Source organism: Novispirillum itersonii, from assembly GCF_014205675.1.
Taxonomy (GTDB): domain Bacteria; phylum Pseudomonadota; class Alphaproteobacteria; order Rhodospirillales; family Rhodospirillaceae; genus Novispirillum; species Novispirillum itersonii_A.
The window spans coordinates 169848-226722 of the sequence record NZ_JACIIX010000003.1 but is presented as its reverse complement, the minus strand read 5'-3'; the positions used below and the strand labels follow the sequence as shown (position 1 = coordinate 226722).

General features: G+C 64.1%; 51 protein-coding genes and 1 other RNA gene (1 of these 52 running past the window's edge). 21 read left to right on the top strand and 31 right to left on the bottom strand.

What is annotated here, in order from left to right; genetic code table 11:
• Positions 1-885: 885 nt before the first annotated feature.
• Positions 886-3564: an aconitate hydratase AcnA gene (gene acnA, locus FHS48_RS06085; RefSeq protein ID WP_184262395.1), complete on the top strand. Its 2679-nt coding sequence runs from the start codon at positions 886-888 to the stop codon at positions 3562-3564.
• Positions 3565-3694: 130 nt separating this feature from the next.
• Here acnA and lpdA read toward each other — a convergent pair whose 3' ends face one another.
• The 11 genes from lpdA to ffs form a co-directional block, all read right to left on the bottom strand.
• Positions 3695-5095, bottom strand: coding sequence for a dihydrolipoyl dehydrogenase (gene lpdA, locus FHS48_RS06080; protein ID WP_184262393.1), 1401 nt, complete (start codon positions 5093-5095; stop codon positions 3695-3697).
• 148 nt (positions 5096-5243) lie between these two features.
• Entirely contained in the window at positions 5244-6515 is a 1272-nt protein-coding gene (odhB, locus tag FHS48_RS06075; protein WP_184262391.1) for a 2-oxoglutarate dehydrogenase complex dihydrolipoyllysine-residue succinyltransferase, read from the bottom strand.
• 64 nt (positions 6516-6579) lie between these two features.
• Complete coding sequence (locus tag FHS48_RS06070; RefSeq protein WP_184262389.1) at positions 6580-9525, bottom strand: 2-oxoglutarate dehydrogenase E1 component; 2946 nt, start codon at positions 9523-9525, stop codon at positions 6580-6582.
• A 192-nt stretch (positions 9526-9717) separates the two neighbouring features.
• Positions 9718-10593: a succinate--CoA ligase subunit alpha gene (gene sucD / locus FHS48_RS06065; protein ID WP_184262388.1), complete on the bottom strand. Its 876-nt coding sequence runs from the start codon at positions 10591-10593 to the stop codon at positions 9718-9720.
• Positions 10593-11792, bottom strand: a complete 1200-nt coding sequence (gene sucC / locus FHS48_RS06060) for an ADP-forming succinate--CoA ligase subunit beta (RefSeq protein ID WP_019645134.1) — start codon at positions 11790-11792, stop codon at positions 10593-10595. The genes sucD and sucC overlap by 1 nt, the downstream gene beginning before the upstream one ends.
• A gap of 116 nt (positions 11793-11908) precedes the next feature.
• Positions 11909-12871 (bottom strand): malate dehydrogenase, encoded by a 963-nt coding sequence (gene mdh, locus FHS48_RS06055; protein WP_184262387.1) that lies wholly within the window; start codon positions 12869-12871, stop codon positions 11909-11911.
• A gap of 533 nt (positions 12872-13404) precedes the next feature.
• Positions 13405-14529 (bottom strand): cell division protein ZapE, encoded by a 1125-nt coding sequence (gene zapE, locus FHS48_RS06050; RefSeq protein WP_184262386.1) that lies wholly within the window; start codon positions 14527-14529, stop codon positions 13405-13407.
• Positions 14530-14573: 44 nt separating this feature from the next.
• The gene (gene recR, locus FHS48_RS06045) at positions 14574-15167 is read right to left on the bottom strand and encodes a recombination mediator RecR (RefSeq protein ID WP_184262385.1); all 594 of its coding nucleotides are present in this window, start codon (positions 15165-15167) and stop codon (positions 14574-14576) included.
• A gap of 22 nt (positions 15168-15189) precedes the next feature.
• Complete coding sequence (locus FHS48_RS06040; protein WP_184262384.1) at positions 15190-15513, bottom strand: YbaB/EbfC family nucleoid-associated protein; 324 nt, start codon at positions 15511-15513, stop codon at positions 15190-15192.
• 22 nt (positions 15514-15535) lie between these two features.
• Positions 15536-17494, bottom strand: a complete 1959-nt coding sequence (locus FHS48_RS06035; RefSeq protein ID WP_184262382.1) for a DNA polymerase III subunit gamma/tau — start codon at positions 17492-17494, stop codon at positions 15536-15538.
• 61 nt (positions 17495-17555) lie between these two features.
• Positions 17556-17652: signal recognition particle sRNA small type (ffs, locus tag FHS48_RS06030), an RNA gene on the bottom strand.
• Between the two features lie 176 nt (positions 17653-17828).
• Here ffs and nudC point away from each other — a divergent pair.
• Entirely contained in the window at positions 17829-18746 is a 918-nt protein-coding gene (nudC, locus tag FHS48_RS06025; RefSeq protein ID WP_184262380.1) for an NAD(+) diphosphatase, read from the top strand.
• Between the two features lie 39 nt (positions 18747-18785).
• Here nudC and FHS48_RS06020 read toward each other — a convergent pair whose 3' ends face one another.
• Positions 18786-20024, bottom strand: a complete 1239-nt coding sequence (locus tag FHS48_RS06020) for a DNA polymerase IV (protein ID WP_311769092.1) — start codon at positions 20022-20024, stop codon at positions 18786-18788.
• Between the two features lie 144 nt (positions 20025-20168).
• On the opposite strand from FHS48_RS06020, the gene FHS48_RS06015 reads away from it, so the two are divergent.
• Complete coding sequence (locus FHS48_RS06015; protein ID WP_184262378.1) at positions 20169-20726, top strand: NUDIX hydrolase; 558 nt, start codon at positions 20169-20171, stop codon at positions 20724-20726.
• Here the strand turns inward: FHS48_RS06015 and FHS48_RS06010 are convergent.
• On the bottom strand, positions 20703-22124 hold the full coding sequence (locus FHS48_RS06010) for an aminotransferase-like domain-containing protein (protein WP_184262376.1): 1422 nt from the start codon (positions 22122-22124) through the stop codon (positions 20703-20705). The two genes, FHS48_RS06015 and FHS48_RS06010, sit on opposite strands and share 24 nt — an antisense overlap.
• A gap of 121 nt (positions 22125-22245) precedes the next feature.
• Here FHS48_RS06010 and FHS48_RS06005 point away from each other — a divergent pair, with 121 nt between their 5' ends.
• On the top strand, positions 22246-23088 hold the full coding sequence (locus tag FHS48_RS06005) for a PhzF family phenazine biosynthesis protein (protein ID WP_184262374.1): 843 nt from the start codon (positions 22246-22248) through the stop codon (positions 23086-23088).
• 23 nt (positions 23089-23111) lie between these two features.
• The gene (locus tag FHS48_RS06000; RefSeq protein WP_184262372.1) at positions 23112-23738 is read left to right on the top strand and encodes a LysE family translocator; all 627 of its coding nucleotides are present in this window, start codon (positions 23112-23114) and stop codon (positions 23736-23738) included.
• Between the two features lie 6 nt (positions 23739-23744).
• Here the strand turns inward: FHS48_RS06000 and FHS48_RS05995 are convergent, their stop codons facing one another.
• Entirely contained in the window at positions 23745-23933 is a 189-nt protein-coding gene (locus FHS48_RS05995; protein WP_184262370.1) for a (2Fe-2S)-binding protein, read from the bottom strand.
• Between the two features lie 297 nt (positions 23934-24230).
• Between FHS48_RS05995 and FHS48_RS05990 the strand changes: the two genes are divergently transcribed.
• From FHS48_RS05990 to cobM, 3 genes are all read left to right on the top strand, one after another.
• Entirely contained in the window at positions 24231-24371 is a 141-nt protein-coding gene (locus FHS48_RS05990; RefSeq protein WP_184262367.1) for a hypothetical protein, read from the top strand.
• A 64-nt stretch (positions 24372-24435) separates the two neighbouring features.
• Positions 24436-24849, top strand: coding sequence for a cobalamin biosynthesis protein (locus FHS48_RS05985; protein WP_184262365.1), 414 nt, complete (start codon positions 24436-24438; stop codon positions 24847-24849).
• Positions 24850-24898: 49 nt separating this feature from the next.
• Positions 24899-25663, top strand: a complete 765-nt coding sequence (cobM, locus tag FHS48_RS05980; protein ID WP_184262363.1) for a precorrin-4 C(11)-methyltransferase — start codon at positions 24899-24901, stop codon at positions 25661-25663.
• Positions 25664-25672: 9 nt separating this feature from the next.
• Here the strand turns inward: cobM and FHS48_RS05975 are convergent, their stop codons facing one another.
• The 5 genes from FHS48_RS05975 to FHS48_RS05955 are packed head-to-tail and all read right to left on the bottom strand — an operon-like array spanning position 25673 to position 30887.
• Positions 25673-26704 (bottom strand): NAD(P)H-dependent glycerol-3-phosphate dehydrogenase, encoded by a 1032-nt coding sequence (locus tag FHS48_RS05975; protein ID WP_184262361.1) that lies wholly within the window; start codon positions 26702-26704, stop codon positions 25673-25675.
• Positions 26705-26707: 3 nt separating this feature from the next.
• Entirely contained in the window at positions 26708-27502 is a 795-nt protein-coding gene (locus FHS48_RS05970; protein ID WP_184262360.1) for an ABC transporter permease, read from the bottom strand.
• Positions 27499-28263 (bottom strand): ABC transporter ATP-binding protein, encoded by a 765-nt coding sequence (locus FHS48_RS05965; RefSeq protein ID WP_184262358.1) that lies wholly within the window; start codon positions 28261-28263, stop codon positions 27499-27501. Before FHS48_RS05965 ends, FHS48_RS05970 begins: the two co-directional genes overlap by 4 nt.
• Positions 28263-29507 (bottom strand): EAL domain-containing protein, encoded by a 1245-nt coding sequence (locus tag FHS48_RS05960; protein WP_184262356.1) that lies wholly within the window; start codon positions 29505-29507, stop codon positions 28263-28265. Before FHS48_RS05960 ends, FHS48_RS05965 begins: the two co-directional genes overlap by 1 nt.
• Positions 29508-29510: 3 nt before the next feature.
• Positions 29511-30887 carry a hypothetical protein gene (locus FHS48_RS05955; protein ID WP_184262354.1) on the bottom strand — a complete coding sequence of 459 codons (1377 nt, stop codon included), beginning with the start codon at positions 30885-30887 and terminating at the stop codon, positions 29511-29513.
• Positions 30888-31284: 397 nt separating this feature from the next.
• On the opposite strand from FHS48_RS05955, the gene rfaE1 reads away from it, so the two are divergent.
• Positions 31285-32757 carry a D-glycero-beta-D-manno-heptose-7-phosphate kinase gene (rfaE1, locus tag FHS48_RS05950; RefSeq protein WP_184262352.1) on the top strand — a complete coding sequence of 491 codons (1473 nt, stop codon included), beginning with the start codon at positions 31285-31287 and terminating at the stop codon, positions 32755-32757.
• A 124-nt stretch (positions 32758-32881) separates the two neighbouring features.
• Here rfaE1 and infC read toward each other — a convergent pair whose 3' ends face one another.
• From infC to FHS48_RS05935, 3 genes are all read right to left on the bottom strand, one after another.
• Positions 32882-33403, bottom strand: a complete 522-nt coding sequence (infC, locus tag FHS48_RS05945) for a translation initiation factor IF-3 (protein WP_184262350.1) — start codon at positions 33401-33403, stop codon at positions 32882-32884.
• Positions 33404-33579: 176 nt separating this feature from the next.
• Positions 33580-35493 (bottom strand): threonine--tRNA ligase, encoded by a 1914-nt coding sequence (thrS, locus tag FHS48_RS05940; RefSeq protein ID WP_184262348.1) that lies wholly within the window; start codon positions 35491-35493, stop codon positions 33580-33582.
• 471 nt (positions 35494-35964) lie between these two features.
• Entirely contained in the window at positions 35965-36996 is a 1032-nt protein-coding gene (locus tag FHS48_RS05935; RefSeq protein WP_184262346.1) for an NAD(P)/FAD-dependent oxidoreductase, read from the bottom strand.
• A 152-nt stretch (positions 36997-37148) separates the two neighbouring features.
• Between FHS48_RS05935 and tsaE the strand changes: the two genes are divergently transcribed.
• The 6 genes from tsaE to trxA all read left to right on the top strand — a co-directional run bounded on the left by tsaE (position 37149) and on the right by trxA (position 46330).
• Entirely contained in the window at positions 37149-37625 is a 477-nt protein-coding gene (gene tsaE / locus FHS48_RS05930; RefSeq protein WP_416046505.1) for a tRNA (adenosine(37)-N6)-threonylcarbamoyltransferase complex ATPase subunit type 1 TsaE, read from the top strand.
• Positions 37622-38641, top strand: coding sequence for an aminoglycoside phosphotransferase family protein (locus tag FHS48_RS05925; protein WP_184262344.1), 1020 nt, complete (start codon positions 37622-37624; stop codon positions 38639-38641). The genes tsaE and FHS48_RS05925 overlap by 4 nt, the downstream gene beginning before the upstream one ends.
• The gene (locus FHS48_RS05920; RefSeq protein ID WP_184262342.1) at positions 38638-39408 is read left to right on the top strand and encodes a nucleotidyltransferase family protein; all 771 of its coding nucleotides are present in this window, start codon (positions 38638-38640) and stop codon (positions 39406-39408) included. Before FHS48_RS05925 ends, FHS48_RS05920 begins: the two co-directional genes overlap by 4 nt.
• A 52-nt stretch (positions 39409-39460) precedes the next feature.
• Complete coding sequence (gene addB, locus FHS48_RS05915; RefSeq protein WP_184262340.1) at positions 39461-42418, top strand: double-strand break repair protein AddB; 2958 nt, start codon at positions 39461-39463, stop codon at positions 42416-42418.
• A complete protein-coding gene (addA, locus tag FHS48_RS05910) occupies positions 42415-45909 on the top strand; it encodes a double-strand break repair helicase AddA (RefSeq protein WP_184262338.1) in 3495 nt (1164 codons plus the stop codon). The genes addB and addA overlap by 4 nt, the downstream gene beginning before the upstream one ends.
• A 106-nt stretch (positions 45910-46015) precedes the next feature.
• A complete protein-coding gene (trxA, locus tag FHS48_RS05905; protein WP_019645058.1) occupies positions 46016-46330 on the top strand; it encodes a thioredoxin TrxA in 315 nt (104 codons plus the stop codon).
• An 87-nt stretch (positions 46331-46417) separates the two neighbouring features.
• On the opposite strand, the gene FHS48_RS05900 is transcribed toward trxA, so the two are convergent.
• Positions 46418-46960, bottom strand: coding sequence for a PaaI family thioesterase (locus tag FHS48_RS05900; protein ID WP_184262336.1), 543 nt, complete (start codon positions 46958-46960; stop codon positions 46418-46420).
• A 113-nt stretch (positions 46961-47073) separates the two neighbouring features.
• Between FHS48_RS05900 and FHS48_RS05895 the strand changes: the two genes are divergently transcribed.
• Positions 47074-47556: a MarR family winged helix-turn-helix transcriptional regulator gene (locus FHS48_RS05895; RefSeq protein WP_184262334.1), complete on the top strand. Its 483-nt coding sequence runs from the start codon at positions 47074-47076 to the stop codon at positions 47554-47556.
• An 8-nt stretch (positions 47557-47564) separates the two neighbouring features.
• Here the strand turns inward: FHS48_RS05895 and FHS48_RS05890 are convergent, their stop codons facing one another.
• The 7 genes from FHS48_RS05890 to hisB form a co-directional block, all read right to left on the bottom strand.
• Complete coding sequence (locus tag FHS48_RS05890) at positions 47565-48320, bottom strand: hypothetical protein (protein ID WP_184262332.1); 756 nt, start codon at positions 48318-48320, stop codon at positions 47565-47567.
• A 300-nt stretch (positions 48321-48620) separates the two neighbouring features.
• Positions 48621-48980 (bottom strand): histidine triad nucleotide-binding protein, encoded by a 360-nt coding sequence (locus tag FHS48_RS05885; protein WP_184262330.1) that lies wholly within the window; start codon positions 48978-48980, stop codon positions 48621-48623.
• Complete coding sequence (locus tag FHS48_RS05880; RefSeq protein ID WP_184262328.1) at positions 48980-49315, bottom strand: phosphoribosyl-ATP diphosphatase; 336 nt, start codon at positions 49313-49315, stop codon at positions 48980-48982. The genes FHS48_RS05885 and FHS48_RS05880 overlap by 1 nt, the downstream gene beginning before the upstream one ends.
• 6 nt (positions 49316-49321) lie before the next feature.
• The gene (gene hisF, locus FHS48_RS05875; RefSeq protein WP_184262326.1) at positions 49322-50083 is read right to left on the bottom strand and encodes an imidazole glycerol phosphate synthase subunit HisF; all 762 of its coding nucleotides are present in this window, start codon (positions 50081-50083) and stop codon (positions 49322-49324) included.
• A gap of 6 nt (positions 50084-50089) precedes the next feature.
• Entirely contained in the window at positions 50090-50833 is a 744-nt protein-coding gene (gene hisA, locus FHS48_RS05870) for a 1-(5-phosphoribosyl)-5-[(5-phosphoribosylamino)methylideneamino]imidazole-4-carboxamide isomerase (protein ID WP_184262324.1), read from the bottom strand.
• A 12-nt stretch (positions 50834-50845) separates the two neighbouring features.
• Complete coding sequence (gene hisH, locus FHS48_RS05865; RefSeq protein ID WP_184262322.1) at positions 50846-51490, bottom strand: imidazole glycerol phosphate synthase subunit HisH; 645 nt, start codon at positions 51488-51490, stop codon at positions 50846-50848.
• Positions 51491-51704: 214 nt separating this feature from the next.
• On the bottom strand, positions 51705-52304 hold the full coding sequence (gene hisB, locus FHS48_RS05860) for an imidazoleglycerol-phosphate dehydratase HisB (RefSeq protein WP_184262320.1): 600 nt from the start codon (positions 52302-52304) through the stop codon (positions 51705-51707).
• Between the two features lie 382 nt (positions 52305-52686).
• On the opposite strand from hisB, the gene FHS48_RS05855 reads away from it, so the two are divergent.
• Positions 52687-53166, top strand: coding sequence for a helix-turn-helix domain-containing protein (locus tag FHS48_RS05855; protein WP_184262318.1), 480 nt, complete (start codon positions 52687-52689; stop codon positions 53164-53166).
• Between the two features lie 14 nt (positions 53167-53180).
• Here the strand turns inward: FHS48_RS05855 and FHS48_RS05850 are convergent, their stop codons facing one another.
• A complete protein-coding gene (locus FHS48_RS05850; protein WP_184262316.1) occupies positions 53181-53552 on the bottom strand; it encodes a hypothetical protein in 372 nt (123 codons plus the stop codon).
• 311 nt (positions 53553-53863) lie between these two features.
• On the opposite strand from FHS48_RS05850, the gene hslV reads away from it, so the two are divergent.
• The 4 genes from hslV to rdgB form a co-directional block, all read left to right on the top strand.
• Entirely contained in the window at positions 53864-54415 is a 552-nt protein-coding gene (gene hslV, locus FHS48_RS05845; RefSeq protein WP_184262314.1) for an ATP-dependent protease subunit HslV, read from the top strand.
• A 3-nt stretch (positions 54416-54418) separates the two neighbouring features.
• Entirely contained in the window at positions 54419-55729 is a 1311-nt protein-coding gene (gene hslU, locus FHS48_RS05840) for an ATP-dependent protease ATPase subunit HslU (protein ID WP_184262312.1), read from the top strand.
• A 98-nt stretch (positions 55730-55827) separates the two neighbouring features.
• On the top strand, positions 55828-56559 hold the full coding sequence (rph, locus tag FHS48_RS05835; RefSeq protein WP_184262310.1) for a ribonuclease PH: 732 nt from the start codon (positions 55828-55830) through the stop codon (positions 56557-56559).
• A gap of 11 nt (positions 56560-56570) precedes the next feature.
• Positions 56571-56875, top strand: partial view of an RdgB/HAM1 family non-canonical purine NTP pyrophosphatase gene (gene rdgB / locus FHS48_RS05830; RefSeq protein WP_184262308.1) — the 5' portion only. The gene runs 304 nt beyond the window's last position; only the first 305 of its 609 coding nucleotides appear in the window; its start codon is at positions 56571-56573; its stop codon lies off the right edge, out of view.

Sequence of the window (56875 nt, the reverse complement as noted above, 5' to 3'; positions counted from 1 at the left end):
ACAGAGGCGGAACCGTCTTCACGACCGGATACCCGGCGGAGAAGCGTTACAGATGATCCGGGCGGCCCACCCACCCGTGCAGCAAACAACAACCCCTGTTTTTTATCCCATCAGGGCCACCCGGGTTCGGGCCTGCCTCTGACGGGTCCTGCGGGTCCCTGACCGGGATCCCGCCGGGATACCCCCACCGGAAGGAGGGGTCCTGCCCGTATTTAGCGATCCCGACACTGGTGTACCGCGATCACGTCGCCTTGTCATGCACTTCTTGCATACATGACATGCGCCATGTGTGTAGCTAACCGCACTTTTGCCAACCGGTCAACAAAAGTTACGGTTTCCGTAGCGTCAACTGCCTCAACTGACCCTTAGCAAGTTTGCAAAATCAGCCTCTGCAACAGCCTTTTGAAGGCTATTTTTCGCCATCCGGCATTCTACGGCTCCAGAATTGTATACGAGACTGTATACGATCTATCCCCCTGCTGTGGACGAAACGGTTTGCGCATTAAACACGCCGATTCGCGGATTAATTACCACCCTTTCGGGTTGCTTTTTACCCACCCCCTTTAGACCCTCTCTTACGGGCCTTCCACCCGACACCCCTTACCGCTCCCTCTTCCTGCCTGCCTGTGGGGCCAGAGATCTCTCTTTCGGGGTAGCAATCTTAGGAAGAATCCCCATAACTAAGGAGGGAACGGATCCATCAGAGCTGCCCTGCGGAAACCTCTGGCAGATCTTACCCCTCCGCGCAAAAGACCTACCCGACGCCCCCTACCCTTCCTACCCTGCCTCAGCCTCCATCCGCCTGCCGGGATTCTCCGGCCCCGGCCTGTGGCCGGTGCCCGTTCCGACTCCCCTGAACAAGACCCCCAGAATCAGGAGCGCCCCATGCCTTTGAGCGGTCAGGACACCCTTAAAACCCGCCGGACCCTTTCTGTGGCCGGTAAGACATTTGACTACTTCAGCCTGCGCGCCGCCGCTGAAGGCGGTCTGGGCGATATCTCCCGGCTGCCGTACTCCATGAAGGTCCTTCTGGAAAACCTTCTGCGCTACGAAGACGGCCGCAGTGTCACCGTCGATGACATCAAGGCCTGCGCCCTCTGGGCTGTGGACAAACGTTCCGACCGCGAAATCGCCTACCGCCCGGCCCGGGTGCTGATGCAGGACTTTACCGGTGTCCCCGCTGTGGTTGATCTCGCCGCCATGCGCGATGCCATGAAAATCCTTGGCGGCGATGCCCAGAAGATCAATCCGCTGTCCCCGGTCGATCTGGTCGTCGACCATTCGGTCATGATCGATTATTTCGGATCCGCCGACGCCCTGACCAAGAACATGGACGTCGAATTTGAGCGTAATGGCGAGCGGTACGAATTCCTGCGCTGGGGCCAGAAAGCGTTCCAGAACTTCCGTGCCGTTCCGCCCGGCGCTGGCATCTGCCACCAGATCAACCTTGAGCATCTGGCCCGCGTTGCCTGGACCGGCGAAGAGGGTGACCGGACATTGGTGTATCCCGACACCTGTGTCGGCACCGATTCCCACACCACCATGGTCAACGGTCTCAGCGTGCTCGGCTGGGGGGTCGGCGGGATTGAAGCCGAAGCCGCCATGCTGGGTCAACCGGTGTCAATGCTGATCCCCGAGGTGATCGGCTTCAGACTGACCGGCAGACTGCGCGAAGGCATGACCGCCACCGATCTGGTGCTGACCGTCACCCAGATGCTGCGCCGGAAGGGCGTGGTCGGCAAGTTCGTGGAATTTTACGGTCCCGGCCTCGACACCCTGACCCTCGCCGACCGGGCCACCATTGCCAACATGGCCCCGGAATACGGGGCCACCTGCGGCATCTTCCCGGTCGATGCCGAGACCCTGACCTACCTGCGGCTGACCGGCCGCCCGGAAGACCAGATTGCTCTGGTCGAAGCCTACGCCCGGGAACAGGGCCTGTGGCGGACCCCCGAGTGGGATCCGGTGTTTACCGACACCCTTGAGCTAGACATGTCCACCGTCGAGGCCTCCCTCGCCGGACCCAAGCGCCCGCAGGACCGGGTTGCCCTGTCGGGTGCCGCCTCCGCCCTGAAAGATGTTCTGACAGCGGAAGGAGTGACAGATCACGGTAAAGGGTTTGCCGCCTCCGGAGAATCCTACGATCTGCATCAGGGGGATGTGGTGATTGCCGCCATCACCTCCTGCACCAACACCTCCAATCCCGGCGTACTGATTGCCGCCGGTCTGGTCGCCAAAAAGGCCGTTGAAAAGGGGCTGAAGCGCGCACCGTGGGTGAAGTCCTCACTGGCACCCGGATCGCAGGTGGTGCAGGACTATCTGGAAAAGGCCGGTCTTCAATCCTCCCTCGACCAGCTTGGGTTTAACATCGCCGGTTTTGGCTGTACCACCTGCATCGGCAACGCCGGACCGCTGGCGGAACCGATTGCCAATACCATCGACTCCAACAAAATGGTGGTGTCAGCGGTGCTGTCGGGGAACCGCAACTTTGAAGGACGGATCAGCCCGCATGTCCGCGCCAACTGGCTCGCCTCCCCGCCGCTGGTGGTGGCCTATTCGATCCTTGGCAACATGCAGAAGGACATCACCACGGAACCGCTGGGCACCGGATCCGACGGTCAGCCGGTCTACCTGAAAGATATCTGGCCGACCTCGGCAGAGATTCAGGCCACCGTCGCCGCCTGCGTCACCCGGGAAATGTTCCAGGAACGTTACGCCAATGTCTGGACCGGGCCGCAGCAGTGGCAGGACATCACGGTGGTGGAAGGGGAAACCTATACCTGGAGCGACACATCCACTTACGTGCAGAATCCCCCATACTTTGCCCGTATTGCTGAGGAGAGCGGGGCACTCCAGAACATCACCGGGGCCCGCCCGTTGGCGATTCTCGGAGATTCCGTCACCACGGACCACATTTCCCCCGCCGGATCCATCAAGGCTGACAGCCCGGCAGGCCGCTACCTGCTGGAACACGGTGTTGAGAAAAAGGACTTCAACAGTTACGGGGCCCGCCGTGGCAATCATGAGGTCATGATGCGGGGCACCTTCGCCAATATCCGTATCAAGAACGAAATGATCCCGGGAATCGAAGGAGGCATGACCAAACATATCCCGTCTGGCGACGTCATGGCGATTTATGACGCGGCTATGGCCTATCAGGCTGAAGGGACCCCGCTGGTGATCGTTGGCGGGAAGGAATACGGCACCGGCTCCTCCCGCGACTGGGCGGCCAAAGGCACTAACCTGCTGGGAGTGAAGGCGGTTCTGGTGGAGTCTTTCGAGCGGATCCACCGGTCCAATCTGGTTGGTATGGGGGTTCTGCCGTTGCAGTTCCCGACCGGTGTTGACCGGAAAACCCTGAAGCTTGATGGCACCGAGGTCTTTGATATCACCGGCATCGAAGGAGATATCAAGCCGCGTCAGGATGTCCGCGTGACCATCACCCGCGCTGACGGATCACAGGAAACCATCACCGCCCTGTGCCGGATTGATACCGCCGATGAGGTGGAATATTACCGCCACGGCGGCATCCTTCAGTACGTGTTGCGGTCCTTGGTGGCGTAAAGACCGGTCTTATTCTGAGTCCAAAACGGGGGGCGGCTGGCCCCCCCATTGAGGGATCTTCGCCATTCCAGAAATGACAAAGGCCCCGGAGTCTCTCCGGGGCCTTTGCATCAGGGAAACCGCTGAAGGATCAGATGTGCAGCGGGCGCTTGTCCACCGCCAGCATCGCTTCCTTGATCGCTTCGCCGAGCTGCGGGTGAGCGTGGGAGGAGCGGGCCACGTCTTCCGACGATGCCCCGAATTCCATCGCCACCACAACTTCCTGCAACAGGTCACCGGCCTGCGGGCCGATGATGTGGCAGCCCAGCACGCGGTCGGTCTTGGCATCGGCCAGAACCTTCACGAAGCCTTCGGTATCGGCATTGGCACGGGCGCGGCCATTGGCGGTGAAGGGGAACTTGCCGACCTTGTAGGCGACGCCTTCAGCCTTCAGCTGCTCTTCGGTCTTGCCAACCATGGCAATTTCCGGGCTGGTGTACACCACCGACGGAATCGCACCATAGTTGACGTGACCGGACTGACCGGCAATCAGTTCCGCCACCGCAACGCCTTCTTCCTCGGCCTTGTGCGCCAGCATCTGGCCGCCGATGACGTCGCCGATGGCGAACACGCCCTGCGCCTTGGTCTGATAGTCGTGATCGACTTCGATGAAGCCCCGGGCGTTGGTGGAGAGGCCGACCGACTCCAGCCCCAGACCTTCGGTGTAGGGGCGGCGGCCAATCGCCACCAGCACCACATCAGCAGTCAGGGTCTGGGCATCGCCACCGGCAGCCGGTTCAACGGTCAGGGCGACGCCTTCGTTGGTCTTGGCGGCACCGGTCACCTTGTGACCGAGCAGGAAGTTCAGGCCCTGCTTGGACAGGGTGCGCTGCGCCTGCTTGCGCACTTCGCCATCCATCGGCGGCAGGATGTAGTCGAGGAATTCGACGACGGTGACCTCAGCCCCCAGACGACGCCACACCGAGCCCAGTTCCAGCCCGATGACACCGGCACCGATGACGATCAGCGTCTTCGGCACCGAGGCCAGCTTCAGCGCACCGGTCGAGGAAACGATGGATTCCTCGTCGATCTGCACGCCCGGCAGCGGGGTGACGTCAGAGCCGGTGGCGATGACGATGTTCTTGGTGGTCAGGGTCTGCGGCTGTTCGCCGGTCACCTCAATGGCGCCCGGAGCGGTGATCCGGCCAGCACCCTTCACATAGGTGACCTTGTTCTTCTTGAACAGGAACTCAATCCCGCCGGTGTTATCGGTGACGACCTTATCCTTGTGGGCCATCATCTTCGGCAGGTTCAGGGTGACACCGGCCACCTCAACACCCAGATCCCCGACATGGTGGGCAGCGGCTTCGTACATGTGCGAGGCATGCAGCAGCGCCTTGGACGGAATGCAGCCGACGTTCAGGCAGGTGCCACCGAGGGCGCCGCGCTTTTCAACGCAGGCAACCTTCAGGCCAAGCTGGGCGGCGCGGATAGCGCAGACATAACCGCCCGGACCGCCGCCGACGACAACGACATCAAACTGTTCGGACATGTGCAGGATCCTTTACACAAACGGCCCGATCCGGGCCTGTCGCAGCACCTTGGCCCGGATCGGGCCGGCTGCATTTCTTTCGGATGTGGAATAAAGACGCCACAGACACAGCGGGGGCCAGTAAGGCCCCCGCTTGCTCTGATCAGTCTCAGATGTCCATCAGGATGCGGGCCGGATCTTCCAGGCATTCCTTGACGCGGACGAGGAAGGTCACCGCTTCCTTGCCGTCGATGATGCGGTGATCGTAGGACAGCGCCAGATACATCATCGGGCGGGCCTGAATCGACCCATCGGGCATCACCATCGGGCGCATCTGGGTCTTGTGCATCCCCAGAATGCCGGACTGCGGCGGGTTCAGGATCGGGGTGGACATCAGGGAGCCGTACACGCCACCGTTGGACACGGTGAAGGTGCCACCCTGCATGTCTTCCATGGTCAGCTTGCCATCACGGGCCTTCTTGCCGAAGGCACCGATGGTCTTCTCGATTTCGGAGAAGGACAGCTTGTCACAGTCGCGCACCACCGGAACCACCAGACCCTGCGGACCGCCGACGGCGACCGAGATGTCGTAGTAGTTCTTGTAGATGATATCGTCGCCGTCGATCTCGGCGTTCACCGCCGGAATCTCCTGCAGGGCCTGCACACAGGCCTTGACGAAGAAGGACATGAAGCCGAGACGCACGCCATGGCGCTTCTCGAAGTTGTCCTTGTACTGGTTGCGCAGCGCCATCACGTTGGTCATGTCCACTTCGTTGAAAGTGGTCAGCATGGCGGCGGTGTTCTGGGCATCCTTCAGGCGCTTGGCGACCGAGCGGCGCAGACGGGTCATCTTGACGCGTTCTTCGCGCGGGCCACGGGCAGCGGTGGCGGCAGCGCCCGGCTGCATGGCAGCGGACGCAGCCTGCGCGGCGGCGTTCGGGGCCTGCTTCCCGGCGGCGATGAAGGCCAGCACGTCTTCCTTGCTCAGACGGCCATCCTTACCGGTGGCCGGGATCTTGGAGGCGTCGAGGCTGTTGTCTTCGACCAGCTTCCGCACGGCCGGGGCCAGCGGATAATCGAGGTTGGCAGACACAGCGGCAGCGGCCGGAGCAGCCACCGGGGCGGCGGCGGGCGCAGCAGCCGGAGCCGGAGCGGCGGCCGGGGCAGCAGCCGCGGCCGGGGCAGCGGAGGCAGTGCCAGCAGCGCCTTCGGCGATGATCGCCAGAACGGCACCGATGGCGACTTCAGCGCCTTCACCGGCAATGATTTCGGCGATCGCGCCGGAGACCGGGGACGGAACTTCGGTGGTCACCTTATCGGTTTCCAGTTCCACCAGCGGCTCGTCGACCTTCACGGTGTCGCCGACTTTCTTCAGCCACTTGGCAACGGTCGCTTCAGAGATGGATTCGCCCAGAGCGGGGACTTTCAGTTCGGTAGCCATGACGTCCTCAATTTCGTCGTCGTTTTTCGGCATCGGGTGGGGAAGGCGGGGGGATTTCCCCCCGTTATCCCAGCTTGGAGGCCCGCGTGAAGGGCTGCGGCAGATCGGCGGCGGCGTAAGTCAGCGCCTGATCAGCCAGCAGAGCCTGTTCGGCATTGTGCTTCTTGTAGCTGCCGGTGGCCGGAGAGGCCGAGGCCGGACGACCCACATACAGCGCCTTGCCGGACTTGTGGCCCAGCTCTTCGATGATGAAGTCAAGGCGCAGCTTCACAAAGGTCCAGTAACCGCCGTTGGCCGGTTCTTCCTGGCACCACACCACATCGGCGTTCGGGTACTGGGCGAGAACAGCCTTCACCGAATTCTTCGGCCACGGATACAGCTGCTCAACACGGACCAGCGCCACATCGTCGAGGCCCTTGTCCTGACGCGCCTGCAACAGGTCGTAGTAGACCTTGCCGGTGCACAGCACGACGCGGCGGATCTGCGCATCGGGCTTCAGGGCAGCGGTTTCGCCGATCACACGCTTGAACGACGACCCCGGACCGAAATCGGCCAGTTCGCTGACCGCCATCTTGTGACGCAGCAGCGACTTCGGGGTCATGATGATCAGCGGCTTACGGAAGTTACGCCGCACCTGACGCCGCAGGGCATGGTAGTAGTTGGCCGGAGTGGTCAGGTTGCAGACCTGCATGTTGTCTTCAGCGCAGAGCTGGAGATAGCGTTCCGGACGGGCGGAGGAATGCTCCGGCCCCTGCCCTTCAAAGCCATGCGGCAGCAGCACCACCAGACCGGACATACGCAGCCACTTCGATTCCGAGGACGAAATGTACTGGTCGAAGATGATCTGCGCGCCGTTGGCGAAGTCACCGAACTGGGCTTCCCACAGGGTCAGGCCGTTCGGCTCCGCCAGCGAATACCCGAATTCATAGCCCAGAACGCCATATTCGGACAGCGGGCTATCCAGAACTTCGTAATGGGCCTGCTTCGGGTCAACGTTGTTCAGCGGCACATAGGTGTTTTCGGTGGTCTGGTCAACCAGCACCGAATGACGCTGCGAGAAGGTGCCACGGCCGCAGTCCTGACCGGACAGGCGGACCGGATGGCCTTCCAGAACCAGCGTGCCGAAGGCCAGCGCTTCGCCGGTACCCCAGTCGAAATCCTTGCCGGTGGCAAACATTTCTTCCTTGGCCTTCAGCTGACGCAGGATCTTGCGGTTGACGTCAAAATTCTGCGGCGGGGTGTACAGCGCCTTGCCGACCTTCTGAAGATCTTCCAGCGACACCTGCGTGTCGTATTCGCGGAACTCTTCCTCATCCGACAGCCAGGTCAGGCCCTTCCAGCGGCTTTCCAGCCAGTCGGCCTTGTTCGGCTTGTAGGAATTGGCGGCTTCGAATTCCTTTTCCAGCTCGCGCTGGAAAGCGACGTAAACCTCTTCCGCCTCTTCGGCGGTCATCAGCCCGTCCTGCACCAGCTTGGCGGCGTACATCTGGCGGGTGGTGGTGTGCCCCCCGATCTTCTTGTACATGGTCGGCTGGGTGAAGGCCGGTTCGTCAGATTCGTTGTGACCCTGACGGCGGTAGCAGACGATATCCAGCACCACGTCGGCCTTGAAGGCCTGACGGTATTCAATCGCCACGCGGGCGGCATGGACCACCGCTTCCGGATCGTCGCCGTTGACGTGCAGGATCGGGGCCTGAACCATCTTGGCGATTTCGGTGCAGTAGGTGCCGGAGCGGCTGTACTGCGGCGAGGTGGTGAAGCCGATCTGGTTGTTGATGACCAGATGGATGGTGCCGCCGGTACGGTAGCCCTTCAGCTGGCTCATGCCGAAGCATTCCGCCACCACGCCCTGACCGGAGAAGGCGGCGTCGCCGTGGATCAGCAGACCGAGAACGCGCACGCGCTCGGTGTCGCCGATCTGGGTCTGGCGGGCCCGGACCTTGCCCAGCACCACCGGATCAACGGTTTCAAGGTGCGACGGGTTCGGCTGGAGCGACAGGTGAACGGTCTTGCCGTCAAATTCGCGGTCCACCGAGGTGCCGAGGTGATACTTCACGTCGCCGGAGCCCTGAACGTCATCCGGGTTGGCGGAGTTGCCCTGAAACTCGGAGAACATCGCCCGGTAAGGCTTGTGCATGATGTTGGTCAGGATGTTCAGACGGCCACGGTGGGCCATGCCGATCACCACATCCTCAACACCCAGCTGGCTGCCGCGCTTCAGGATCTGTTCGATCGCCGGAATGGTGGCTTCGCCGCCTTCCAGACCAAAGCGCTTGGTGCCGGTGTACTTGACCTGAAGGAACTTTTCGAACCCTTCGGCCTGACAGAGACGCTCCAGAATGGTGCGCTTGCCGAGCACCGAGAATTCGGTCTCATTGCGGCTGCCTTCGATGCGCTTCTGGATCCACGCCTTCTGGTCGGGATCCTGAATGTGCATGAACTCGACACCGATGGTGGAGCAGTAGGTCTTCTGCACCAGCGCGATGATGTCCCGCAGCCTGGCCTTTTCCAGACCCAGCACGTTGTCGATGAAGATCTCGCGGTCGAGATCAGCCTCGGTGAAGCCGTAAGTCCGGTAATCCAGTTCCGGGTGCGGAACCGGACCCTGAATCTGAAGCGGATCCAGCGCCGCCATCAGGTGACCGCGCACCCGGTAGGTGCGGATCATCATCAGCACGCGGATCGAATCCAGCACGCGGGCGCGGACGTCCTGTTCGGACAGACCACCGGCGGCGGGCGCGGCGTCCTTCGCGGCGTCAGGCTTCTTCTTCGGAGCCGGGGGGGCGTCGGGGTCAACGCTGCCGATCACTTTGCGGTCGGTGCGGCCCCAGGACGGACCCTTCACTTCGCGCGCCAGCGCGGTGGGGTCTTCCATCAGCTCTTTGAACAGGCCGACCCAGCTCGGGTCAACCGATGCGGGATCGTCGAGATACCGTTGGTACAGCTCGGCGATGAAAGTGGCGTTGGCGCCAGTCAAGAACGAAGCTTCCACGCTTCCCGTCCTATGCATTCTGCCCGTTTTTATCAGTTTGGACTGCCGGGCCGGGGTGCTCCCAGGCAATCGTGATCCTCTGGTTCAAGTCTTTCCCGGGCACAGAGGATCAGCCCTCCCGGGAAACGGTACATGGTTTTGCCGGACGGCCCGGACAAGCCCGGCGGAACAGAAAGTCCGCCGGATCCGTCCGGGCCTTCCGTCAGGACCTTAGCCCTTCATCAGCTGGAGCATGGTGCTGCCCAGAGCCGACGGGCTGTCAGCCACCACGATGCCGGCGGAACGCATGGCGTCCATCTTGGCATCGGCAGTGCCCTTACCGCCGGAAATGATCGCACCGGCATGGCCCATGCGCTTGCCCGGCGGGGCGGTGACACCGGCGATGAAGCCGACCATCGGCTTCTTCACCTTGCTCTGCTTGATGAACTCAGCGGCTTCTTCTTCAGCGGAGCCCCCGATTTCACCGATCATGATGATGCCCTGGGTTTCCTCGTCAGCCAGGAACATTTCCAGGCAGTCGATGAAATTGGTGCCGTTGACCGGGTCGCCACCGATGCCGATGCAGGTGGACTGGCCGAGACCGGCAGCAGTGGTCTGGGCCACGGCTTCATAGGTCAGGGTGCCGGAGCGGGAGACCACACCGATCTTGCCGCGCATGTGGATGTGGCCCGGCATGATGCCGATCTTGCACTCACCCGGGGTGATGACACCCGGGCAGTTCGGACCGACAAGGCGGGTCTTGGAATTGACCAGCGCGCGCTTGACGCGGACCATGTCCAGCACCGGAATGCCTTCGGTGATGCAGACGGCCAGTTCCAGCTCGGCGTCGATCGCTTCGAGGATGGCATCAGCGGCGAACGGCGGCGGAACGTAGATCACGGTGGCATTCGCCCCGGTGCGTTCCTTCGCTTCGGCCACGGTGTCGAACACCGGCAGGTCGAGGTGCTTGGTGCCGCCCTTGCCGGGGGTCACGCCGCCAACCATCTTGGTGCCGTAGGCAATCGCCTGTTCGGAGTGGAAGGTCCCCTGCGCGCCGGTGAAGCCCTGACAGATGACCTTGGTGTCCTTACCAATGAGAACAGCCATTACTTCGCCTCCTTCACGGCCTTGACGACCTTTTCGGCCGCATCCGCCAGATTGTCGGCGGCAATGATCGGCAGACCGGATTCACTCATGATCTTCTTGCCGAGTTCGACGTTGGTGCCTTCCAGACGCACCACCAGCGGCACGTTCAGGGACACTTCACGGGCAGCGGCAATCACGCCTTCGGCGATGACGTCGCAGCGCATGATGCCGCCGAAGATGTTGACCAGAATGCCCTTCACGTTCGGATCACGCAGGATGATCTTGAAGGCGGTGGTCACGCGTTCCTTGGTGGCGCCGCCGCCGACGTCAAGGAAGTTGGCCGGGGAACCGCCATACAGCTTGATGATGTCCATGGTGGCCATCGCCAGACCGGCGCCGTTCACCATGCAGCCGATTTCGCCATCGAGCTTGATGTAGTTCAGCGAGTGCTGGGCCGCTTCGATTTCGGACGGATCTTCTTCGTCCTCATCGCGCATTTCCTCGATGTCCTTGTGGCGGTACAGCGAGTTGTCATCGAAGGACATCTTGCAGTCCAGCGGAATGACATCGCCTTCACCGGTCACGACCAGCGGGTTGATTTCCAGCAGGGCGACATCCAGACCGAGGAAGCAGTTGTACAGGTTGGTCATCAGCTTGGTGAAAGCCCCGACCTGCTTGCCTTCCAGACCCAGCGCGAACGCCAGCTTGCGGCAGTGGAAGCCGGAGATACCCGAAGCCGGATCGATATCCTGAACGATGATCTTTTCCGGGGTGTGGGCGGCGACTTCCTCGATGTCCATCCCACCTTCGGTGGAGACCATCACGGAAACGCGGGAGCTGGCGCGGTCCACCAGCATCGACAGGTACAGCTCGCGCTTGATGTCGCAGCCGGACTCGATGTAGACGCGCTTGACCTGCTTGCCTTCAGCGCCGGTCTGGTGGGTCACCAGGGTGGCGCCCAGCATCTGCCCGGCGTTTTCCTTGACGTCAGCGGCGGTCTTGACGACGCGCACGCCGCCCTTGTCACCCGCGGACGCTTCCTTGAACTTACCCTTGCCACGGCCACCGGCGTGGATCTGGGACTTCACCACGAAAACCGGGGAAGTCAGGCCCTGAGCCACCTTCTCGGCTTCCTCGGCGGTGTAGGCAACACCACCGGCCAGCACCGGAACGCCGAACTTCTTCAGCAGTTCCTTCGCCTGATACTCATGAATGTTCATCTGATCAGCCTTCTCTTGGTTGGCTTGTCTTGTATGAAGGCCCCCGGGGCGGCGCGCACATCCATGCCGCAGATCCGCCCCGGGGACGATCCGTCAGGACCGATCCCTGAAGGACCTCAGTCCTTCGGCATCAGTTCCTGGGACTTGGCGAGCAGGCCGCGCACCGCATCAACGGACGCGTTGAACATGGTGACTTCGTCGGCGTTCAGCTCGATCTCGACAACCTTTTCCACGCCGTTTTCGCCGATGATCACCGGCACGCCGACGTAGATGCCGTCGAGGCCATACTGACCTTCAACCCAGGCGGCGCACGGCAGAACGCGGCGCTGATCCTTCAGGTACGACTCAGCCATCTGCACGGCGGAGGCCGCCGGAGCGTAGAAAGCGGAACCGGTCTTCAGCAGACCGACGATCTCGGCGCCGCCGTCACGGGTGCGCTGCACGATCTGGTCCAGCTTTTCCTGCGAGGTCCAGCCCATCTTCACCAGATCCGGCAGCGGAATACCGGCGACGGTGGAGTAGCGGGTCAGCGGAACCATGGTGTCGCCATGGCCGCCCAGCACGAAGGCGGTGACGTCCTTGACGGAGACCTTGAATTCTTCGGCCAGGAAGTAGCGGAAGCGGGCGGAGTCCAGCACGCCGGCCATGCCGACGACCTTGTTGTGCGGCAGGCCGGAGGCCTCGCGCAGCACCCACACCATCGCGTCCAGCGGGTTGGTGATGACGATCACGAAGGCACCCGGGCAGTTTTCCTTGATGCCCTTGCCGACGGAGGCCATGACCTTCGCGTTGATTTCGATCAGGTCGTCACGGGACATGCCCGGCTTGCGCGGCACGCCAGCGGTCACGATCACCACGTCAGCGCCCTTCAGGGCGGTGTAGTCGTTGGTCACGCCGGTATAGGCGGCATCGACACCTTCGACCGGGGTGGACTCGGCAATATCGAGCCCCTTGCCCTGCGGAATGCCTTCAGCGATGTCGAACAGGACGACGTCGCCCAGTTCCTTCAGACCGATCAGATGCGCCAGGGTGCCGCCGATGTTACCAGCACCGACCAGAGCGATCTTCTTGCGTGCCATTGAATGTCCCCTCGAATGAGATTGGGCCAGAGAAAAGAAATGTCTTCACCGCCTCGCTGCTCACCGGCCAGGGACACCGGCCAGACAGGACGTTCGGATACTGCACCGCATCATCCTGTCCGGGCCACCCGGAGCGCTGCACCACAATCGAGTCGGCAACCCTTATGGGCGGCTTTTGGTAGCGCGATTCCAGTAAGAAAGCAAGGCGATTGCTTGCTTTGCGCCGGTTTCTTTTCCGGCTTCACGCAAGATTATTCCTCGTTTTCCCGCCATAAGAACTTGTATTGGCCTCCCCCCCGGAGCGGTGCCGCAGGATTCTGCGAAACCCCCAGAAACCCGCCCGAACGGGTAGCCACTCCGGGTAGGGAGGTGGGGTGGGTTTCCCTGCCCGTTTCCCCCCTGCCCCGCCGCCCCGCCCCGCCACCCTGGGGCTGTTCAGAAAAGCAGCCGCCTGCGGGAGGTCCACAGGCGGCTTCTGTCATTTTTCTGTCGGTTTCCGCGCAGCGGCGCGGATCGGACCGGCCCCGTGCCGATCAGGCCAGATGCTTCTGACCGATGTAGGACTCAGCCTGCATCTCCATCAAGCGGGATACCGTGCGTTGAAATTCAAAGGCACCGTCCCCTTCGGGATAGAGCACCTCCGGTGCCGCCTCCGCCGAGATCACCACCAAAGTCCGGTGATCGTAGAGAGCATCAATCAGCATAACGAACCGCCGGGCAGCATCGCGGTTGGCCGGACCCAATAACGGAACGTTATCGATAAACACCACATCATATAACGAAGCGATATGGAGATAGTCATTTGCGGCCAGCGGACGCTCGCAGAGATCAGAAAAAGTGAACCTTGCGACCTCTCCGCTCGATCGCGGAACCAATAGCGCCCGCCCCATCACCGACACTGTCGCCGGTCCGACCGGGGCCCCGGCGGTCATCCGCCGGAAGAGATCATCCAGCGCCGCGGTGGCCTGTGCCCCCAGCGGCTGCTGATAAACCGGCGCCCCCTTGACCCGGCCAAGGCGGTAATCGGTGGGCGAGGCCAGCTCGACCAGATCGAACTTCTGCTTGATCAGGGCAATGAACGGCAAGAATCTGTCGCGCTGGAGGCCGTCCTTGTACAGGTCATCGGGTTCGCGGTTGGAGGTGGTGACCACCACAACCCCGGCCTTGAACAGTTCGTCAAAGATCCGCCCGACCACCATCGCATCGGCGATGTCACGGATTTCCAGCTCGTCCAGACACAGCAGCCAGCTTTCTTCCGCGATCTTGCGGGCCAGCGGCGGGATCGGATCCGCCTCATCCCGCCCTTTCTGCTGCCGCCACTGATGCAGGGCAGCATGGAAATCCCGCAGGAATTCGTGGAAATGCACCCGGCGGCAGGCCTGCACCGGCGCGGTGCTGACAAACAGATCCATCAGCATGGATTTACCGCGCCCGACCGGACCATGCAGGTACAGTCCACGCGGCGGCGGCGGGGCTTCCACCCGCTTTGCCAATCCCAGCCGGGCCCGCCAGCCGGTCGGCTCCGCCACCGGCTGATACTCCTTCAGAGCATGAAACAGAGCCGAAAGTTTCTTCGCGGCCAGCTCCTGAACCGGATCCGGGCTCAGCTCACCCCGGGCCAGACGGGCCCGGTACAGGGAAAGGGGATCATCAGCCATGATGTGCCATCAGGGTCCATCGCCGCGCGGGAGGAAACAGGGCATCAGACCGGGCGGCGGGCGCGCAGGGCCTGACTGAGGGTGCCGTCGTCAAGATAGTCCAGCTCCCCGCCGATCGGCACCCCATGGGCCAGCCCGGAAATCCGGACAGAGCAGTCCCGCAGGCGGTCGGCCACATAATGGGCGGTGGTCTGGCCATCCACGGTGGCGGACAGGGCCAGAATCACCTCCGCCACCTCCTGCGCCGCCGCCCGCTTGACCAGCGCCGCCACACTCAGGTCTTCCGGCCCGATGCCATCGAGGGCCGACAGCACCCCGCCGAGAACGTGGTAACGGCCGGGAAAAGCCCGGGTGCGTTCCAGCGCCCACAGGTCATCCACATCCGCCACCACACACAGCAGACCGGGGTCCCGGCGCGGATCGGCGCAGACGGCACAGGGGTCGCAGGTATCAAGGTTGCCGCAGACCGAGCAGGACCGCACCCGGTCCCGCACATCGGTCAGGGCGGACAGGAAGGGGTCCAGCGCCGTTTCCCGCCGTTTCAGCAGGTGCAGCACCGCCCGCCGGGCCGAACGCGGCCCCAACCCGGGCAGGCGGGCAAAAATCTGCATCAGGCGGTCAATTTCGGCACCGGCCATGGTGGCCCCTCCCCGATCCGGATCAGAACGGCAGCTTCAGGCCCGGCGGCAGGGACAGGCCCCCGGTCACCTTCTGCATTTCGGCGGCCATCATCGCCTCAGCCTTCTGCTTGGCATCGTTGTGGGCGGCCAGAATCAGGTCTTCCAGGGTTTCCTTGTCTTCCGGATCCACGGCCTGCGCCTCAAGGACGATCTTCTTCATGTCGCCCTTGCCGTTCAGGGTCACCTGAACCATGCCGCCGCCAGCGCTGCCGGTCACCTCGGTTTCCGCCAGCTTCGCCTGCATTTCAGTCATCTTCTGCTGCATCTGCTGGGCTTGCTTCATCAGATTGCCAAGGTTTTTCATGGCTTTCGCTCTCCGTTCCTAATCAGTCAAAGTCACCGCCGAACTCGGCGGTTTCATCGGCATCCGGCATCATCACCGGCACAAACGGTCCGGCAGACCCGGCCAGATCATCCGACGGTTCCAGATCCCTGATGGTTCCAATACTGGCAGACGGGAAGGCACGCAAGGCCGCCTGTATCAGCGGATGCGCCTTGGCCCCGGTCATCGTCTGCTCAAACAGGGTCGGGTCCCCGGCCGCCGTCGATGTCATCACCGCCCAGCGCAGTCCGGTCCACGCCGTCAGACACTTGGAAACCCGGGTTGCCAGATCGGCGGGCGCCTGCGGAGTCGGCCGGTATTCCAGCCGTCCCGGCGCGTACTGCACCAGATGCACATCCCGTTCCAGATGCACCGACAGCACCGCTTCCCGCCGGGTTTTGAACAGCGCCACCAATTTGTCGAAGGTCGGCGGTGGCGGTGTTCCACCACCGGGAGCCGCCCCGCCGGAGGGGTGCGGCAGTCCGCCCGCCATCGACGGCGGCAGATCCGGCGGGCCATCGTAGACCGGAACGGCGGAGGGCATTTCTTCCCACGGCGGCACCATCGCCGGGCCGGAAGGTGGCAGCGGTGACCGCGCCGCCTGCGGCTGGGGTCCGGGAGTGGGTCGGGATCGCGGCACCCCCTCCCCGGCCGGAGGTGCCGACAGGGCAGCCGGTGGACCGGAGGACGGCAAGGCTGCCAGAGAGGGAGGAGCCGGAGAGGAAGGAACCGGAGAGGAGGACACACCGCGCGGAGCCTTGGCCACCAGCTCCGCCGGGGTTGGCAGATCGGCGGCATAGGTCAGGCGGATCAGCGCCATTTCGGTTGCCTGCATCGGGTTTCCGGCCATGCGGGCTTCCGCCACCGCCTTCAGCAGCATCTGCCAGGTCCGGGTCAGCACCGCCATCGACAGCTTTTCAGCCATCGCCCGGCCCCGCACCCGTTCCGCCTCGCCCAGCATCGGGTCTTCCGCCGCCTGCGGCGTTGCTTTCAGGCGGGTCAGCCAGTGGGTCAGGTCCAGCAGATCATTCAGAACAACCACCGGGTCGGCTCCGGCGGCATGCTGGTCCGCCAGCACCGTCAAGGCCGCAGCTATTTCGCCGCGCATCAGGGCATCAAACAGGTCAAACACCTGCCCCCGGTCGGCCAGCCCCAGCATTTCGCGGACCTGCGCCTCGGTCACCGTGCCGCCGCCCCCGACCGCCCCGGCATGGGCAATCGCCTGATCGAGCAGGGACAGACCATCGCGCACACTGCCATCGGCAGCACGGGCCAGCAGAGCCAGCGCCGCATCGTCCACCGCCGCCCCTTCCGCCTCGACAATCCGGCGGAAATGGCCACTGAGCAGATCCGCCCCGACACGGCGCAGGTCAAACCGCTGACAGCGGGACAGCACCGTCACCGGCACCTTGCGGATTTCGGTGGTGGCGAAAATGAATTTCACATGCTCCGGCGGCTCTTCCAGCGTCTTCAGCAGGGCGTTGAAGGCCGCCGTCGACAGCATGTGTACTTCGTCGATGATGTAGACTTTGTAGCGGGCACTGGTCGGGCGATAGCGCACCCCATCCAGAATTTCCCGCATGTCGTTGACGCCGGTGCGGCTGGCCGCATCCATTTCGATAACATCAACGTGCCGGTCTTCAGCAATCGCCCGGCAGGACTCACAGACCCCGCAGGGCTGAATGGTCGGCCCACCCTGCCCGTCCGGGCCGATGCAGTTCAGGGCACGGGCGATAATACGGGCGGTGGTGGTCTTGCCGACCCCGCGCACCCCGGTCAGCACATAGGCCTGCGCCAGACGGCCGGACTCCATGGCATTTGACAGGGTGCGCACCAGCGCATCCTGTCCGATCAGGGTGGTGAAATCACTGGGGCGGTACTTTCGCGCCAGAACCCGGTAGGCGGCGGGGCCGGAGGTACCGGAAGCAGTGGCGCCGGAAGCAGAGAGGGTCTGATCGGTCATCCGCCGGCTTCTGGTCTGGCTGAGGAAATAAGGACGACAGCGCACTGGCGACAAAGCGAAGGTGGAAGACTGGACAATGACCCGAGCCTGAACTCGTTAGGGCTGCTTCCTTCCGGACCTGACCCGATTGGCGAGGAGCTCGTCCATCGCCAGCCTTCCAAGGGCACTATATCAGGGGAAGCGGCCAGAATAGCAAGGGGGAATCACACCGTCCGGCCCGGCATCCACTTTAATTCCGGCAGACCAACAAACACCCGGCCATCGCAGACCTCTTGCAGAGAGGCCCGCACCGCTCCATACCTGTGGCCAGACTCCGCTTTCAGGAAACCGGCTGATGCTTCCCCGTCCGCTCTCCTATGCTCAGGCCCCGATTGACCGTGCCCACCATCTGCGCCCCGACCCCGCCCGGCTGGCCGCCCTGTGGGCCCATCCGCAGGCCCGGGTTCTGGTGATGTGGGGGGCGAAGCATCTGGCCGCTGCCGACGGCTCCCCCCTGCCGCTGTCCCCTACGGCCATCGGTGCCACTCCGGAACAAAGCATTTTTCTCGGCCTTGACGGAGAAAACCCGGTGTTTGCCCATGACTGGGGCACTGCGGAAGAGGAACCGGCACAGACCCCGGCCGGGGCCACCTGGCGGGATCTGCGGGAAAATGGCCCGGATATGTCCGAAGCCGATGCCAGCCGGCATGTCTACGCCCGGGGACTGATCCTGTGGCTGCGCCGCACCGGCTTCTGCTGTGTTTGCGGGTCTGCGGTCAGCCTGAGTGACGGCGGCCACGTCCTGCGCTGCAACAACGCCGACTGCGGGGCGTCGCATTTTCCCCGTACCGATCCGGCGGTGATCATGCTGGTCACCGATGGCAAGGACCGGGTCCTGCTGGGCCGTCAGGCCGCATGGCCGCCGGGGGCGGTCTCAACGCTGGCAGGGTTTGTTGAACCGGGGGAAACGCTGGAACAGGCGGTGGCCCGCGAAGTGTTTGAGGAAGCCGGAGTCCGGATCTCGGAAGCCCGCTATATCGCCAGCCAGCCGTGGCCGTTCCCGGGATCGCTGATGCTGGGGTTTGAGGCCATCGCCAGCAGCGAGGATATCACCGTCGATCCGAAGGAACTGGAGTCTGCCCGCTGGTTCCACCGGGATGAAATCCGGGCGTTCCGCGATAACTGGTTTGCCGAAGGGGAAGGCTGGGCGCTGCCGCGCCGGGACTCCATTTCCCGGTTCCTGATCCTGTCGTGGCTGAACCGCACCGCGTAACCTCTACCGGGTCAGCAGACCTTACAGGGAAAACAGACTCTACAGGGAAAACAGATCTGGCGGATCCGCCGCCTGTGACGGCCCCAGACCATCAACGCCCAGGCCCACCAGCCGGAACGCCCGGCCGGTGGCCTCCCGCCGCAGCAGCGGTTCGGCGTGGCGCATCAGCTGTCTGGCCCGCTGGGTCGGGTCCGGCAGGCGGGCCTGCCGGGTCAGCAGCCGGAAATCCGGGGTCTTCAGTTTGATCTGCACCACGCTGGCCGACAGATCCGCCCGCTTCAGCCGGGTTTCCACCCGCTCGGCCAGTGCCTGAAGGGTTGCCAGCAGGGCCTCCGGGTCGGACTGATCAACATCATAAGTGGTTTCAGCCGAAATGGATTTGGCCTCGCGGTCAGTGTTGACCGGGCGGTCGTCCTCGCCATGGGCCAGATGCCACAGATGCCGCCCCATCGAGCCAAACCGGGCCTTCAGATCCAGCGGACTGGCGGCCTGAAGATCAGCCACCGTGGGAAACCCCTGTTCGATCAGCTTCCGCTCCAGCGCCGGGCCAACCCCATGGATCGCCCGCACCGGCTGCGGGGCCAGAAAGGCCACCGCCTCAGAACGGCCAACGATGGAAAAGCCGCGCGGCTTATTAAGGTCGCTGGCCATTTTCGCCAGAAATTTACAGTACGACAGCCCGATCGAGACGCTGATCCCCACTTCCTGCTCCACCCGCAGGGCGATGTTGGCCAGCACCTCGGGAATATCATCCCGATGGGCCAGATCCAGATAGGCCTCGTCCAGCGCCACCGGCTGAATCAGATCGGTATATTGCTCAAAAATATGATGGATTTCCGCGCTGACCCGCCGGTATTTCCCATGATCCGGCGGTAAAATCACCGCCTGCGGGCACAGCTCCCGCGCCTTGTACATCGGCATTGCCGACCGGCAGCCGTATTTCCGCGCCAGATAGCAGGCGGTGGACACCACCGACCGGGGGCCGGTGCCCCCGATCAGCAGCGGCTTCTCTTTCAGGGCCGGATTATCCCGTTTCTCAATCGAGGCATAAAAGGAATCACAGTCCACGTGGGCAATGGCCAGCGACCGCAGCTCCGGGTGAGCGAGAACACGGCGGGACCCACAGGCCGGGCATCGGGTTTCCCCGCCTGTTTCCTCACCGGTGTCCCCGCCCTGCCACGCCGTCAGGCACTCCCGGCAGAGGGCGGCCTGTACGCCCCCAGCCTGTGGTAAGACTGTCTGTGACAGGACTGTCTGTGGCTGTGCCCCGGTGCCCACGGTTTTCTCCTGACAGCACGATGCAAATGTGAACAAACCAGAAACATTTTATAGGACTCTTGCCGGACAGGCAATGCAACGCCACACTGGGGCCGTGATGTTCCCCCCAGTATCAGGACTGGCCCAGTCCGCAGGAGTTCCAGCATGTCCGCTCCGTCCGATGTCCTCAGCCCCGGACGCTTCAGCCTTCAGGTTCCGGACGGAGATGACCGGGAACGGCTGGTCTGTGACACCTGCGGCTTCATCAACTATCAGAATCCGAAAATCGTCGTCGGTGCCGTCTGCACCTGGCAGGACCACTATCTGCTGGTGCGGCGGGCGATTGAGCCCCGGATCGGCTACTGGACCATGCCCGCCGGGTATATGGAACTGGGGGAAACCACCGAGGCCGGAGCCGCCCGGGAAGTGTGGGAAGAGGGCTGCGCCCGCGTCACCATCGGGGCGATGATCGGCCTGTTCAGCCTGCCGCGGATCGGGCAGGTCCACATGATTTACCGGGCCGAAATGGACAGCCCCGACCACGCCCCCGGTACGGAAAGTCTGGAAACCAGACTGGTGCGGTGGGAAGAGATCCCGTGGGAGGACCTCGCCTTCCCCACCGTGACCTGGGCCTTACAGGCACACCGGAAATTTCTGGGCCGGAATGATTTCGGCCCGGTCGGTGTGCCGCCGGAAGCCTTATCCGGCGGCGTTTTCCGCTGATCCGGCCCGCCCTTCCGCCTGAAAGAACGCCTCCAGCGCCGGAGGCGTCCACATCGCCACATTCACCCGCATGGCGGTGCGCCAGCCACCGGCCGGACTGAAAACCGGCCCCGGAGCCAGCACAATGTTCCGGGCCAGTGCCCGCCGCGACAGGCTGACAGCGTCGATCCCCTGCGGCAGCAGGGTCCACAGGAACAGACCGGCGGATGGTTCGGTCCATGCCGTCATGCCCAGACGCCGCAGGCTGGCCAGCGTCTCCTCCCGGCAGCGGTCAAGACGGTGCCGGACCCGGTCCATATGGCGGCGATAACTGCCATCGGTCAAAACCGTGTGGAGCAGATTGGCCGACAGCGCCGATCCCCCCATTGAGGTGGCAATCCGCAGATCGGTCAGGGCGGCAATCCAGTCCGGATTGGCGGCAATAAACCCGCAGCGGACCCCGGTGGACAGGGATTTTGACAGGCTGCCGATGCGGATCACCCGGTCCAGACCGTCAAAGGCGGCATAGCGGGGGGAGGGGGACGCCTCAAAGTCGGCAAAAATATCATCTTCGATCACCACCAGACCGTTCTGATCCGCCACTTTCAGGATCCGGTGCACCGTGGCCGCCGCCACCGTCACCCCGGTCGGGTTATGCACCGCCGATGTGGTCAGATAGGCCCGGGGCCGGTGTTCCGTCACCAACGAGGAAAACGCCACCGGATCCGGCCCGGACGGGGTCATCGGCACCGCCACCACCGTCACCCGGTGCGCCCGCAGCAGGGCCAGAAAGTTGAAGTAACAGGGATCATCCACCAGAACCGCCTGCCCCGGGGTCAACAGGAAGCGACAGATCAGATCCAGTGCATGGGTCCCGCTGTCGGTCAGCAGAATCTGGTCGGGGCCAACGCTGACCCCTTGATCGGACAGACGGCGGGCAAACACCGTCCGCAGCGGCAACGGCCCCTGTGCCGGGCTGTACACCCCGGGGGCGGCCTCGGCCCGGGCAATCTGCCGCAGGGCCCGGCGGACCCCGTCGTCCTCAAACCATGGTTCCGGCAGCCAGCCACACCCCGGCAGCAGGGCACCGTTTCTGGTCTGCAATGACTGCCGCAGCATCCACAGCGGATCAATGTCCTGTTCCCGCTCCGGCCCGACCCGGTCAAGCGCCAGCGGAGCCAGCGGGGCAGCCACATAAAACCCGGATCCCGGACGGGAGCGGATCACCCCTTCCGCCACCAGCCGATCATAGGCCTCCACCACCGTCGATTTTGACACCCCGGTCAGATCCGCCATCGCCCGGACAGACGGAATCTTCGCCCCCGGCACCAGAACCCGGCGGTCGATGCGGTCGCGGATTCCCTGCATCACCCGTTCCGTGCGGGATCCATCCGGTTGGGGAAAGGGCAGGACAGCCATGAAGCGTACCCCTCATTGCATCAGTACAGTTTTACAAAACCGTATCAGACCGTGCCTGCCGGAACGACGGTGTTTTTTCTAGGATCATCCCAACGCCCCCTTACAGGACCGGAGCAGAGCGATGACCCGCCCCTTTCACCTGATTGATGTCTTTGGCAGCACCGGATTCGACGGCAATCCGGTGGCGGTGGTGGCCGCCGCCGAGGATCTGGACACCCAGACCATGCAGCAGATCACCCGCTGGATGAACCTGTCGGAAACCACCTTCCTGCTGCCCCCGACCCATCCCGATGCCGATTACCGGGTGCGGATTTTTACCCTGTCGCATGAGCTGCCGTTTGCCGGGCATCCCACCCTTGGCACCTGCCATGCCTGGCTGGAGATGGGCGGAACCCCGAAAACCCCCGGCCTGATCCGGCAGGAATGCGGGGCCGGGCTGATCGATATCCGTCAGCGGGACGGACTGCTGTTCTTTTCCGCCCCGCCGCTGCTGCGCGGTGGGCCGGTGGACGACTCCACGCTGCGGGATATCACCACCCTGCTGCGGATTCCCCGCAGCGCCATTCAGGACTGCCGCTGGATCGACAACGGCCCCGGCTGGGTCGGTGTCCTGCTGGACTCGGCGGACGCGGTGCTCGCCATCAATCCGATCCGGTCCTTTGACCGGCAGATCGACATCGGCCTGATCGGCCCCTATCCCAAAGGCCATGAGACCGCGTTTGAGCTGCGGGCCCTGTTCAGCACCCCCGGCGGCATCCTGATCGAAGACCCGATCACCGGCAGCCTGAATGCCTCCGCCGCCCAGTGGATGTTTGAGACCGGCCGGGTACAGGGAAGCGGCTATCAGGCGGCACAGGGGACCTGTCTGGGCCGCCGGGGCCGGATCAGCATCCGGCGGGGTGAGGATGGATCCCTCTGGGTCGGCGGAAAGACCATCACCCAGATGACCGGCATCCGCCCGTAACCCCACACCCCCGGAGAGCCGCCATGGCCGTTGAGTCCCTCGCCGCCGTTTATGCCACCTACATTTTTGCCTCCGCCAGCCCCGGCCCCAGCGTGATGGCCATCATGGGCACGGCGATGGCGCAGGGCCGACGCCCCGCCCTGACCCTCGCCCTTGGTGTGATCGGAGGATCCATGACCTGGGCCGGGCTGGCCAGTCTGGGGCTGACGGCCCTGCTGGCCACCCATGCCGGGACCCTCTCAGCCGTCAGGATTGCCGGGGGCTGTTATCTGCTGTGGCTGGCGGTCAAGGCGGCCAAAGCCGCCGGACAGACAACCCCGGCAGCGGAACAGGCCGTTGCATCGGCGTCTGCCGGGCTGTGGAAAACCTTCCGGCAGGGCTATCTGATGCATCTGACCAACCCGAAAGCCATCCTGTCCTGGAGTGCCATTCTGTCGCTGGCCCTGAACCCGGAACGGGCCGCCGGGGATCTGCCGCTGATTGTCGGCGGTTGCTGTGGTCTGGGGCTGGTGATTTTCTGCGGGTATGCGGTGGCATTTTCAACGCCGACAGCCGTCCGCCTGTACGGGCGCGCCCGCCGGGGCATTCAGGGGCTTCTGGCGGTTGGTTTCACCACCGCCGGTCTCAGCCTGATTGTCTCGCGCGGATGAGGAGGATCAGGACGCCTGAGCCAGAGAGGCGGCCGGGCGGTCTTCCTTGAGGATGTCTTTCATGCAGCCGATACACTTCCCACACTGCGGGCGGGTGTCATGGGCGCGGAATACCTGCGCGGGCGTGCGGGCCCCACGGTCCCGGGCAGCGCGGACATCACGGCATTTCAGGTCATTGCACAGACAGACGTACATGATCCCTCCCCGACCGGCCTGCTGTTGAATACAGGCTATGGTGGCTAATGCGGATAATAGTGCAATTCATTCGCATCAAGCAAGCCCTGTCAGAGGATCATCCGACAAAAGTCTGCCTGACACCGGCCCGCAGGGTCAGTCCCACGGCCAAGGCCAGAGGAAGTCTAGACGGACCCTTCATTTTTGCAACTCATTTGCAATTGCATTTTCTCCGTGCTAGTATCCCTTCAGCTGTGGGGGCTTTCCCCACGGAATGACAGAAGACTTCCGTCCACCGGACCGGAAAGGGATCTGAACATGGTGATCTGGCGTGGTCTGTCCCCCGCAATGATGGCTGCCCTGCTGGTGGCCGGGGCCAAAAACCGTGATGCGGCAAAGCCGCCTGCAAATCCCCCGCAGGCCGCTCCGTCGCCACCACAGCCGCAGCGCCCGCACTGACCGCCGTTCCGGACTGTTTTTACGGGGGCAGAATCCGGAACAGGGCCTGTGATAGACTGCTGCCATGTCTACGATGGCCCCTTCCTCTCTGCCCGCCCTTTATGCCGGAGTCGGCTGTACGGCCTCCGCCCGGAGCCGTGATGTTCTGGCCCTGCTGGAGGCAGCCCTGCCTGCCACCGGCACCCTGATATCGCTGGCCAGCCTTGACCGCCGGTGCAGACTGCCTGCCCTGACCGAAACAGCGGCCATGCTGACAGTGCCGCTCCTCGGGTTTTCTGAGGAAAGTCTGCGGAGTTTTCCGCAGGCTGCACCGTCAGCCGCCGCCCGGCTGAGCGGTGTACCGTCTGTCGCCGAAGCCGCCGCACTGGCCTCGGCATCGGCCCGGGCCAGACCGGGGCAGACCGCCGTCCTTTGGCTTGCCAAACAGACCGGGGCCGGGTGTACTGTCGCCCTCGCCGTCCTGACGGACATCCCCTGATCCCAGACCTGTCCCGGTTCAGCCAAGAGCAGTGTGGAACCCCCCGACCATGACCATCCACTTTATCGGGGCTGGCCCCGGAGCGCCTGACCTGATCACCGTCCGTGGCCTGCGTCTGATCCAGTCCTGCCCGGTGTGCCTCTATGCCGGATCACTGGTTCCGGCAGAGGTGGTGGCCGCAGCCCCGGCCGGGGCGACGGTGGTGGATACCGCCTCCCTGCATCTGGATGAGATCATTGCGCTGATGGAACAGGCCCATCGGGCCGGGCAGGATGTGGCCCGGGTCCATTCCGGGGACCCGTCGATCTACGGCGCGATCGGGGAACAGATGCAGCGGCTGGACGCGCTGGGCATTCCCTACGACATCGTGCCGGGGGTTCCCGCCTTTGCCGCCGCCGCCGCCACCCTCCAGCGGGAACTGACCCTGCCGGACGTGGCCCAGACGGTGATCCTGACCCGGACCTCCGTCCGCTCCTCTGCCATGCCGGACGGCGAAGACCTCGCCACGCTGGGCCAAAGCCGGGCAACGCTGGCCATCCATCTGTCGATCAACAATCTGGCGGCGGTGGTCCGGGATCTGCTGCCGCACTATGGCGCCGACTGCCCGGTGGCGGTGGTCTACCGGGCGAGCTGGCCGGATGAGAAAGTCATCACCGGCACCCTCTCGACCATCCGCGATCAGGTCAAAGCAGAGGGCGGCGTCACCCGCACCGCGCTGATTCTGGTGGGCCGGGTGCTTGAGGGACGGTCAGACCGCAGCAGCGCCCTGTATGGGCGGGAACACAGTCATCTGTTCCGCCCTGCCGACGCATAAGGCGGGATTTTAGCCCTGTTCCTGCCGGAAAGGCCGGGTCAACAGCCCGTCGATAACCTCCGGCAGGGCCTGACCATGATTCAACAGGGCATCGACCGCCGCGCATAGCGGCATATCAATGCCCCGCTGCCGGGCCAGAGCCGTCACCGCCGCCGCCGTCGCCACCCCTTCCGTCACCGCTTTCCGTTCCGCCAGAATTTCGGCCAGTGCCCGGCCCTGCCCAAGGGCAAAGCCGAGGGAGAAGTTACGGGACTGCATTGATGTCGCGGTCAGCATCAGGTCGCCCATGCCGGACAGGCCCATAAAGGTCTGCGGCTGCCCCCCCAAGGCGATGCCCAGCCGGGTGATTTCCGCCAGCCCCCGGGTCAGCAGGGCCGCCCGGGCGTTGTCCCCCAACCCGGCCCCTTCCAGAATCCCGCAGGCAATCGCCAGAACGTTCTTCACCGCCCCGCCGGTTTCCGCGCCGATCAGATCCGCTGAATGATAGGGCCGGAAGGTGCGGGTCCCCAGAGCCTGCACCAGCTGCTCCGCCACGCCATCCACATCACTGGCGATGGTCACCGCCGTCGGCAGACCTTTGGCCACTTCCGCCGCGAAGGACGGGCCGGACAGACAGGCCAGCGGGGTGCCAGCCGGAAGTTCCGCCCGCACCACATCGGTCATCAATGCGCCGGAGCTGAGTTCAATCCCCTTGGAACACAGGACCGCCGGGCTGCCGGGCCGCCACAGCGGTGCCAGATCGCGGCAGACCGCCCGCAGGAACTGGGCCGGAACCACCAGCAGAACCGCATCGGCCTCGCAGGCGGCGGCAAGATCCGGTGTTGCCACCAAAGCGGGATCCAGCGGGCAGCCGGGCAGGTATTCCCGGTTCAGATGATCGCGGTTGATCTGGTCAACGACAGCGGCATCCCGGGCCCACAGGACCACGTCCCGCCCGGCCCGGACCGCTGTCTGCGCCAGTGCCGTTCCCCATGCCCCGGCCCCGATCACCCCAATCCGCTGCACCCTTGCTCTCCCGCAGGTCAAAACCGGGCGCAGCATTCCTTATTCCCCGTGATTGAGCAAGGCTCCGCGACGGCGGGCACCGCGAAAAGCCAGCAGAAACCCGCCGCCCGCCAACGCCAGATAGAGCAGATTCAGCCCCACCGCCGCCCACAGGTGTCCCCACTGGAACACCCCGTCAAACAGCACCGCCCGCATGCCTTCAAACACATGCGCCGGAGGGAAGGCCAGCGCCAGCGGCTGCAACCAGCCGGGCAGCACCGAGAGCGGATAATAGATCCCCGAAATCGGGGCAAAGGCGAACACCACCACCCAGGCCAGACTTTCCGCCCCCAGCCCGAACCGCAGGATCAGGGCGCAGATGGCAATGCCAAGGCTCCAGCCCGTCACCATCAGGCAGGCAAAGAACACCAGCAGCGGCAGCCCCATGGAAAACACGTTGTAGGAATAAAACGGAATCGCCAGAACCGCCGCCGGAATGATTCCGATCAGGGTCCGCAGCAGGCTCATCGTCATCAGGGCCAGCAGATATTCGGTCGGGCGCAGCGGGCTGACGAACAGATGCCCGAGATTGCGGGCCCACATTTCTTCCAGAAAGGAGACAGACACCCCGAGATTGGCCCGGAACAGCACATCCCACAGCAGCATCGCCGCCAGCAGCGCCCCGGCGGACTGGGCCAGCCATGAGGATTGCGTGGTGAAGAAGGAAGAAATAAACCCCCATAGAATCATCTGCATGGTCGGCCAGTAGGCCATTTCCAGCAGCCGCACCGGCCCGGACTTCAGGGTATAAAGATGGCGCAGACACACCGCCCCGATCCGCCGCAGGCTGATCATGCCTCCACCTCCGCCGCCGTCCGCCTGTCGCGGGCAATATCCAGAAACACCTCTTCCAGCGACTCCCGGCCATAGCGGGACAGCAGATCCGCCGGAGTCCCCTGATCGCGGATCACGCCGTTGCGCATCATCAGCACGGTATCGCACAGGCGCTCGACCTCGGCCATGTTGTGAGAGGCCAGAAAAATCGTTGCGCCGCTGCGGGCCTGATACTGCTCCAGATAGGTGCGGATCCAGTCGCCGGTGTCCGGATCAAGGCTGGCGGTCGGCTCATCGAGAATCAGCAGATCCGGATCATTCAGCAGGGCCTTGGCCAGTGCCACCCGGGTCTTCTGTCCCGCCGACAGCCGCCCGGTCGGGCGGTCGAGCAGCGTGGCAATGTCCAGTTCCTCGGCCAGCCGGGCAATCCGGCCCCGGACATCGCTCAGGGAATACAGATGCGCATAGATCGTCAGGTTCTGGCGGATGGTCAGCCGCCCCGGCAGATCCACATAGGGGCTGGAAAAATTCATACGCGGCAGCACCGCATGACGGTCCGCCAGCATGTCTTTCCCGAAAATGTGAATGCTGCCTGCGGTCGGTTCCAGCACGCCGAGCAGCATCGACAGGGTGGTGGTCTTCCCCGCCCCGTTTCCACCGAGCAAGGCAACGGTTGACCCGGCCGGAACCGAGAAGGTCAGGTCCTCCACCGCCGTGACCGCACCATAGCGTTTGACCAGCCCATGAACGGCAATCGCCGGAGTGTCAGGAAGCGCCGCCATCACATCACCAGATAGGTGCGCATCATTTTGTCCAGAATCCGCCCCTGAAACAGCGAAAAGCCGATCTCCTGACCGATCTCAATCGCCTTTTCATCGTCGCAGCGGGCCAGAATGATCCGGCCCTGCGTACTCCGCTTGATTGCCTCAACCGTCCGGGCCCCAGCCTTGCTCTGTAAGATCATCGGCAGATCATCATCCCACTGTAGCTTGACCATATCCACCCCAAGGCGGCTTGCGTCCACAAACGGCAGGGTCCGCCATGTCAGGCCGTCGATACAGATCCGGTAACCGCGCTGCCGGGTAAAGTCACGGGCAAAGAAAAAGGCCTGAAGGTCGGAGAAAATATCTTCCGGACGCAACTCCAGCACCACAGTCCCATGGCTTCCCGGGGCAATGCTGTCATCGAACTTCAGAAAATCCTCGGACAGGATGGTTGCGACATTCAGGTTCAGGGAGAAACCGGACGCCAGTGTTTTATCATCGCGCCGGGTCAGCATCGCCAGAACCCGGCGGTCCAGCGTCTGGGTCATATGCTGGAACAGCCACGGGTTGGAGGCCAGTTCCACATGCGGAATGAGGGCGGCGCGCAAATCAGAGATCGAGACAAACACTTCGGTAAAGACCGGATCCGGAGCACTGCGCCCGACCACAGCACAGACCGCCTGCCGCCGGATCAGGCTGGACAGATCCGCCCGCATCAACGCCGACTCCACCCGGCTCAGGATCTCCGGTGTCAGACCGGCCCCCTCGCGGTGAATCTCCTTGATATCTCCGGTTGCCCGATGACGGCGGCGCGCCGGGGCCGACACTCCCCGATGTTCCGACACCAGCTTGCGCACCGCCGCAAGAAGATCATCAAAATCCTTATCAAAGGAAAACCAGGTGACAAAGGGATCCGGCCCGTCAGCGGGCGGCGCTGTCTCAACCAGTGGATCCCCGGCAAACAGGAACTTGGACTTCACCAGTGCCGAGCGGATGTTGTCACTGCTGATGCTGTTAAACGTGATGAACAGATCAAAGTTGCGCAGCCAGTAAATCCGCACCCCTTCCCGCTGGATCAGCCCCTGAAAATGGGACTCCACAGCCCGCAGCGCGTGTTCCGGACGCATCTTCGGGTCCAGCTTTGACAGATGCACCTGCGCCGCCGCCCGGCCCTTGGTCTGACTGGCCGACAGCTTGAGATCGGACAGCAGCCGCTTTTCTTGGGCCGCGCCCTGAGGATGTTCGGGTTGACGCTGTACCATCGGTCAGTGACCTCCTGTCCCGGATGGGGTCACCGGAGCCCGGGCCGCCCGCCCCCGCCGGGGCGGAGAGGCAAATTCCTGCACCGCATCCAAAGCCTGCGGATGCGGGCACTGATGCCGGGTGGCGTTGTCCACCGCGTTGCGCCAGCGCACAAAATCCCGCAGGGACACCCCGGCCAGCTGCGGCTGGGTGTTGATGCTGACCGTCCCCAGAATCGCATCCATGAACCGGCCCTGGAAGGTGTAAATCCCATGGGTCAGGCCCCAGGTGATGGCCAGTTCGGTATCGCAACGGGTCAGGATCACCCGGTCCCCGCCAAGGGCCTCGACGATATCCCCCAGCTCATCGCCCGAGCCGGGATGCCCGGGGGCTGCCAGGTCGGACGCCCACTGGATCTTGACGAAATCCGGATCCAGCTGACGCATGTCCAGCGCCCCAAGCATCGCCGGGGTCAGGCTGTCGATCAGAATGGCGTCTCCGTCCGCCCGCAGCTGATCCCGGACTTTCAGGAATTTTGCCAGATTGGTGAAGACGTCGATCAGCTGCACTTCCAGCACCACCGGCTTGGGGCCCAGCACCTGACGCAACACCTGATATTCGCGGGTCTCCACTGTCTCCAGATTCAGGTTCAGGCTGATCCGCTTCGGGGCCTGTACCACCTCGGCCCGGGGCAGGCCGGTCAGGACCAGACGGTCAAGACTGCGGGAAAAATCCTGAAACAGCCAGCGGGCGGAAAACAGATCGGTCTCCGGAGCCACCGCCTTCCGCAGATCCGCCATCGAGGTATAAATTTCCTCAAACAGGATCACCGCCTTCCGGTCCATCACCCGGACACAGGGCTGGCGGCGCAGGTGATGGCGGATATTGATTTTCCCCAACCCCTCCAGCAGCCCGCTCAGTTTCTCCGGCGTCAGATCCTGTGCATGCGGCGGTGCTTTCAGCAGGTCGCGGCGGCGCTTCTCGGCGTCGGCCAGAAGCCCCTTGATCACCTGACGCAATTCGTCCAGATCCACCTCGAAGGCATACCAGGTGACGAAGGGATCAAACCCGTCCTCGTCATCGGCATCAGACCATGTCAGCGGATCGTGGCTGAACAGCGACTTGATCCGCTGGATCATCCGGTCGATCTCATCTTCCGGCATGTCGCGGCCGATAATCATGATATCGCCGTTGGACATGGAAAAGACCCGCAGCCCGGCATCGGATTCCATCGGGGCAAACAGCCGGGCGGCGATCCGCAGATACTGGGGCGGGCGATGGGCAGGCATCAGCTGTGACAGATGCAGATGCACGGCGGTCCGGCCCGACGGGGTCTTCGCACCACGTTCAACCAGATCAATCAGTTCGCGCTCGGCGTGTGTAGGATCACGGTACAACACGATGGACAGCCTTGTCTGGGGACAGCCTTGTCTGGACTCCGGGGACCGGAAACTCTGGTGGCCGCTGCGGATCATCCCGTCCGGCGGCCAGCCCCGACTGTAAAACGAACCCCCACCCCGAAGCGAGGGAAAACAAACATAACAAAGCCCTTGGCAGGCCATAGCAAGCGGTGCTGACCGTGGTTTTCCTGTGAGCGGGGTTTTCCTGTGAGCGGGGTTTTCCTGTGAGCGGGGTTTTCCTGTGAGCGGGGTTTTCCTGTGAGCGGGGTTTTCCTGCGGGCGGGGTTTTCCTGCGGGACGGAACAATGCTAAGAACGGAAGCGAAGAACGGAGACCGGGCACCGGAAAAATCCGGACCGTCCGCCTGCCGCCATCCGCCACACCATGGAATTTCCTGATGTCCGAACGTCATTCCCGTCTGGCCGCCCATGTTTCCGCCCTTGGCTCCGCCACCGTCCTGTGTCTTGGCGACATCATGCTGGACCGTTTCGTCAGCGGAAGTGTTGACCGGATTTCGCCGGAAGCCCCGATTCCGGTGCTGCGGGTGCTGCGGGAAACCAGCATGCTGGGCGGGGCGGGCAATGTTGTCCGCAATCTGGTCGGCCTGAAAGCCCGCGCCCTGTTCCTGTCCACGGTCGGGGATGATACCGCCGGGCGGGAAATCGCCGATATGCTGGGAAACCTGCCGCTGGTCACCCCGATGCTGGAGGTTGAGACCGCCCGCCAGACCGGCATCAAAATCCGCTATCTGGCCGGAAGCCAGCAGCTGCTGCGGGCTGACCGCGAAACGGTGCTGGATATCGCCCCGGAACGGGCAGCCTCGCTGTTGGCCGGGATTGCCGCCCATATCACCCAATGTCAGGCGATGATCCTGTCGGATTACGGCAAGGGCGTGCTGACCAACGACGTGATCCGCTCCAGCATTGATCTGGCCAATGCCGCCGGGCTGCCGGTGGTGGTTGACCCCAAGGGCCGGGACTATTCCATTTACCGGGGGGCCACGGTGGTGACCCCCAACCGCAAGGAACTGCACGAGGCCACCGGCCTGCCGACCCAGACCGATGCCGACGTGATCACCGCCGCCCGGCACCTGATCGACACCTGCGGCATCACCAATGTGCTGGCCACCCGCAGTCAGGACGGGATGACACTGGTGCAGTCCGATGGCACGGTCACCCATCTGCCGGCAGAAGCGCGGGAAGTATTCGATGTCTCCGGGGCCGGGGATACCGTGGTTGCCACCCTTGCCGCCGCACTGGCCTGCGGTGCGCCGCTGGCGGAAGCCGCGGAAGTGTCCAACATCGCCGCCGGGATTGTTGTCGGCAAGGTCGGCACCGCTGCCGTCACCGCCCATGAGGTGATTGAGACCCTGCACCATCAGGACCTTGAAAGCAGCGATGCCAAGATCCTCGACCGCAACCGGGCCGCCGAACAGGCGGAACTGTGGCGGCGGCGCGGCCAGACGGTCGGCTTCACCAACGGCTGTTTTGACCTGCTGCATCCCGGCCATCTGGCCCTGCTGCGGCAGGCCCGCAGCGCCTGCGACCGGCTGGTGGTCGGCCTGAACAGCGATGCCTCGGTCAAGCGCCTGAAGGGGGAAACCCGCCCGGTCCAGACCGAAGCCGCCCGCGCCGCCGTTCTTGCCGCCCTACAGATGGTGGATGCGGTCGTCGTCTTCGGCGAAGACACCCCTTATGACCTGATCTGCACCCTGCGTCCGGATGTTCTGGTCAAAGGGGCCGATTACACGGTGGAAACCGTGGTCGGGGCTGATGTGGTGATGGGCTATGGCGGGCGGGTCGTCCTCGCCCAGCTGGAACCCGGCCAGTCCACCACCAACACCATCCGCCGGATGAACGGGCAGGGATAAAACCGGTTCCCACTTCTTCCTGCTGGCCGTGAAACAACAAAAAGCCTGCCCGGTCGAAAGACCTGGACAGGCTTTTTTGTAAGGAGTCCCCGGCAGAAACCGGACCTCCCGATGATCGCAGGGCTTACTTGGGTGCCAGCACCATGATCATCTGACGGCCTTCCATCTTCGGAAGCTGTTCGACCTTCACCAGATCAAGAGTTTCCTCCTTCACCCGGTTCAGGACATCCATCCCCAGATTCTGGTGGGCCAGTTCGCGGCCACGGAAGCGCAGGGTCACCTTCACCTTGTCGCCTTCTTCGATGAAACGCTTCAGGGCACGCATTTTGACCTGATAGTCGTTGTCATCAATGTTGGGACGCAGCTTGATTTCCTTGACCTCGATGACCTTGGTCTTCTTCCGCTGCTCGGCCTTGCGCTTCTGGTTCTCGTACTTGAACTTACCATAGTCGAGAATCTTGCACACCGGCGGCTCGGCATTGGGGGAGATCTCGACGAGGTCGAGACCTGCCGTATCTGCCATTTCCTGAGCTTCGCGGATATGCACCACGCCCACCTGTTCGCCATCCTGATCAATCAGGCGAACCATCTGGGCGGTGATCATGTCGTTGACGCGCGGTCCATCCTTGGACGGCGGCGTCTGCATCGGCGGCCTAGCTATGAAACCCTCTCCATAAATTCGGGTTGTAGTCAGGAGAGCGGATCCGGCGACAGTCGCCTTCCGGCGAGACTGTGACCAGATCTGAGTGCGTCACTCTCCCTCGGAAGATTGTCGTAGGGGCCCGCGCCCCCGGTTATTCAGGAAGCAGGAAGGGTGCCGGGTCAGAGACCCGGCACCTTCGCTTCTTCCATAAGTTTAGCGACAGCGTCAGTCAGCGCAAGCACTTCTTGGGCATCACCGCCCAAACGGCGCAGAGCGACCTTGCCTTCTTCGGCCTCACGCTTGCCGACAACCGCGATAACCGGCACTTTTTTGTGCGAGTGTTCACGGACCTTATAGTTAATTTTTTCGTTGCGGGTATCGACTTCCACCCGCAGACCGGCCTTGCGCAGGGTCGCGGCAACGGTGTGGGCATAGTCATCGCCGTCCGAGGTGATGGTGGTGACCACCACCTGAGTCGGTGCCAGCCACAGCGGGAACTTCCCGGCGAAGTTTTCGATCAGGATGCCGATGAAGCGCTCGAACGACCCGAGAATCGCCCGGTGCAGCATCACCGGACGGTGACGGTTGCCATCTTCCCCGACATAGTCGGCGTCCAGACGGTCCGGCAGCACATAGTCCACCTGAAGGGTTCCGCACTGCCAGTCACGGCCGATGGCATCGCGCAGCACGAATTCCAGCTTCGGGCCGTAGAAGGCCCCTTCGCCCGGATTCGGCGAGGTTTCAATACCGGCGGCAGCGGTGGCGCGCTTCAGGGCTTCCTCGGCGCGGTCCCACACGTCATCAGACCCGGCACGGTTTTCCGGCCGGTCAGAGAACTTCACCTTGATCTCAGAGAAGCCGAAGTCGGCATAGACGCTGCGCAGCAGGTCACAGAACGCCTTCGTTTCGCTTTCGATCTGGTCATCGGTACAGAAGATGTGGGCATCGTCCTGCGTGAAGGCACGGACGCGCATCAGGCCGTGCAGCGCCCCGGAGGCCTCGTTACGGTGACAGGCACCGAACTCAGCCATGCGCAGCGGCAGATCCCGGTAGGACTTGATGCCCTGCTTGAAGATCTGGATGTGGCACGGACAGTTCATCGGCTTCACAGCCAGCGTCTTATCTTCCGAGCCGGTGACAAACATGTTGTCCCGGTAGTTGGCCCAGTGCCCGGACAGCTCCCACAGGTGGCTGTCCACCAGCTGCGGGGTGTTCACTTCCAGATAGCCTGCGGCTTCCAGACGGTTGCGCATATAGGTCCGCAGGGTACGGTACACCGCCCAGCCCTTGGGATGCCAGAACACCGCGCCCTGCGCCTCGAGCTGGAAGTGGAACAGGTCCATTTCCTTGCCCAGACGGCGGTGGTCGCGCTTTTCCGCCTCTTCCAGCATGTGCAGGTAGTCATCAAGCTGCTTCTGGTTGGCCCAGGCGGTGCCGTAGATCCGCTGGAGCACAGCGTTCTTGGCGTCGCCGCGCCAGTAGGCCCCGGCCACCTTGGTCAGCTTGAAGGCCTTGCCCAGCTTGTCGGTGGACGGCAGATGCGGGCCACGGCACAGGTCTTTCCAGTCGCCCTGACGGTAAACCGTGATGGTCTCCGTACCCGGCAGATCGCGGATGATCTCGGCCTTGTACTTTTCGCCGATGCCTTCGAAGTGGGCAATCGCCTCGGTGCGGTCCCACACCTCGCGGACGATCTCCAGCTTGCGGTCGACGATGTCGCGCATCCGTGCCTCGATCTTTTCCAGATCGTCGGTGGAAAACGGCTCATCGCGGGCAAAGTCGTAATAAAAGCCATTTTCGATGGACGGGCCGATGGTGACCTGCGTGCCCGGATACAGTTCCTGCACTGCCTGCGCCATGATGTGCGCGGCGTCATGGCGCAGCAGCTCCAGCGCGGATTCGTCCTTGGCAGTGACGATCGACACCTTGGCATCGCGGTCAATCACCCGGGTCAGGTCCCACATGTCGCCGTCGACAAACACCGCCAGCGCGGCCTTGCCGAGGCTGGTGCTGATGTTTTTGGCGATCTCAAGACCGGAAACCGGGCCTTCGAAGGAGCGGACACTGCCGTCGGGCAGGGTAATGGCAACCATGATTTTCTTTCTCTGTGATGGGCGCCGGTCAGTCGGACCGAGGAGGCATGACGGGGCGCGGGGTTCAGGTCTGGCGGTGCCCCCACCGGTGAAAACCGGCCGGGCAGAACCGCAGGGACAGAAATTCCGGGACGTGCTGGGCGCGGGTCAGCAGACGGTCACGCCAGAGGCCGCATCAGGCGACACAGAACCCGGTGCCCATAGTTCGCGCCGCCACACCGCCAATGCGGGTGGACAGGGGCAGGCCGATCAGGCCGGAGCGAACAGACGAGGGGGACACGGGATCCATTCCATACAGGAAAAACAGAGGCCCACACCTTACCGCACTGCAATCTCCACCGCAACCGGTGTCAGACTGCGTCTGACACACGGCAGCCAGAACCGGTACAGGGGCAGGGCAGGGCCAGAAACGGGGAACAGAAACGGGAGATCATGCCCCGTCTCCGCCCCCCATCTCCGGATCAGGCAAAATCAGGCCGGAACCCCGGCGGAGGTGGAATGCTGGAAGTGCAGCACCTCGCCCGGGAACACCAGCGAATAGCAGGCGTGCGCCGCCTGCGCCGCCTCGGCAAAGCCGGTCAGGATCAGCTTCAGCTTGTGCGGATAGTGGCAGACGTCGCCCATGGCAAAGATCCCCGGCACATTGGTCGCCCCGGTGGTCGGATCAATGGTGATGGTGCTGCGTTCCATCGCCAGACCCCACCCGGCGATCGGGCCGAGGTCGGTCGCCAGCCCGAAGAACGGCAGCAGCACATCGGCGTCCAGCACCCGGGTGCCGCCGTCCAGATCCGCCACTTCCACCCCGGTCAGCACCCCTCCGGTCAACACACCATTATCGCCGTGCAGGGCGGACAGCTGATAGGGCACCACCAGCTCGATCTTCCCGGCATCGGCCAGTTCCTGAAGGCGGGCGGCACTTTCCGGCGCACAGCGGAATTTGGCACGGCGGTGAACCACCTGCACGCTGGCCGCCACCTCGGACAGGGAAATCGCCCAGTCAACGGCGGAATCCCCGCCCCCGGCGATCACCACCTTCTTGCCCCGGTACTCTTCCCGCCGGGTGACGTAGTAGAACACCGAGGTGCCTTCATAGGCCTCCAGCCCCTTCAGCGGCGGGCGGTTGGGACCAAAGGCCCCGGCCCCGGCGGCAATCATCACCACCGCCGCCTCGATCACCGTGCCCTTGCTGGTCTCGGCCCGCCAACGGCCATCTTCGGTGCGGGTCAGGCCAATCACCTGCTGCCCGAGATGGTACACCGGAGCGAACGGCTCCACCTGCTGGCTGAGCTTATCAATCAGATCCCCCGCCAGAACCGAAGGATGCGCCGGAATGTCAAAGATCGGCTTTTCCGGATACAGGGCGGCACACTGGCCGCCGATGTTGTCGAGCACATCGACCACATGGCATTTGATCCGGAGCATCCCGCACTGAAACACGGTGAACAGGCCAACCGGACCCGCACCGATCACCAGAGCATCGGTGCGATGAATCGCATCAGTCATCTTCAGGGTTTCCTGATAAAAAGCGGACCATAAGATTGGGCCGCAGAGTGAACCCGTGACCGCAGCGGATCAAGCCTTATCCTGCGGTTTGGCTCCTCCTCCCCCACAGGAACAATTGCGGGACAACCGCCAGTCGCGGTACATAACACAGCATGATGAACGATCTGATGACCCTGCCCCTTGCCGACGAAAACGCCACCTGCCGACTGGGGCAGGCGCTGGCCGCTGTACTGCGCCCCGGCGACGTCCTGCTGCTGGACGGCGACCTCGGCACCGGCAAGTCCACCCTCAGCCGGGCGTTGATCCGCGCCGCCCTCGGCAGCCCGGACGAAGAGGTCCCCAGCCCGACCTTCACGCTGGTGCAGACCTACGACGGGGACTCCGCCACCTACTGGCACTTTGATCTGTACCGGCTGGAACGGCCTGACGACGCGCTGGAACTGGGGATTGAGGACGCCTTCGCCGACGGCATTTCCCTGATCGAATGGCCGCAGCGACTGGGGCCGTGGGCCCCGCGCCGGGCCCTGACCCTGTCGCTGACCCATGCCGAAACCGGCGGACGCGTGGCCACCCTGCGCGGTGAGGCCCTCTGGGCCGGACGTCTGAGCCCGCTGAAAGACGCGCCATGACCATTCCGGAGTCAAAACAGGACCGCGCCGCCCGCCGCGCCGCCTTCCTTGCCGCCTGCGGCCGGGATCCCGCTTCGGCCGTGTTCGTGGCCGGGGATGCCTCTCCCCGGACCTATTACCGGGTGACGGCGGCAGACCGGACAGTCATCGTCATGGATGATCCGCCACCGGGAGAAATCCCCGCCTTCGTCACCCTTGGCCGGTTCCTTGCCGCGCAGGGGCTCAGCGTTCCGGCGGTGCTGGCCGAAGACCGGGCCAACGGCTTCCTGCTGCTGGAAGACTTCGGTGATGCCTCTTACGGGCGGATGCTGACGGCCGATCCGGCACAGGCCGGGCCATTGTATGCGCTGGCCACCGATGCCCTGTGCCACCTGCATGACCGGCTGGATGCCTCAGCGGATCCGCTGCCGGAGGTGCCGCCCTACGATCAGGACTTCCTGAGCTTTGAGGTCTCGCTGTTCTGCGACTGGTTCCTGCCCGCCGTCGGCCAGCCCCTGAGTGCCCCCGACCGTCAGGCCTTTCTGGATCTGTGGACGCCGCTGTTCCGGCATCTGGAGGCCGGGCCGCAGACACTGGTGCTGCGGGATTTCCATGTTGATAACCTGATGGTTCTGGCCGGGCGGGACGGCACCGACGCCTGCGGTTTTCTGGACTTCCAGAGTGCCCGCCGTGGCCCGCTGCCCTATGACCTGATGAGCCTGATGGAAGATGCCCGCCGCGACATCGACCCCGCCCTGCGGCAGGCGATGCAGGACCGCTATCTGGCGGCCCGCCCGACAGTGGAAGCCGACACCTTCCGGCGGGACTGGGCCATCTGTGCCGCCCAGCGCCACACCAAGGTGATCGGCGGTTTCGTCCGTACCTGGCAGCGCGATGGCAAGCCCCATTACCTCGGGCATCTGCCCCGGGTGTGGGAACTGCTTGACCGCGCCCTATCCCATCCTGATCTTATGGATATCCGGGCATGGTTTGATGACCATGCCCCGACCGCCCTGCGACAAAGGAAGCTGCAATGACCGTGCTGCCCAAGCGGGCGATGGTGCTGGCTGCCGGCCTCGGCACCCGCATGCGTCCGATTACCGACCATACCCCCAAGCCGCTGATTTCCGTCGGCGGGAAAACCATGCTCGACCGGGTGCTGGATCACCTGCTGGCGGCAGGCGTCAAGGATGTGGTGGTCAACGTCCACCACCACCCGGGTAAAATCCGCAGCCATCTGGCCCAGCGCCGGGGCGGGCCGTCGACCACCATTTCCGACGAGACCGAACGCCTGCTGGAAACCGGGGGCGGCGTCCGCAATGCCCTGCCGCTGCTGGGGCCGAATCCATTCTTTGTCGCCAATGCCGACATCATCTGGCTGGAAGCCGCCCGCCCGGCGCTGGAACGGCTGGGCCGTCACTGGCGGCCGGACCGGATGGATGCCCTGCTGCTGGTCAAGCGCACCGCCGATGCCTGGGGGTACGACGGGCTGGGGGATTTCTTCATGGATGGCACCGGCGTGCTGCGCCGCCGGGGGGAAGGCGAGGTGGCCCCCTATATTTACGCAGGCGTTATGATCCTGAAGCCGGATGCCATGATCGGCACCCCGGACGGTCCGTTCTCGCTGAACGTGGTGTTTGACCGGCTTCTGGCCGGGAACCGCCTGTACGGCGTCGCCCATGATGGCCCGTGGTTCCATGTCGGCACCCCGGACTCGATCGTGCCGACCGAGCGGCGGATCAAAGCCCTGCTCAGCGGTGTGGATGACCCGCTGGCTGACCTCTCCGGCCCCGGGCTGCCCTGAACGGCAGCCCCAAGGCTTTCCCTGAACCGAACCGCAGGAAAGGATCCGGCTGATGTCGCCCTCCGTCTGGACCATCCCGGCCCGCCTGCCGTTCGTGGACACACTGGCGGCGGGATTGCTGGAAGAGTCCGCCGCCGCCCCGGACCGGCTGGCCCGGCAGATCATTCTGCTGCCGACCCGCCGCGCCCGGCGCACCCTGCGCGAGGCCTTCCTGCGCCAGTCGCAGGGGCGGGCCCTGTTGCTGCCCCGGCTGCTGACCGTCTCCGATCTGGATGACGAAGGCGGCCTGAGCGGCCTCGGGGGGGAAACCGGGGCGGACATCCCGCCGGAGAGTCCGCCGCTGCGGCGGCAGGTGCTGCTGACCCGGCTGATTCTGGCCGCCCCCGGTGCCGGAAAGGCCCAGACCGCCGATCAGGCCGCGCTGCTGGCGGCAGAACTGGGACGGCTGCTCGATCAGGTCCAGACTGAGGGGCTTGGCTTTGAGGGCCTTGCCGCCCTTGTCCCCGACAGCTATGCCGAACACTGGCAGATCACCCTCGACTTCCTGAAAATCCTGACCACGGTCTGGCCGCAGGTGCTGGCGGCGGAAGGCTGCCTTGACCCGGCTGACCGCCGCAACCGGCTGCTGCGGGCACAGGCGGACCTGTGGCAGGCCCACCCCCCCGGACCGGTGCTGGCAGCCGGGCTGACCGGCTCGGTTCCGGCTGCCGCTGAGCTGCTGGCCGTCGTCGCCCGCCTGCCGGAAGGCCGGGTGGTTCTGCCCGGCCTCGACCGCAGTCTGGAAGACGAAAGCTGGGCGGCACTGGGCGAGACCCACCCCCAGTATACCCTGAAGCGCCTGCTGGACCGGCTGGGGCTGTCACGCGATCAGGTCGCCGACTGGCCGGTCCCGGAGTCCACCCTGCTCGGCACCGTCGCCCCGGTGGAGCGCGAAACCCTGATCAGCGAAACCCTCCGCCCGGCGGAAACCACCCACCGCTGGCGGCGGCTGGCCGAAACCGGCCTGTCTGCCGACGCGGTCAGCGGGCTGGAACGCCTCGATTGCCCGGCCCCCCGCGAAGAGGCTCTGGCGATTGCCCTGCGCATGCGGGCGGTGCTGGAAACCCCGGGCCGCACCTGCGCGCTGGTCACCCCGGACCGTGATCTCGGCCGCCGTGTCGCCGCGGAGCTGGGCCGCTGGGGCATCACCGTCGATGATTCCGCCGGTCAGCCGCTGACGGTGTCACCGCCGGGGGCCTTCCTGCGGTTGACCGCTGCCATGGTCGAGACCGGATTTTCCCCGGTCCCCCTGCTGGCGGTGCTGAAGCACCCGCTCTGTTCCGCCGGTCTTGACGCCGCCGTGTTCCGCGATGCGGTGCGGCGGCTGGAACTGGCGGTCCTGCGCGGGGTCCGGCCTGCCCCCGGTCTGCCGGGCCTGCGGCAGGCCCTACTGGAAAAAGGGGCCGAACCTGACGGCCTTGATCCGCTGCTGACCGCGCTGGAACAGTGCTGCACGACCTTTGCCAGCCTGATGGGCCGGCCCTCCGCCCCGCTGGCGGACCTGCTGGAAGCCCATATGGTGATGGCCGAAGCCCTTGCCGCCACACCGGGCCGCCCCGGCCCCCTGTGGCTGTGGGCCGAACAGGCCGGGGAAGAAGCCGCCGCCTTTATCCGCGAACTGGCGGAAACCGCCGGGGCGCTGGGCGATATCCCGCCGTCGGCCTATCCCGGGCTGCTCCAGACCCTGATGCTCGGGCGCGGCGTACGCAGTGAATTCGGCAGCCATCCGCGCCTGAGCATTCTCGGGCCGATGGAATCCCGCCTTTATCAGGCCGATGTGATGATTCTCGGCGGCCTGAATGACGATATCTGGCCGCCCGCCCCCTCCGCCGACCCGTGGATGAGCCGCCCGATGCGCACCGATTTCGGCCTGCCGCTGCCGGAACAGAAGATCGGCCACGCCGCCCATGACTTTGCCATGGCCTTCTGCGCGCCGCAGGTCCTGCTGACCCGCTCCGCCAAGGTGGACGGAACCCCGACGGTTCCCTCCCGCTGGCTGCTGCGGCTGGATACCGTCCTCAGCGCCGCCGGGATCAGTCTGCCTGCCCCGGCAGAGTCATGGCTGGGCTGGGCCCAGACGCTGGATCTGCCGGACCGCCTGATTCCGCCGCAACGGCCATCACCCCGCCCGCCGGTGTCGGCCCGGCCCCGCCGCCTGTCCGTCACCCGGGTGGAAACCTGGATGCGCGACCCCTATGCCATCTATGCCCGCTTCATCCTCGGGCTACAGGCCCTTGATCCGCTGGAGGCCGAACCCGGCCCGGCCGATTACGGCATGCTGGTCCACAAGGCGCTGGAACTGTTCCTGACCGCCCACCCGCAGGACCTGCCCGCTGATCCGCTCGGCAGCCTGCTGGCCTGCGGACGGCAGGCCTTTGCCGACTATCTGGACCGCCCGGCGGTCTGGGCTTTCTGGTGGCCGCGCTTTGAACGGCTGGCGGCATGGGTGGTGGCGATGGAGCAGGACCGCCGCCCGACCGTCGACCGCAGCCTGTGCGAAATCAAGGGCGAGCTGAACATCGGCACCTTCACCGTCACCGCCACCGCCGACCGGGTGGACCGCCACCGCGACGGAACCCTGTCGATCATCGACTACAAGACCGGCAGCCCGCCGACCCAGAAGGAGATTGCCGCCGGATACGCGCCGCAGTTGCCGCTGGAAGCCCTGATTGCCCGCAGCGGGGGATTCGAGACGCTGGGGGCCGCCCCGGTGAAAGATCTGCTGTTCTGGCACGTCAACGGATCCCGCGACGGCGGCACCCAGAAATCCGCCTGTGGCAAGGACAGCACCGCCGATACCCTCGCCGATGAGGCCATGGAAGGGCTGCGGGGGCTGGTGATGGCCTTCGATCACCCGGAAACCCCCTATGAGCCGCGCCCCCACCCGGATTACGCCCCCCGGTATTCGGATTATCAGCATCTGGCCCGGGTCAAGGAATGGGCCAGCGGCGAAGGGGAGGACGGCGGATGAGTGAGATCCTGCGGCAGGCCACCGACCGCCAGCGTCTGGCGGCTGATCCTCTGGCCTCGGTGTGGGTCGGGGCCAATGCCGGAACCGGTAAAACCAAGGTGCTGACCGACCGGGTGCTGAACCTGCTGCTGAGCGGCACCCGCCCGGAAAAGGTCCTGTGCCTGACCTTCACCAAAGCGGCCGCCGCTGAAATGGCCAACCGGCTGGCGCGGCGGCTGTCAGACTGGGCAGTCGCCAGTGACGAGGCCCTGACCAAGGACCTGACCGCCCTGCGTGGACAGATCCCGGATGCCGCCACCCTGCGCACCGCCCGACGGCTGTTTGCCGGGGTGCTGGATGTTCCCGGCGGCATGAAGATCCAGACCATCCACAGCTTCTGTCAGGCACTGCTGGGGCGGTTCCCGCTGGAAGCCGGGATTTCCCCCCACTTCACCCTGATTGAGGAACGCGATTCCGCCGACCTGATGCGGCAGGTGCGGGAACAGGTGCTGATTGATGCCCGGCTGGGCAGCGACACCCGGCTGTCGGACGCCCTGACCGTCGTCACCCGCCATGTGCAGGAAGACAGTTTCTCCGCCCTGATGCTGGCAGTCTCACAGGCACGGGGCAAACTCCGCCGGGTGCTGGCGGATGGTCTTGATACCGCCATCGACCGGCTGCGGCAGGCGCTGGAGCTGGACCCCGGCGTCACCCCGTCCGGCCTGATTGCCGCTGCCTGCCAGCCGCCCCGGCTGGATGAGGACACCGCCCGCAGTCTGGCGCAGGCGCTGGGGCAGGGGGGGAAAAGCGATCAGGAACTGGCCGGGGTGCTGGCCGCCTGGCTGGCCCTGCCGCCGGAGCAGCGGGCAGGGCAGTGGGACCGCTACGTCAGCGTCTATCTGACCAAGGAAAAAGAACCGAAATCCCAGACCCGGTTTCCCTCCAAAGCGGTCAAGGATGCCTATCCCCATCTGCTGACCTTCCTCGATGCGGAAACGGAACGGGTTTACCGGGTCGAGCAACAGGCCAAGGCGGCGGTCTGTCTGGAAGCCACCGGGGCGCTGCTGGTGCTGGCCGATGCCATTCTTGGCCGGTACGAGCGGGCCAAGGCCGCCACCGGGCGGATGGATTTTGACGACCTGATCCTGACCGCCCGCCGCCTGCTGTCCCGCGCCGATGCGGCGGCGTGGGTGCTGTTCAAGCTGGATGGCGGCCTCGACCACCTGATGATCGACGAGGCGCAGGACACCAGCCCGGATCAATGGGCGGTGGTGCGGGCACTGGTCGCCGAATTCTTCGCCGGGGAAGGCCAGCACCCGGATCAGCCACCGCGCACGGTGTTTGCGGTCGGGGACCGGAAACAGTCGATCTATTCCTTTCAGGGCGCCAGCCCGCAGGAATTTGAGATCAGCCGTCAGCGGTTCTCCGGGGCGGCAGCGGCGATTGAGCGCCGGTTTGAGGATGTGGCGCTGGAAGTGTCCTTCCGTTCTGTGCCTGCGGTGCTGGATCTGGTTGACAGCGTGTTCCGCCGGGACGGGGCCGGGGATGGGGTGATCGGGGCGGAGGGCATCGCCCACCTGCCGTTCCGCACCGGGCAGGCCGGGGTGGTTGAACTGTGGTCCCCGCTTCAGCCGACCGCCGCCGAACCGGCCCAGCCGTGGAAACCGCCGGTGGAGCGGATCCGGGTCGAAAGTGCCCAGAACCGGCTGGCCCGGCTGGTTGCCGCCCGCATTGAAGCGATGATCCGCGATCAGGAGCGGCTGGACAGCCGCGACCGCCCGATCCGCCCCGGCGACATTCTGATTCTGGTCCGCCGCCGCAACGGTTTTGTCGACAGTCTGGTCCGTTCCCTGAAAGAACGCGGCGTTCCGGTCGCCGGGGTTGACCGCATGGTGCTGACCGAACAGCTGGTGGTACAGGATCTGCTGGCACTGGCGCAGGTGCTGCTGCTGCCGGAAGATGACCTGACCCTTGCCACCGTGCTGAAAGGCCCGCTGTTCTCCCTTAGTGAAGACGACCTGTTCACGATCGCCCATGACCGCCGCCGGGGTGTCACCCTGTGGCGGGCCCTGCGGGAACAGGCCGATCACGGCGGAGTGTTCCGTACCGCCTATCAGGCGCTGCGGCAGTTGATGGAAAAGGCCGACTTCCTGCCGCCGCACGAGCTGTTTTCCCACGTTCTGGGGCCGTTGCAGGGGCGGAAGAAACTGCTGGCCCGGCTGGGGCCGGACGCCGCCGACCCGCTGGATGAATTCATCGGCCTGACACTGGCCTATGACCGCAGCCACCCGCCGACCCTTCAGGGATTCCTGCACTGGCTGAGTGCCGATGACCAGCAGCTGAAGCGCGATCTGGAAGAAGGCGGCAATGCCGTCCGGGTGATGACCGTCCACGGATCCAAAGGACTTCAGGCCCCGGTGGTGTTCCTGCCGGACACCTGTCAGGTGCCGAAAAACAGCGAAACCCTGCTGTGGCAGGATCAGGATGAAGACCGCGCCCTGTTGGTCTGGCCGCCGCGCGCCGAATTCCGGGCCCCGCTGGCCCAGGCCCTGCACGACGACAACGGGCGTCGGCAGATGCAGGAATACCGCCGCCTGCTGTATGTGGCCCTGACCCGGGCCGAAGACCGCCTGTATGTCTGCGGCTGGGATAACCGGACCCGCCGCAGCCCGGACTGCTGGCACGATCTGGTGTCCGCCGCCATGGCCGATCTGGGGCGGGAGGTGGACGACCCGCTGGTCACCCGTCTGGCCGGGGAGGATCCGGTCACCGTCTGGCGGCACACCTCAGCCCAGACCGAACCGGCACGCCCGGACCGGATTCTTGGCACCCACCGGCAGGATGCGACCGCTCTGCCGGGCTGGATTGCCTCGCCGCCTGCAAAAGAACCGACCCCATCCCGGCCGCTGGCTCCGTCCCGCCCGGTTCTGGTCGATCCGCCGGTGCGTTCGCCACTGGCCGGGGATGAGGACGGCGACAGCCACCGCTTCCAGCGGGGCCGCCTGATCCACACCCTGCTCCAGATTCTGCCGGACCTGCCGGAGCCCCAGCGGGACGCGGCCGCCAGCCGCTATCTGGCCCGCCCGGTGTGGGATCTGCCCGCTGACCGGCAGGAGCAGTTCCGGGCTGAGACCATGGCGGTCCTGACCCACCCCGATTTTGCCGACCTGTTCGGCCCGGGATCGCTGGCCGAAGTGCCGCTGACCGGGGTGGTCGCGGCCCGGCATGTGGTGTCCGGGCAGGTTGACCGCCTGCTGGTCCGCCCGGACGGGGTGTGGATCGTCGATTTTAAGACCAACCGCCCGCCGCCGCGCCGGGTGGAGGATGTGGCTGACGCCTATCTGGTCCAGATGGCCCTGTACCGCGATGTGCTGCAACAGGTGTACCCGGGCCGCCCGGTCCATTGTGCCCTGCTGTGGACCGATGGCCCGTTCCTGATGGACCTGCCCCCGGAAACGTTGAACAGAGCCCTGTCGGACCTGCTGGACGGGCGCTTCACTCCGGCTGCCTGACGGAAGACGGCGGTCGCTGACTTGACGATCCGGGGACGGCTCCCTAGAGTCTGGTGCATCTGATGTCCGGCGTTTGCGCCGGACCCTCACGAAAGGACTTTTCGGGATGAAACACGTTACGGACAGCAGCTTCGAAGCAGACGTTCTGAAGTCTGACCTGCCGGTTCTGGTGGATTTCTGGGCGGAATGGTGCGGTCCGTGCAAGCAGATCGCCCCGGCGCTGGATGATATCTCCACCGAATTTGCCGGCCGTCTGGTCGTCGGCAAGGTGAATATCGACGACAATCCGATGACCCCGGCCAAGTTCGGCGTCCGTGGCATCCCGACTCTGGTGATGTTCAAGGGCGGCGAAGTCGCCGCCGTCAAGGTCGGTGCCCTGCCGAAATCCAAGCTGGTGGAATGGGTGAACTCGGTGCTGTAAGGCCCGGTTTTCTCACCACAACCGTTAAAAAGCCCCGACCGTCTGGCCGGGGCTTTTTCCTTGTCGCCCGCCGGGGAGACGCCGGGATCAGGGCTTCGCGCCCCCAACCTGCCTTTCTCCGGCCTGCCCTTCTCCGGCCCGCCGCTCCCCCGGGGCCATGATCAGGCAGGTGGTGGTGGCGGTGGCATAGACTTTCCCCGCCGCATCAACCAGTTTGCCTTCCGCCGTGGCAATCCGGCTGCCCCGGTGAAGCAGGGTGCCGATGGCCCGGACCGGACCGGTCTTGACGGTTACCGCCCGGATCAGGGAAATCTTGAATTCCAGCGTCGTATACGCCTCCCCGGCCTTCAGGGTGGTATGGACGGAGCAGGCCATGCAACTGTCCAGCAGCGTCGCGGCAAACCCGGCATGGACGGTGCCGATCGGGTTGTAATGATCCTCGCTCGGGGTGCCTTCAAACACCGCATGGCCGGGGCCGATTTCCCCCAGACCAAAGCCCAGCGTTCTCGCAATCGGCGGGGCCGGGTGACGGCCTTCGATGATTCCGGTCAGATAGGTCATCCCGTCTTCGGCGGAAATCTCTGCCAGCGGCAGAACCCCATAACGGCGGTTAGCAACAGCATCAGACATGGCATTTCATCCCGGATTTATTAATTGCATATACAATGTTGTATATGCAAAAACTGGCCCCGGCAACCGGAATACAGTACTCTGGGGCCTGCCCTGACCGCCGGATCCCGACAATGACAGCACCGCCTTCCCCTGAGCTTTCCCCTGATCCGCAGACGCCACCGCCCGCCCCCTACGCCAGCCCCTGCACCTGCTTTCAGGTCCGGCGGGCGGCCCGGATCATCACCGGACGCTATGATGCCGCGCTCGCCCCTCTCGGATTGCGGATCACCCAGTTTTCCGTTCTGGCGCATCTGGTCCAGCAGCCGGTTCCCCTGACCGCTCTGGCAGAGATGCTGGTGATGGACCGCACCACCCTGACCCGGACCCTGAAACCGATGCTGGCCGCTGGCTGGGTGACGACGGAGGCTGACCCCACCGACCGCCGGATCAAGCGGGCACAGCTGACAGAGACCGGACTGGCCTTGTTTGAGCAGGCGGTTCCATTGTGGCGGGATACCCAAAGGGCTGTGAAAGATCACCTCGGCCGCGATTTTGTCCGCGACCTGCACGACCGCCTGACCACAGTATGGGAAACACTGTCCGCCGCCCCCTGAGGCCCGACCTATGGACGGGGCTGGGCAAGACCAAACCCGGCATACAGTTGCCCCAGACGGCCATCACGCTGCACCCGGCCATGGGCCGCTTTCAGGCGGTCCGCCTGCTGCGGAGGGAAGGCGGTGTTGCAGGCATGCCAGATGGTCTGAACCTGCAAATCCCCGAGAACCCGGACGGCACTTTTATCCGCGGCGTCCAGAAGGTCAAACGTCACCGCCAGAAGAACCCCATAGCGGACCCGGCCGGCCGCCACCATTTTCACCACCGTATCGGCAGCGGGGCGGCTGTCATGACGGATATCCGCCTTCTGTAAAACCACCTGTCCCGCCCCGTCGAGGCTGACGATGCCATCGGCCTGATTCCGCCGCAGGGTCTCCAGCGAAACGTCGGTGTCCGGAAAGTGCGGCGGTGCGGCCACAATGACGATCACCCGGGTCTGGGTGACCGGAAACAGCCAGAGAAACTGCGACTCCGTCTCGGGAGTGCGGGTCACAGCCGACAGGCAGCTGTCCGGCTGGACCTGAACCTGCTGAACCGCCCGGTTAAAAGGCACGGAGACATACTCCGGCTGAAGCGCCGCCTCGCCATAGACAAGATCCAGAATGCCTTGCAGGCGGCGCATTGCCTCTGTCGCCGCGTAACGGTTTTCCCCGAACTGCCCCAGGACCGGCACCGTCTCTGATCCGGCCATGGCGGATGCAGACCACAGAAGCACCGCAGCCATCACCAGCGCCAGAAGGCGGGCCCCTGTCAGCCCAACCAAAGCCCCCGGCCCCCTGCACACCGGCCCCTGCGGGACCGTTGCTGCCCTTGCCCCTGCCATGCCCACCCCTTGTTCCCCTTCTGCCCTTCAGAGGGACACTGCCGTTCCGTCAGAATGCTATCATGGCGTTTGTAAGTCTTGTTATTTTTCTACCATGACGCACGGAAGGCCGTTGTACAGGACCCCGCTGCCCGCCGGTTCCCTGTGTTCTCGCAGTATATCATAGTATGCACAAATACAAAAAGACCTGCTCCCGGATCCCCGGGAGCAGGTCTGAGACAAAGCGCCGTCCGGCTGGGATCAGCGCTTCAGCATCGGACCAACCGGCCCGCCACCGAGAACGTGGAAATGCAGGTGCGGCACTTCCTGTCCGCCATCTTCCCCGATGTTGGTGATCACGCGGTAGCCGCTGTCCCGGACCCGGGTCAGGGTTGCCACTTTTTCGATGGCACGGAACAGGGCGGCGATTTCCTCATCCTTGCCATGCTGGGCCATCTCGGTCAGGGATTTGTACGGCCCCTTCGGAATCACCAGCACATGTACCGGACGGGCCGGGGAAATATCGTGGAACGCTAGAACATGATCGTCTTCATAGACGGTGTTGTTCGGGATTTCCCCCCGCAGGATGCGGGCGAACACATTGTTCGGATCGTAGGACATCACATCTCGCCTTTCTTCTTACGGGACTTCTTCTCATCCAGACCGGACGTGCCGAAACGCTGACGCAGCTCGGCCCAGACATCCTCCGGGGTGACATCGCAGTCGGCCCACAGGGCGGTCAGGTGATACAGCAGGTCCGCGCTTTCCGAAATCAGCTCCGCCTTGCCTTCGACCAGCGAGGCAATGGCGATTTCCACCGCCTCTTCCCCCACCTTCTGCGCAATCTTCTTGCGGCCCTTGGCAAACAGCTTGGCGGTGTAAGACGCTTCCGGGTCGCCGCCCTTGCGGCTGGCGACGATCTCATACAGGGCATCAAGGGTGTGGTCAGTGGTCATGATGGATTACCCCATACGCATGGGGATCCCGCGGGAGGCCATGTAGTCCTTGGCCTGCTGCACGGTGTATTCCCCGAAATGGAAGATCGACGCGGCCAGAACCGCAGTGGCATGCCCCTCAAGAACCCCTTCCGCCAGATGCTCCAGCGTGCCGACTCCCCCGGAGGCAATCACCGGAATCGGCACCGCATCGGCCACAGCCCGGGTCAGCGGCAGGTTGAACCCCTGCTTGGTGCCGTCACGGTCCATGCTGGTCAGCAGGATTTCTCCGGCGCCATAGTCTGCCATCCGCTTCGCCCAGTCCACCGCATCCAGCCCGGTGGCATTGCGGCCACCGTGGGTGAAGATCTCGAACTTTCCGGGGGCCACGGATTTGGCATCCAGCGCCACCACCACGCACTGGCTTCCGAACTTTTCGGCGGCTTCGCGGACGAATTCCGGCCGCTGAACCGCAGCGGTGTTGATCGAGACCTTATCGGCCCCGGCCAGCAGAAGCCTGCGGATATCCTCGTTGGTCCGCACCCCACCGCCGACAGTCAGCGGCATGAAGCACTGTTCCGCAGTGCGGGCCACCACATCATACAGGGTATCGCGGTTATCCGACGAGGCGGTAATGTCGAGGAAACACAGCTCATCGGCTCCGGCGGCATCATAGACCCGCGCCTGCTCCACCGGATCCCCGGCATCGCGCAGCCCGACGAAGTTGACCCCCTTCACCACCCGGCCGTCCTTGACGTCCAGACAGGGGATAATGCGCATTTTCATCATGGCGTGTTATCCCCGCAGAACGGCCAAGGCCTCAGCCAGATCGAGGCTGCCGTCATAGATGGCCCGCCCGGAAATCACCCCGGCGATCTCGCCCCGGGCCATCTGCGCCGCCCGGTCCCGCACGGCGGTCAGATCGGCCACCGACGACACCCCGCCGGAGACGATCACCGGCGTCGACAGACGTTCCGCGAGGGAAACGGTAGCGTCGATGTTCGGCCCGCCCATCGCCCCGTCCCGGTCGATATCGGTGTAGATGATGGCGGCAACCCCGGCATCCTCAAACTTCAGGCCAAGATCGACGGCGGTGATATCAGAGGTTTCAGCCCAGCCTTCCACCGCCACCATGCCCTTGCGGGCATCAATGCCGACGGCAATCCGCCCCGGATGGCGGCGGCAGGCCTCTTTGACCAGCGCCGGATCGCGCAGGGCGATGGTGCCGAGGATCACCCGGCGCACCCCTTTATCCAGCCACATGTCGATGGTGGCATGATCGCGGATGCCGCCGCCCAGCTGAACCGGAATATCCGGCCCCAGCGCCGCCAGAATGGCATCCACCGCCCCGGCATTCACCGGCTGCCCGGCAAAGGCCCCATTCAGGTCCACCACATGCAGCCAGTCGATGCCAGCCGCCCGGAAGCGGGCCGCCTGATCACCGGGCGAGGTGTTGAAAACGGTGGCGGCATCCATTTCGCCGCGCAGCAGCCGCACGCAGGCCCCGTCCTTCAGGTCAATGGCAGGAAACAGAATCATCTCGGCGGCCCCTTATGGCGTCCAGCGCAGGAAATTGGTCAGCAGCTTCAGGCCGACGGCCTGACTTTTCTCCGGGTGGAACTGGGTTCCGACCATGGTGTCGCGGGCGATCATCGCCGTTACCGGCCCGCCGTAGTCCACCGTCACCAGCCGGTGCGCCGGATCCGCGCACTGCATGTGATAGCTGTGGACGAAATAGGCATGATCCCCGGGAGAAATCCCGTCGAGCACCGCATGGGCCCCGGGTTCAAACACCAGCTCATTCCACCCCATGTGCGGAATTTTCAGGGTCGGATCAGACGGGGTCAGCGCCGACACCTCGCCCGGGATCCAGCCCAGCCCCTCGAAGGTGCCGTGCTCGACCCCGCGTTCCGCCATCAGCTGCATGCCGACACAGATGCCAAGGAACGGACGATGATGATGGTGCACCACCTCGGTCAGGGCTTCGATCATGCCGGGGACGGCGGATAACCCGCGCTTGCAGTCCCCGAACGCCCCCACACCGGGCAACACCACGCGATCTGCCTTCCGGACCTGATCCGCATCGTTGGTGACCAGGATGGTCTGGGTCAGACCAGCCTCGCGCACCGCGCGGTCAAGCGCCTTGGCGGCAGAGCGCAGATTGCCCGAGCCGTAGTCGATGATGGCTACTGTCATCTGCGTCCTCGAAAGAAATCTGTCCCGGTCACGGACGGACCAGCGCCGGAACTGTCAAACAGAAAGACCGGCGGAACCGTGACGGTCACGGCACACCGACAGGGCCACACCCCGGTGGGGGCAGCCCTGCGCTGTCTTAGCAGGAACCGGCGCGGGGATAAACCCCACACCGAACATGGATCATGCGTTTACCGCAGCCGATCCGCCAGCCGGATCAGAGGCTGCCGCCCAGAACACCCTTGGTCGACGGCACGGCCTCCGGCTTGCGCGGATCAATCTCCATGGCCTGCCGCAGGGCACGGGCCAGCGCCTTGAAGCAGCTTTCAATGATATGGTGGCAGTTTTCCCCATAGTGGTTCTGCACATGCAGGGTGATCCCCGCCGTCTGCGAAAACGCCTGAAACCATTCCTTGAACAGTTCGGTATCGAAATCACCGATTTTGTCGCGGGGGAACGCCACCTTCCAGATCAGGTACGGACGGTTGGACAGGTCCAGCGACACCTGCGACAGGGTTTCATCCATCGGGATCATGGCCGAACCATAGCGCTGGATCCCGGCACGGTCGCCCAAGGCCTTCGACACCGCCGTCCCGATCGCCAGCGCGCTGTCTTCGGTGGTATGGTGGAAATCGATATGGGTATCGCCCTTGGCGCGCACCGTCAGATCCATCAGGGAATGCCGCGAAAGCTGTTCCAGCATGTGATCCAGAAAACCGATCCCGGTCGACACATCATACTGGCCGGTGCCGTCGATGCTCACGCTGACGCTGATCTCGGTTTCCTTGGTCTTCCGCTCGATGCTCGCCTGACGCATGGATCTGCTCTCTGCTGTCGCCACCGGTACAGACAGGCCACTGCGGGCCGGTTATTCTGTCAGGTGACGTGGATGGGGTTCAGGCTATGTAACAGTCCCGCCCCGCCCCGCCAAGGTCCGGATCGGTCCAAACGATCAAAAAAAGCGTATGGATTACACCTCTTACTCGCTATTCTTGCCCGCTTTCAACTGGTTCACACAAACAACCCCGCGTATTGTTCAATCCCCGGTCTGTACGCCCGTACCCTTTTTCCGGCCCTACCGGATTGGGATATGTGCCGCAAACAGGCGGGGCAGATGCCTGAATCGGGGAAACGCCGCGCATCACCGCGGCGGACTGGGCGGGCATTAGGACTGACCAAGCAAATGGTGTGCGAACAACATGATTGACGATAAGCCGAAGGCTCGCCGCCGCCAGCCGATTACTGCCAAGGAATACGGACCGGACCCGGTAGACGTCCATGTCGGCAAGCGTATGCGCCTGCGCCGCACCCTTCTTGGCCTCAGCCAGGAACAGCTGGCCGCCGCCGTTGGCGTGACTTTCCAGCAGATCCAGAAGTACGAGCGGGGGTCTAACCGCGTCTCCGCCTCCCGCCTGTATGATGTGGCGCGGGTTCTGGGTGTGGAAATCTCCTTCTTCTTTGAAGATATCGGTAAGGATGTCACCGACGGCCGCCCGACCCAGAACCTGCCGGAACAGGCCGGTCTGGCCGATGTCGCCGGTCTGCCGTCCTACGAGCAGGATCCGCTGTCGCGGAACGAGACGCTGGAACTGGTGCGGTCGTACTGGAAGCTTCCCAGCTCCGACATGCGGAAGAATGTTCTGGAACTGCTGCGCAGCATGGGCCGCCGCGACGGTTAAGCCCTTTTCGCCGTTTATCCTTTGGGATCCGGGCGGGGCATCATGCCCCCCGGAGGCGCAAATTTCGGCAACAGCTGCTCAGCAGAGAGCTGGGCGATATCAAGGAAGTGTATCACCTCCGAGATCTGAGGATACTCAGGGCGGAGGGTGCCGAGGTCTGTCTTGAAGCGTTCGGCAACACTGATCAGGCTGGCCAGAATCTTGAAAGATTCGGAGCATGGCTCCGGCAAGGGCGGCGTCGTGTGGCGCAGCCCGGCCCGCCGCCGGGGGGAAAGCCCCTTGCCCGGCGGGGTTGCGACAACAGGACCATCTGCATCAAGCCCGATCGGACCGGATCCGGCACAGGCGGCTGTGGTCTTTTTGCTTTTCCCCGGATCTCCGGTCATCGGGTTCTCTCCCCTGCCTCGCTGACTCAACAGATTATACAACCTATACGATAGTAAATTGCTGTTTTAGCTGAGTAAATCTATCAAGGGTTGCCATTTGTGCAAAGGCGTTTCTGCTCTTTTAAAGAGTGTTTTTTCTATAATACGAAAATAGAGGGCATTTTCATCCCCTTCTCCCCTTCAGGCTCCTGCCCGGCAGAACCATCCCGCCAAACCTTGACCCCGGTTTGACCCTGCCCCATCTTGACGGCTGGAATGGCCTTCAGCGCCGGTCCCCTTCCCATCCCGCTTCCTGTATGGTTCCCAATCCAATGAACGAGTCACCGACCGGCGCCACCTGGCATGGCACCACCATCCTCTCCGTCCGAAAAAACGGCCGTGTCGTTGTTGCCGGTGACGGACAGGTCACTCTGGGCAATACGGTGCTGAAGGCCAGTGCCCGGAAAGTCCGCCCGCTGGCCGGGGGTAAGGTGATTGTCGGCTTTGCCGGGGCCACCGCCGATGCCTTTACCCTGTTTGAACGGCTGGAAGCCAAACTGGAACAGTATCCGGACCAGTTGCAGCGGGCCTGCGTGGAACTGGCGAAGGACTGGCGGACCGACCGCTATCTGCGCAAGCTGGAAGCGATGATGGCGGTGGCCGACCATGAAACCTCGTTGATCCTGTCCGGCACCGGCGATGTGCTGGAACCCGAGGACGGGTTGATCGGCATCGGCTCCGGCGGGGCCTATGCCCTGTCCGCCGCCCGGGCCCTGATTGATATTGACGGTCTGGATGCCGAGGCCATCGCCCGCAAAGCGATGAAAATCGCCGGGGATATCTGCATCTACACCAATCACTCTGTCACGCTGGAGAGCCTGTAAGCCATGACCGGATTCAGCCCGCGCGAAATCGTTTCGGAACTGGACCGTCACATTGTCGGTCAGCAGGATGCCAAACGGGCGGTGGCAATTGCCCTGCGCAACCGCTGGCGGCGCCAGCAGGTGCCCGATGCCCTGCGTGACGAGATTCTGCCGAAAAATATCCTGATGATCGGCCCGACCGGGGTCGGCAAAACGGAAATCGCCCGCCGCCTTGCCAAACTGGCACAGGCCCCGTTCCTGAAGGTGGAGGCCACCAAATTCACCGAGGTCGGTTACGTTGGCCGCGATGTTGACAGCATCATCCGCGACCTGCTGGAAAATGCCATTCAGGACAGCCGCGCCACCCTGCGCCGTCAGGTCACCGCCAAAGCCGAACTGGCAGCCGAAGACCGGGTGCTGGATGCGCTGGTCGGCGACAGCGCCAGCCCGGAAACCCGCCAGAAATTCCGCAAGATGCTGCGGGAAGGCAGCCTGAACGACCGCGAGATCGAGCTTCAGGTCCGCGATACCGGCGGCACCGCTATGCCCTCTCTCGATATTCCCGGCATGCCGGGGGCACAGATGGGCATGCTCAACCTGAACGATCTGTTCGGCAAGGCCTTCGGCGGGGCCACCAAGACCCGCAAGATGAAGGTCTCCGACAGTTACGGCGTTCTGCTGCGCGAGGAGGCTGACAAGCTTCTGGATGAGGAGCAGGTGGTCAAACAGGCGATCAGTGCGGTGGAAAACAACGGTATCGTCTTTCTCGATGAGATCGACAAAATCTGTGCCCGGGCCGAAGCCCGCAGTGCCGATGTCTCCCGCGAGGGGGTCCAGCGCGACCTGCTGCCGCTGATCGAAGGCACCACCGTCAGCACCAAGCACGGGCCGGTGAAGACCGACCACATTCTGTTTATCGCCTCCGGGGCCTTCCATACCGCCAAACCGTCGGATCTGCTGCCGGAACTTCAGGGCCGCCTGCCGATCCGGGTGGAACTGAAGCCACTGTCAGCGGACGATTTCCGCCGGATCCTGACCGAACCGGAAGCCAGCCTGATCAAGCAGTACACCGCCCTGCTGGCAACGGAAGAGGTCACGCTGACCTTTGCCGACGACGCCATCAGCGCGCTGGCGGAACTGGCGGCGGAGGTCAACCGCACGGTGGAAAACATCGGGGCCCGCCGCCTGCATACCCTGCTGGAGAAACTGCTGGAGGACATCAGTTTCTCCGCCCCCGACCGCAGCGGAGAGGCGATCACCCTGACCGGAGCCGATGTACAGGACCGGATTGCGCCGCTGGCAAAGAAGAGTGACCTGTCGAAATTTATCCTGTAAGACGGAAAGACCGGTTTTCGGCGGGGGCGGCATGGCTGCCCCCGTTGCCGCTTTGGCCCGGTTCTCCCTGTTTTTTTCACCCAGAGTCTGGAGTCCCCATGCGTCCGTCCGGCCGTTCCCCCGATCAACTGCGTTCCGTCAGCCTTGAAACCGGCGTCAACAAGCATGCCGAAGGGTCCTGCCTCGTGAAGTTCGGGGATACCCACGTGCTGTGCACCGCCAGCATCGATACCCGGGTTCCGCCGTGGCTGCGCGGGCAGGGCAAGGGCTGGGTGACTGCGGAATACGGCATGCTGCCACGGGCCACCGGCCAGCGCACCGACCGCGAAGCCGCCAAGGGCAAGCAGTCCGGCCGTACTCAGGAAATCCAGCGTCTGATCGGCCGCTCCCTGCGTGCCATCACCGACCTGACCGCCATGGGGGAAATGCAGGTCAAGGTGGACTGCGACGTGCTTCAGGCCGATGGTGGCACCCGCACCGCCTCCATCACCGGGGCCTATGTGGCGCTGGCGCTGGCTTTTGACCATGCCCTGAAGGCCGGACAGATCAAGACCCATCCGCTGACTGACAGCGTCGCCGCCATTTCCTGCGGCCTGTACAACGGTGCCGCCGTGTTGGATCTGGATTATGCCGAGGACTCCTCGGCGCAGGCCGATGCCAACTTCGTTCTGACCGGCAGCGGCAAGGTGATCGAGGTGCAGGGCACTGCCGAAGACGTGCCGTTCACCCGCGCCGAGCTGAACCAGCTTCTGGATCTGGCGGAAGCCGGGATCGCCCGCCTGACCGTGGTTCAGGCCGAGACCCTGACCGCTGCCCGCACCCCGGCCTGAGGGAGGGACCAATGACCGCGCCCCGCCGCCTGTCTGCCGGTGACACCCTGATCGTTGCCAGCCATAACGCTGGCAAGGTCCGGGAAATCCGTGATCTTCTGGCCCCGTTTTCGATTGATGTCCGCTCTGCCGGGGATCTGAATCTGCCGGAACCGGAAGAAACCGGCTCCACCTATGCCGAAAATGCCATCCTGAAAGCCGTGGCCGCCGCCACAGCCGCCAATCTGCCGGCCCTGTCCGATGACTCCGGCGTCAGTGTCAGCGCGCTGGATGGGGCCCCGGGGATCTATTCCGCCCGCTGGGCCGGACCGGAAAA

Excerpts from the sequence above, each read along its gene's own strand:
- acnA (WP_184262395.1), top strand. The coding sequence starts at position 886 with ATGCCTTTGAGCGGTCAGGACACCCTTAAAACCCGCCGGACCCTTTCT.
- lpdA (WP_184262393.1), bottom strand. The coding sequence starts at position 5,095 with ATGTCCGAACAGTTTGATGTCGTTGTCGTCGGCGGCGGTCCGGGCGGT.
- odhB (WP_184262391.1), bottom strand. The coding sequence starts at position 6,515 with ATGGCTACCGAACTGAAAGTCCCCGCTCTGGGCGAATCCATCTCTGAA.
- FHS48_RS06070 (WP_184262389.1), bottom strand. The coding sequence starts at position 9,525 with ATGCATAGGACGGGAAGCGTGGAAGCTTCGTTCTTGACTGGCGCCAAC.
- sucD (WP_184262388.1), bottom strand. The coding sequence starts at position 10,593 with ATGGCTGTTCTCATTGGTAAGGACACCAAGGTCATCTGTCAGGGCTTC.
- sucC (WP_019645134.1), bottom strand. The coding sequence starts at position 11,792 with ATGAACATTCATGAGTATCAGGCGAAGGAACTGCTGAAGAAGTTCGGC.
- mdh (WP_184262387.1), bottom strand. The coding sequence starts at position 12,871 with ATGGCACGCAAGAAGATCGCTCTGGTCGGTGCTGGTAACATCGGCGGC.
- zapE (WP_184262386.1), bottom strand. The coding sequence starts at position 14,529 with ATGGCTGATGATCCCCTTTCCCTGTACCGGGCCCGTCTGGCCCGGGGT.
- recR (WP_184262385.1), bottom strand. The coding sequence starts at position 15,167 with ATGGCCGGTGCCGAAATTGACCGCCTGATGCAGATTTTTGCCCGCCTG.
- FHS48_RS06040 (WP_184262384.1), bottom strand. The coding sequence starts at position 15,513 with ATGAAAAACCTTGGCAATCTGATGAAGCAAGCCCAGCAGATGCAGCAG.
- FHS48_RS06035 (WP_184262382.1), bottom strand. The coding sequence starts at position 17,494 with ATGACCGATCAGACCCTCTCTGCTTCCGGCGCCACTGCTTCCGGTACC.
- nudC (WP_184262380.1), top strand. The coding sequence starts at position 17,829 with ATGCTTCCCCGTCCGCTCTCCTATGCTCAGGCCCCGATTGACCGTGCC.
- FHS48_RS06015 (WP_184262378.1), top strand. The coding sequence starts at position 20,169 with ATGTCCGCTCCGTCCGATGTCCTCAGCCCCGGACGCTTCAGCCTTCAG.
- FHS48_RS06010 (WP_184262376.1), bottom strand. The coding sequence starts at position 22,124 with ATGGCTGTCCTGCCCTTTCCCCAACCGGATGGATCCCGCACGGAACGG.
- FHS48_RS06005 (WP_184262374.1), top strand. The coding sequence starts at position 22,246 with ATGACCCGCCCCTTTCACCTGATTGATGTCTTTGGCAGCACCGGATTC.
- FHS48_RS06000 (WP_184262372.1), top strand. The coding sequence starts at position 23,112 with ATGGCCGTTGAGTCCCTCGCCGCCGTTTATGCCACCTACATTTTTGCC.
- FHS48_RS05995 (WP_184262370.1), bottom strand. The coding sequence starts at position 23,933 with ATGTACGTCTGTCTGTGCAATGACCTGAAATGCCGTGATGTCCGCGCT.
- FHS48_RS05990 (WP_184262367.1), top strand. The coding sequence starts at position 24,231 with ATGGTGATCTGGCGTGGTCTGTCCCCCGCAATGATGGCTGCCCTGCTG.
- FHS48_RS05985 (WP_184262365.1), top strand. The coding sequence starts at position 24,436 with ATGTCTACGATGGCCCCTTCCTCTCTGCCCGCCCTTTATGCCGGAGTC.
- cobM (WP_184262363.1), top strand. The coding sequence starts at position 24,899 with ATGACCATCCACTTTATCGGGGCTGGCCCCGGAGCGCCTGACCTGATC.
- FHS48_RS05975 (WP_184262361.1), bottom strand. The coding sequence starts at position 26,704 with ATGCTGCGCCCGGTTTTGACCTGCGGGAGAGCAAGGGTGCAGCGGATT.
- FHS48_RS05970 (WP_184262360.1), bottom strand. The coding sequence starts at position 27,502 with ATGATCAGCCTGCGGCGGATCGGGGCGGTGTGTCTGCGCCATCTTTAT.
- FHS48_RS05965 (WP_184262358.1), bottom strand. The coding sequence starts at position 28,263 with ATGGCGGCGCTTCCTGACACTCCGGCGATTGCCGTTCATGGGCTGGTC.
- FHS48_RS05960 (WP_184262356.1), bottom strand. The coding sequence starts at position 29,507 with ATGGTACAGCGTCAACCCGAACATCCTCAGGGCGCGGCCCAAGAAAAG.
- rfaE1 (WP_184262352.1), top strand. The coding sequence starts at position 31,285 with ATGTCCGAACGTCATTCCCGTCTGGCCGCCCATGTTTCCGCCCTTGGC.
- infC (WP_184262350.1), bottom strand. The coding sequence starts at position 33,403 with ATGCAGACGCCGCCGTCCAAGGATGGACCGCGCGTCAACGACATGATC.
- thrS (WP_184262348.1), bottom strand. The coding sequence starts at position 35,493 with ATGGTTGCCATTACCCTGCCCGACGGCAGTGTCCGCTCCTTCGAAGGC.
- FHS48_RS05935 (WP_184262346.1), bottom strand. The coding sequence starts at position 36,996 with ATGACTGATGCGATTCATCGCACCGATGCTCTGGTGATCGGTGCGGGT.
- tsaE (WP_416046505.1), top strand. The coding sequence starts at position 37,149 with ATGATGAACGATCTGATGACCCTGCCCCTTGCCGACGAAAACGCCACC.
- FHS48_RS05925 (WP_184262344.1), top strand. The coding sequence starts at position 37,622 with ATGACCATTCCGGAGTCAAAACAGGACCGCGCCGCCCGCCGCGCCGCC.
- FHS48_RS05920 (WP_184262342.1), top strand. The coding sequence starts at position 38,638 with ATGACCGTGCTGCCCAAGCGGGCGATGGTGCTGGCTGCCGGCCTCGGC.
- addB (WP_184262340.1), top strand. The coding sequence starts at position 39,461 with ATGTCGCCCTCCGTCTGGACCATCCCGGCCCGCCTGCCGTTCGTGGAC.
- addA (WP_184262338.1), top strand. The coding sequence starts at position 42,415 with ATGAGTGAGATCCTGCGGCAGGCCACCGACCGCCAGCGTCTGGCGGCT.
- trxA (WP_019645058.1), top strand. The coding sequence starts at position 46,016 with ATGAAACACGTTACGGACAGCAGCTTCGAAGCAGACGTTCTGAAGTCT.
- FHS48_RS05900 (WP_184262336.1), bottom strand. The coding sequence starts at position 46,960 with ATGTCTGATGCTGTTGCTAACCGCCGTTATGGGGTTCTGCCGCTGGCA.
- FHS48_RS05895 (WP_184262334.1), top strand. The coding sequence starts at position 47,074 with ATGACAGCACCGCCTTCCCCTGAGCTTTCCCCTGATCCGCAGACGCCA.
- FHS48_RS05885 (WP_184262330.1), bottom strand. The coding sequence starts at position 48,980 with ATGTCCTACGATCCGAACAATGTGTTCGCCCGCATCCTGCGGGGGGAA.
- FHS48_RS05880 (WP_184262328.1), bottom strand. The coding sequence starts at position 49,315 with ATGACCACTGACCACACCCTTGATGCCCTGTATGAGATCGTCGCCAGC.
- hisF (WP_184262326.1), bottom strand. The coding sequence starts at position 50,083 with ATGATGAAAATGCGCATTATCCCCTGTCTGGACGTCAAGGACGGCCGG.
- hisA (WP_184262324.1), bottom strand. The coding sequence starts at position 50,833 with ATGATTCTGTTTCCTGCCATTGACCTGAAGGACGGGGCCTGCGTGCGG.
- hisH (WP_184262322.1), bottom strand. The coding sequence starts at position 51,490 with ATGACAGTAGCCATCATCGACTACGGCTCGGGCAATCTGCGCTCTGCC.
- hisB (WP_184262320.1), bottom strand. The coding sequence starts at position 52,304 with ATGCGTCAGGCGAGCATCGAGCGGAAGACCAAGGAAACCGAGATCAGC.
- FHS48_RS05855 (WP_184262318.1), top strand. The coding sequence starts at position 52,687 with ATGATTGACGATAAGCCGAAGGCTCGCCGCCGCCAGCCGATTACTGCC.
- FHS48_RS05850 (WP_184262316.1), bottom strand. The coding sequence starts at position 53,552 with ATGACCGGAGATCCGGGGAAAAGCAAAAAGACCACAGCCGCCTGTGCC.
- hslV (WP_184262314.1), top strand. The coding sequence starts at position 53,864 with ATGAACGAGTCACCGACCGGCGCCACCTGGCATGGCACCACCATCCTC.
- hslU (WP_184262312.1), top strand. The coding sequence starts at position 54,419 with ATGACCGGATTCAGCCCGCGCGAAATCGTTTCGGAACTGGACCGTCAC.
- rph (WP_184262310.1), top strand. The coding sequence starts at position 55,828 with ATGCGTCCGTCCGGCCGTTCCCCCGATCAACTGCGTTCCGTCAGCCTT.